Origin of the sequence: Burkholderia sp. L27(2015), from assembly GCF_009765705.1 — a bacterium.
Taxonomy (GTDB): Bacteria; Pseudomonadota; Gammaproteobacteria; order Burkholderiales; family Burkholderiaceae; genus LMUX01.
The window spans coordinates 46,384-103,202 of the sequence record NZ_LMUX01000015.1; the positions used below are offsets into that span (position 1 = coordinate 46,384).

The window sequence follows — 56,819 nt, forward strand, 5'->3', positions numbered from 1 at the left end:
TTGGCGCGTGCGTCGGCGATATGCTGGGTCACTTTCTCCACGGCCTGATCGTCGATCAGCGGGCCCTGGCTGATACCAGCCTCGAAGCCGTTGCCGACGCGGATCGCGCTCGAGGCGGCCGCGAGCTTGTCGACGAATGCGTCATAAATACTCGCGTGCACATAGAAGCGGTTGGTACACACGCAGGTCTGTCCGGCATTGCGGTATTTTGAAGCGACGGCGCCTTCGACGGCGGCATCAAGGTCGGCATCGCCGAACACGATGAACGGCGCATGGCCGCCGAGTTCGAGCGCGATTTTCTTGACGGTGGGCGCGCATTGCTGCATCAAGATCCGGCCTACCGGTGTCGATCCTGTGAAGGACAAATGACGCACCAGCGGGCTGTTGCACAGGACCTTGCCGACCGCGATCGATTGTTCCGCGTCGGCCGTGACGATATTGAAAACGCCCTTGGGAATTCCGGCTCGCTCGGCCAGCACCGCCAGTGCGAGCGCCGACAACGGCGTTTGCTCGGCCGGTTTGACGACGATCGTGCAGCCGGCCGCCAACGCGGGCGCGACCTTGCGCGTGATCATCGCGATCGGGAAATTCCACGGCGTGATCGAGGCGCATACACCGATCGGTTGCTTGAGCACCAGCATCTTCTTGTCGGCCGCCGGGCTGGCCAGCACATCGCCATTGACGCGCTTGGCTTCTTCCGCGAACCACTCGATAAACGAGGCGCCGTACATCACTTCGCCACGTGCTTCGGCTAATGGCTTGCCTTGCTCGGCCGTCATGATGGTGGCCAGATCGTCGGCGGCGGCCATGATCAGGTCATACCAGCGGCGCAGCACTGCGGCGCGCTCCTTGCCGGTCTTGGCACGCCAGGCTGGCCACGCTGCATGCGCGGCGGCTACCGCCTGCTCGGCGGCAGTCGCGTCGAGATTGGGCACCTGGGTAATTTCGATGCCGGTGGCTGGGTCCGTTACGGCGAAGCGGTTGTCGCCCCCGACCCAAGCGCCATCGATGTAAGTGTGACTTTGCAGCAGCGTTTTGTCGTTCAGGCGGGATAGAGCGGGGTGCGTCATCAGGGTCTCCATAAAAATTATTAAATATAGGCAGGATCTTGGCCGAGCATGTGCAGGATCATACAACCAAGCAGGCAGGTGCCCGGGCTAGGTAGCGTCAAACAGAGTAGCGTAAATGCCGTCGACGCGCTTTTTTACGTCGGCGTCCATCGTGATTGCGCGGCCCCATTCGCGATCGGTTTCGCCCGGCCACTTGTTGGTCGCGTCCAGCCCCATCTTCGAGCCCAGACCGGCCACCGGCGACGCAAAGTCGAGATAGTCGATAGGCGTGTTGTCCACCAGCACGGTATCGCGGCTCGGGTCTATCCGTGTCGTGATGGCCCAGATCACCTCTTTCCAGTCGCGGATATTGACGTCGTCGTCGACCACCACGATGAACTTGGTATACATGAATTGTCGCAAGAAACTCCACACGCCGAACATCACCCGTTTGGCATGACCCGGATAACTCTTCTTGATCTGTACGATCGCCATCCGATAGCTGCAACCTTCAGGCGGCAAATAGAAGTCGGTAATTTCCGGGAACTGCTTTTGCAGCAGTGGCACGAACACTTCATTGAGCGCTACGCCGAGGATGGCCGGTTCGTCAGGCGGTTTGCCGGTGTAGGTGGAATGGTAGATGGCGTCGCGCCGCATCGTAATGCGCTCTACCGTGAATACGGGAAACCATTCCTGCTCGTTGTAATAGCCGGTGTGGTCGCCGTAGGGGCCTTCGAGCGCGTGTTCGAACGCGGCCGCAGCGCCGCGCGTCGGTCGGGGCACGGCGCCCGGGGGTAGCTCGATCGGCGGTTCGGTCGCGTTGTGCTGCGACGCATGGCCTTCCGGGTAAATGAATCCTTCGAGCACGATTTCGGCGCGCGCCGGCACCTGCAGGTTCTCGAGGCCCGGGGTCAGGCATTTCGCCAGTTCGGTCTTGCCGCCACGCAGCAGCCCCGCAAATTGGTATTCAGACAGCGTGTCAGGTACCGGAGTGACCGCGCCGAGCATGGTGGCCGGGTCGCAGCCGAGCGCGACGGCGACCGGATACGGTTTGCCCGGGTTGGCGAGTGCGTGTTCGCGAAAATCGAGCGCGCCACCGCGATGAGCGAGCCAGCGCATGATCACTTTATTGCGCCCAATAACCTGCTGTCGGTAAATACCGAGATTTTGGCGGGGCTTGTTCGGGCCGCGGGTAATGGTCAGACCCCATGTGATCAGCGGGGCGGCATCGCCGGGCCAACAGGTCTGCACAGGCAGCTTTGCCAAGTCGACTTGCGCACCTTCCCAGACGATTTCCTGACACACCGGCGCCGACACGGTTTTGGGCGACATGTCCCAAACGGCTTTGGCTAGCGTGAGCAATTTGCCCGCATCCTTGAGCCCTTTGGGCGGCTCCGGTTCCTTCAGTGCGGAGAGCAGTCGGCCTACCTCGCGCAGCGAACTCAAGGCCTGGGCGTCATCACGGCCATCGTTCGCAGTGTGCGTCGCCGCATCGATTCCCATCCCCAGCGCGACCCGCCGTGGCGTGCCGAACAGGTTGCCCAGCACCGGCATGGTGTGTCCCGCGGGCTGTTCGAACAACAAGGCGGGGCCGGCTGCCTTGAGCACGCGGTCGCATAATTCAGTCATCTCCAGCACGGGTGATATCGGCGTGCCGACACGACGCAATTCGCCGATGCGGTCGAGCTGACTGATGAAATCGCGTAGGTCTTTATATTTCATAGGGGACAGGCAAGGGTCGGGTTAGGGGGCAGTAAATGCGAAAAACCGGAACTCAGACCGTCGACAATAGTCAAAAATTCCGACTGCGGAAAGCAGGGTCAGAGGAGGATAAGCACAGCGTATTTTACCTGCCTTGTAACAATCCGTTAGTTCGACGGTAGAGCGACAATCGGAGTAAGAGTAGGGATTACCTAGGGTATGGGCCGATAAACAGTGTTCATTATTACTATTAGTAATGGATTTTGTTTTGTATAGTGTTGACCGACACTAAAACCCTGCTAAAATCCGCCGGACATTGCGACTTAGGGATCGCCCAATTTTCGCGGCCCAAGTCTGCCCTCGGCGCATTTTTGCGCTTAAGTTGTCCCTGCTATCGGCTCCACCGCGGGTCCGTTATCGAATCTTGATGATCGGTAACGCCAGGTTCGACAGAGTTCCCCCGGCGTCTAAGACGCCGGTTCATGTGGCGGCCTTCTGATCGCTTCGGCTTGTGTTCCCCACACGGCCCTGAAGTGAGGCCCCGCCCGACGGCACCTGCCGTCCATTCCGGCGCACGGGTGTGCTGCAGTTTGAGCATGCCACGGCGTCTTGATCGATCGTGAGCCTGAAGCTGTTTTCCTATTCAGCTTGCGTTTCTGTCATACAGGATGGAGATTCAACGTATGAACGCTTGGTTACCCTGGCGACCCGAGGCGCGCATTTCGCCCGTGGTACGTCTAGTTTTTCAACGCGGCACTCAGCTTGGCAGCCGTTTTTTCAGCTCGATCGGTGCATTCGCCGTGATGGTTTCGTTGGTCTTGTGGTTCCAGCCCGGCTTGCGCGTGGCGCTCGCTGCACGACTGGTCCCGTTTCTGACGGCCGCCGCCACGAGTGGACCTGAAGTCAGCCGCTTGTTCTCGAGCCCATTTGGTTCGCCTCGCTTGCCCACGGCTCGTCCCAACGCCGATATCGATCCGTTGGCCCAGGCTACGGGCGACAAGGTGAGCGATAACGACACAGATGCCGGCAATGCAGCGCTGCCGACTTTCTTCAGCGCTGGTGTCATGGGCAGTTTGTTGCCCTCGGCGCAGTCCGGCTTGCCGTTGGCGAAGCTGGCGTCTACCCAAGGTCAGATCGTGGTGGATGCGCGCGACAATCACATCTTGGCGTCGTCGCGCGAGCAAATGCAGGTCGCAAGCTACATCTCCCATCGTTACCGGGTGGCGCAGGAGCCGATCGTTAATTTGGTCAATACGGTTTTCCAGACGGGCCACGATGTTGGTATCGATCCCTTGTTGCTGTTGTCCGTGATCGCGATCGAATCCAGCTTCAATCCTTACGCCGAGAGCGGTGTGGGTGCGCAAGGACTGATGCAGGTGATGTCCAAGATTCATTCGGACAAGTTCAGCGATTTTGGCGGCACCCGTGCGGCGCTCGAACCGCTGGCCAATATCAAGGTCGGCGCCATGGTGCTGAAAGATTGCATAACGCGTGGCGGTTCGTTGGCCACAGGCTTGCGTTTATACAATGGCTCGACTTCGCCGGACGATGGCGGCTACGGCGCCAAAGTATTGGCTGAGCGTGCGCGCATGAACGACGCGTTGCGTGGCCGCAAGGTAGTGGTCACTCAGCAAACGGCCATGACCTCGGCAGCCAAACCGGTAGTGAGCCAAGCTGCACATCTGGCTACCGGCTCGGCGAAGGCGGCGAATACGGCTAGCGACGCGCGCAACGACGCTTGAACCGCGGCGTTGCCCGTGTAACTGTCTGAGTTCGTGTTGTTGGACGATGATGACTGTCTAGCGGTGTCACCCGGCCTTTCAGGGCTGAATCCGCGCTGAAATAGAATTAAGTAGAAAAGTCGTTCCGGTAATCAGAACCGAAGCGGCTTTTTTGCTTTGCGGCGGATTTTTCAGCGAGTCGTGCAGCGAACTTTGCAACGAGTCTTACAGCAAATTCTGCAATGAGTCTCGCAGCGAATCTTGTAGATGAGTCGACGTCAGCTCAGCGCCGTACTCCGAAAAAACCTGCCAGCCGCGTAACCGCTTCTTCCAGACGCGGCATCGCGGTGGCGTACGATAAACGGATATATTTTCGTGGCTCGTACGAGCCGAAATCCAACCCTGGCACCAGCACTACGCCGGCATCGTGCAGCATCGCGCGGGTCAGCGCCGCGCTATCGCCGCGCGCCGCGTGCGCTACGTCGCTGCAATCCGCGTAGACATAGAACGCGCCATCGGGCACGACCGGCACTTTGAATCCGAGTTCGCCCAACGCAGGCACGATGAAATCGCGGCGGCGGCGAAACTCGGCGCGCCGTGCTTCGTAGATTTCCAGCGTGGCTGGTTCGAAGCAGGCGAGAGCCGCGTGTTGCGCCACGGCCGAAGCGCAGATAAACAGGTTTTGAGCCAGTTTCTCGAAAGCCGGGACCAGATCGGGCGGCACCACCAGCCAGCCCAACCGCCAGCCCGTCATGTTGAAATACTTCGAAAAGCTATTGACCGTAATGACATCGTCGCCCAACGACAGTGCGCTGATGGGCGGCGCGTCGTAGCTCAAGCCTTGATAGATTTCATCGACCACCGTAAAACCGCCGCGAGCCCGCACCGCTTCGACCAGCTTGGCGAGTTCCTGCGGCGTGATCGACGTGCCCGTCGGGTTGGACGGTGACGCCAGCAAGACTCCACGAGTGCGCTCGCCCCAATGTTGTTCGACCTGGGCCGCGGTCAACTGAAAGCGTTCCTCGGGGCCGCTTTCGATCAACACCGGACGGCCTTCCAGCGCGCTGACGAAGTGGCGGTTGCAGGGGTAGCACGGGTCCGGCATCAGCACTTCATCGTCGCGGTCGACCAACGCGGTACATGCCAGCAGCAGCGCCGCCGATGCCCCCGCCGTGACGATCACGCGAGCGGGGTCGATTTGCAGGCCGTAACTGTGCGCATAGTGTTCGGCGATCGCCACACGCAGGGCGGTCAAACCCAGTGCTGGGGTGTACTGCGTCACGCCGCGGCGCAATGCGTCGGTGGCGGCCGCAATCACGGCGTCGGGCGCAGTGAAGTCGGGCTCGCCGATGCTCATGTGGATGATGTCGCGGCCGGCGCGCTCGAGCGCAACGGCTTCTTTGGCCATCTCCATCACATGGAACGGTTCGATTGCGGCGACGCGCTGCGCCAGCCGGTGGGCGCCTTTCGAGAGCGAGGGGGGAAGAACAGTCATGACGGCGGTGGGGGCAGAAGTGAGGCGGTTCGCGGCCGCGTGGCGGCGGCTGCGTTGTGTTCAGTTACGGGCCGGTTAATACGGCGGCTGAAGTGACCGAAATAAGCGACCCGAATAAGTGGCGAGACCGCCGCAAACCAGCAGCGAATCAGCCGCGGGATTGCGCTTCGTTGGGGCGAACTTTGGCGGCGACCTTGTCGAGCACGCCATTGACGTACTTATAGCCATCTACGCCACCAAACGTCTTGGCAAGTTCGACCGCTTCGTTGATCACCACGCGATACGGAATCTCCACATGATGGGTGAATTCGTAAGTAGCGACTAGCAATACGGCACGCTCGACAGGCGAGAGTTCGACTACCGGGCGATCCAGGCACGGTTCGATCTGCACTGTCAGCGCGTCGGCTTCGCGAATCACACCGCGCAACAAGGCGTCGAAGTGCTCGACGTCGGCCTTGTCAAAACCCTGCACGGTACGCATCTGGGCATCGATCTCGGCGGCGCTGGCACCGGAAAGCAGCCATTGGTAAAGACCTTGTGTCGCTAGTTCGCGCGAACGGCGGCGAGCACTTTTCATCGGGCGTCATCCTCTTCTTGCTCGTCGTCATCCTGAGCCAATTGCTCAAGCGCGACAGCCAGATTAGCCATCTCAACCGCGACCCGTGCCGCATCGCGGCCTTTCTCGCTCATGCGCACGATGGCCTGTTCGTCGTTTTCGGTAGTCAGCACGGCATTGGCGACCGGCACGCCGAAGTCGAGCGCCACGCGGCTAATGCCGGCACCGCTTTCGTTCGATACTAATTCGAAGTGATACGTCTCGCCGCGGATTACCGCACCCAGTGCAATCAGCGCGTCGAATTGACCGCTTTCGGCCAGTTTCTGCAGCGCTAGCGGGATCTCCAAGGCGCCGGGCACCGTCACGAGCAGCACGTCTTCGCCCGTTACACCGAGGCGTTCGAGCTCTTCGGTGCAAGCATCGCACAGACCGTTGCAGACGTTTTCGTTGAAGCGCGCCTGCACGATACCGATACGCAGCCCGCTGCCGTCGGTATTAGGTTGATATTGTCCGATTTCCATTTGAGTTCCGAGGTGAGATTGGGTTTCAGGCCGGTTGATCGTCGAGTGCTGCGCCGGTCGCCGCGCTATCCGGTTGTTCACCGCACGGCATCGGAATAAAGCCTGTTACTTCCAGCCCGTAACCCGACATGCTGCCGAGTTTGCGAGGATTCGACAGCACCTGCATCTTGCCCACGCCGACATCGCGCAGGATTTGCGCGCCTATGCCGTAAGTCTTGAAGTCGATCGGACGGCGTTTCAGCGCGGCCGATTTCTCTTCGTTGTCGAATGCCTCGAACACTTCGAGCAAATGCTCACGCGAATCGCCGCAATTGAGCAGGACGACTACTCCGTGGTCGCGCGCGGCGATTTCGCCCAGCGCCGCGTCCAGTGTCCATGAATGGGTGGTGCAGCCGGTCTCGAGCAAATCCAGCACCGACAGCGGTTCGTGCACGCGCACGGGCGTGTCGCGCTCGGGATGCGGGGTGCCGCGCACCAGCGCCAGATGCGGCGAACCGCTGGGCTTGTCGCGATACATCACGGCGCGAAACGGACCATGCGAAGTGTGCATGGTGCGCTCGGCGACGCGCTCGACGATCGATTCGGTACGGCTGCGATAATGGATCAAATCGGCAATGGTGCCGATCTTGAGGCCGTGTTCGGCGGCGAACTCGAGCAAATCCGGCAGGCGCGCCATCGTGCCGTCGTCTTTGATGATTTCGCAGATCACGGCGGCCGGCGTAAGCCCTGCCAGCGCTGTCAGGTCGCAACCCGCCTCGGTGTGGCCTGCGCGCACCATCACGCCGCCGGGCTGGGCCATGATCGGGAATACGTGGCCCGGCTGGACGATGTCCTCGGCTCGCGCCTCACGTGCCACGGCCACTTGGACGGTGCGGGCGCGATCGGCGGCGGAAATGCCGGTGGTCACGCCTTGAGCGGCTTCGATGCTTACGGTGAAGGCCGTGCCGTATTGGGTGCCGTTGCGATGCGTCATCAACGGCAGATTCAGGCGGCGGCACCGATCCTGGGTGAGCGTCAGGCAAATCAGACCGCGACCGAAGCGTGCCATGAAATTAATGGCCTCCGGCGTGACGAAATCGGCGGCGAGTACCAGGTCGCCTTCGTTTTCGCGATCTTCTTCGTCGACCAGGATGACCATGCGGCCAGCTTTTAGCTCGGCGATGATATCTTCAGTGGAGGCGAGCTTCATGGTGAGGTGCGTGATCTCTAACAAAGCGCGTATTTTACGCCATCGCCGCAGCAAAAACGCGTTTAGTAAGCGAGCCGGCGCGGCTATAGGGTAAATCGAGCAAATATAATATATCGCGACGTGATGTAAAATTGCGTGTTTTTGCCGGATCGTGGCACTGGCTGATCGCGGCGGGGCGGCTTATCGGGCTGACTCATAGGGCTGACCCATAGGGCTGACTGATAAGGCTGACTCATAAGGCTCATTCAGCCCCAGATTTCCACACAGATTCACGCCCGGACTTAAACTCGGGAACTCACACACAGGCTTGCACCTATGTACAACAAGCTGTCCGAGCGCTGGTCGCGCTTGTCTAAATTGTCGCGCTTGCCTGCATGGTTGCGTGCGTTCTGGCCCGAGCGTTCCGTAGCGGGGCACGTCGAACGCGCGCGCTCGAGTGTGGGTGCGCTGGTCGGTATTCTGCTGACCGGCTGGCTCAGCTACCGGATTCTCGGCGATAGCGGCGCCGCGCTCTGGCTGGCGGCGCCCATGGGGGCTTCTGCCGTGCTGCTGTTCGCCGTGCCGGCCAGCCCGCTGGCGCAGCCGTGGTCGATCATCGGCGGCAATCTGGTGGCCACGCTCATCGGTGTAACGAGCGCGCGCTGGATCGCCAGCCCCGAGTGGGCGGCGGCGGTAGCCGTCTCGTGCGCGATTGCGGCCATGTTTGCCCTGCGTTGTCTGCATCCGCCCAGCGGTGCAGTGGCGTTGACGGCGGTGCTCGGTGGTCCGGCCGTCCACGCGGCGGGCTATAGCCTGCTATGGCTGCCGATCGAGTTGAATTCCGTGCTGCTGGTGATCGGCGCACTGCTTTACAACAACGCGACGGGGCGGCGTTATCCGCATGCGCAGTTGGCCTCATCGAGCCATCAGCATCAAACCCAGGACGCCGCGCCCACGGCACGGCTGGGCTTCACACCCGCTGACCTCGATGCCGTGCTGGGCCGCTATGACCAAGTGCTGGACATCAGTCGCGACGACCTTGAGGCGATCTTCCTGCAGACGGAAATGGCGGCCTACCGGCGCCGTTTTGGCACGGTCAGTTGCGGCGACATCATGTCCCACGACATTGTGACGGTTGCGTTCGGGACACTGCTCGAAGACGCGTGGGAGATGATGCAGCAGCGCCAGCTGACCGCCATGCCGGTACTGGACCGCGTGCGCCGCGTGGTCGGCATGGTGGAGCGCGAGGATTTCTTGCGTCACGCGCTGCCGCAATCGTATAGTGGCATCGGCCAACGGCTACAGGCTTTGGTTCGGCGTAGCACCACCAGCCATTCCGAGAAGCCGGAAGTGGTCGGACAGATCATGCGCAGCGCGCCTCACAGCGTGCAAGCCGATACCCACTTTGTCGAGCTGGTGCCTATCATGGCGGCGGCTGGCCACCATCATATTCCGGTGGTCGATCACGAGCGCCGGTTGATCGGGTTGGTCAGCCAGTCCGATGTGCTGACTGCTTTGTATGAGTCTCAACTCGTCAAGCCGGCGCCATCGGGGTTGGGGGTTGCGTGACTTGGTTGCGTAGCTGAGTTACGTAACCAAGCTACGTCACTTAGCCGTCAGTCCCGCGATCGCCTGCATGATGCCAACGCGAGCCTGGCCCAATATCATTCCGCGCCACAAATCGTCGTCGCCATAGAACGCATCGCGCATGACTTGCTTGATGGCCACGCGCCGCGCCGCGGGCATGTCCGGATGGTTCTGCAAACATTGGTCGGCGCGCAACGCGTTCAACATGTCGTTCACAGGTACGGTGCCGTACTCCAGCGCCAGCACGGTGGTGCGGGCGTGGGCGCATTCGTCGTAGATCACCCCGGCAAGCGGCCCGGATACATTAGCGGATGACGAGTCGCCCGCAAAAGGCGCGAATACATCGGCGCCCCACCAACTGCGTGCACGCGGCAGCTCGTCGGGACCCGGCCGGCCGGCGAAGATCTTTTCGGCGTGACCATATGGCCCCAAGCCGGTGTGGAAATCGATCCAACCGATGTCGCTGAAGTCCGCGCCGATCTCGCGCAAAATTTTTCGCACGGTGAGGTTGCTCCAGGCTGGCGCGACGCCGCCATAAAACAGCCCTTGCGCGTCCTCGTATTGACCGGTCGTCACCGCGCGTTGATAGGCTTGCTCGCCGTTGCGCTCGATATAAGTTGCTTTACGCGCGACGTTCTGCGGCGTTTCGGGCCATTGTTCCGGAATCAGCCAATCGCGAATTTCACGGTAGGCGGGGTTGTCGGCGCGCGGTTGCGAGAAATCGATCGCGTTGCGGTTGATGTCGATGTTCTGCTCGTTGGTGCGGCGCAAGTGCGAAAAGCCATACGGGTTCACCGCATGCAGCAGCAGCACGGCGACGCCCGCTGCCTGGGCGCGGCGTTGCATATCGGTATCGTGCAGAAACGCCAATTGGCAACCCGAACCGCAGAAGCCTTCGACACCATGCACTGCGGAGGTCAGGACCAGCAGGCTGCGCGCCTTGGGCGGCGCGAACAGGGCGGTATCGAGAGAGAGCGGTTCGCCTTCGGCACCGGTAAAGCCGGGCAGCGTATGGCTTTGGTTGCGAGTTCCGAGCGCTTCGGCAGCGGCGATGAAACGCGCGCGCGCATTGCTGTAGTTAGGTGAAAAATAGGACGTCATAGGTTCGAATGTCGATGATTGGGTTGCTGAAGTGAATCAAATAAGCGAGTCAAATAAGTAGGCTAATTCGGGCTTTCAAAATCGAGCCCAGCTTCAGGTATCGAGCTGTTCGCCGGTACGGTCTTTAAGTATCAGCAAGGCAATGCTGGAAACGCAGACGCACGCGATCACATACCACGCAGGCGCCAGCTTGCTGCCGGTCTCGTTGATCAACCAGGTGGCGATGAACGGCGCGAATCCGCCGAAAATCGCTACGCCTGTACCGTAGACGATGGACATGCCGGTCGCGCGCACCGCCTGCGGAAATATCTCCGGAAGCATCGTGATACCTGGCGCACTTTGGAACGCCAGTAAAACACTCAGTACGCCCACCACGGTGAGCAGGCTCAGACTGCTCGGATTCGCCGTCAGCCAAAGAAAACCGGGGTAGATCAGCAACAGGGTCAGCACGCGTGAAATCGTAATCAGCAGTTTGCGACTGGTGCGATCGGACAACAGTCCCGCGAGCGGTGCGAAGATAAACGTCAGCACCCCCGACCAAATCGCCGCCAGTAAAGCGACCGGTACCGGCAGGTGCAGCTCGCGTATCGCATAGGTCGGCATATAGAACGTGGTGATGTAGGCACATGCGGTGGAGCCCATCGTCAACAGCGTGCCCAGCAAAATGCCGCGCCAGTGCCCGGTCAATACGGTGCGAATCGGCGCGAGGACGGCGTGCTGCTCGCTGTGCGTTTCGTCGAGCCGGCGCCGAATGAAGATGCCCAGTGGCCCAATCAAAATGCCCAGCAAAAACGGCACGCGCCAACCCCAGCTTTGCAGCGATTCGGGACTGAGAAAATACGATACGCCGCCCGAGCACAACGCGCCCAGTGTCACGCCCAGCCCTTGGCTGGCGAATTGCCAACTACCGAGAAAGCCGCGATTGCGCGGGGTAGCGTACTCGACCAGCAGCGTGGTCGAAGCGCCCACTTCGCCACCGGCAGAGAATCCCTGGAGCATGCGCGCGAGCACGACTACGAGCGGCGCAGCCAGGCCAATCTGGGCGTAGGACGGGGTCAGGCCGATCATGGCGCAGCCGAGCGCCATCAGGAAGATGGTCAGCGTCATGGCGGCCTTGCGCCCGGCACGGTCGGCATACGCGCCGATCAGCAAGGCTCCCAGCGGCCGCATGATGAACCCCACGCCAAAGGTCGCGACCGACAGCAGCAACTGGATATACGACGACATCATGGGAAAAAATACTTTGCCGATCACCACGGCCATAAACCCATAAACGGTGAAATCGAAGAACTCGAGCGCGTTGCCCAGCGTGGTCGCGGTAATGATCAACGGTTGCGAGGCGCGGCGCGTGCGGGCCATGCCAGCGGCGCGGGTAGTGGTCTCCATTGAAGCTCCCTGATTGTAATTTTGGTAGTTTTTATAGTGTTGCTTTGCCCGCGGGTGCAAAAAAGCTCGCCTCCCGACCGGATTTGCATCGAGAATAACAACCGCCTATCTTGTCAAAAAGACAAATTTCAATATTGAATGACAACTATAAGTTATATGGTGCGCGATGAAACATCAACAGTTAAGGATATTTCTCGCAGTGGCCGAGCAGCGCAGCATTCGTGCTGCAGCCCGAATGCTGGGCCTGACGCAGCCGGCCGTCACCAAAACCATACGTGAGCTTGAAAGCGAGTTTGGCCTGGCGTTGGTGCTGCGTGATGTGAACGGGGTGTCCTTGACCGAGTACGGGCTGGCGTTTCGCGAACATGCTCAGTTGCTGATCAACGAGATGCGTCGCACGCGCGAAGCGATCGAAGCGATGCGATATGGTGTGGGGGGCATGGTGCGCATCGCGGTGAGCCCGACGGTGGCGGCGAGTTTGCTACCCGATGCGTTTGCGCAGTTCCGCGCGGCGCTGCCCGGAGCGCGCATCAGCTTTAACGAGGGAGGCTGGAACCAGGCGTTATCGGGCCTGAGCGACGGCACGCTGGATTTTGTGGTGGCTCACGCCTTGCCCGGCTCGATCCCGGCGACGGTCGATCAGATTCCTCTGTTTTCGGTAGCCCAAGTGGTGGGCGCACGTGCCGCTCACCCGCTGGCCCACGCCACCTCGCTGGCCCAACTGCAGGACGCCGATTGGCTGGTGCCCAGCTACTGGACCAAGGATCTCGATCTGTTGAGCGCAATTTTCGGACCTCAAGGGCTGCGCATCCCGGCCTCGGTGGTGCAATGCCAATCGTTTTTGGTGGCGGCCAGCCTGTTGTCGGAAATCGATTTGCTCAGCGTATTCGCAGCGCCGTTGGTATCGCGTGAGCTTCGGCTGCGCGGCCTGGTTGCGCTGCCGTTGGAGGAACCGCTGCCGCAAACCACGATTTCCATTCTCACTCGGCCCGATAGCCGGCGCACGCCCACCGCGAGCCGTTTTATCGAATGCTTCATCGAAGCGGCGGCGCGGTTCCAGGAGGCAGCTTCGGCGGCGTCGGCCGTGTCGGGTAGATAGTTGAATACGTAGCATAAAAATGCTTGCGCACGCACATATATAGCATTAGGATTACACTTGCAAACCACTGATTGGAGAAGGTAATGGTTCAAATCGTCGAACAAGTTTTACGGGCTCAGCCCTATCAGGCAGGCAAGCCCATCGGCGAGCTGGCGCGTGAAATCGGCATGCCGGAAGCCGATATCGTCAAACTGGCCTCGAATGAAAACCCCTTGGGCATGTCGCCCGTAGCGCGGGAGCAGGCCAACGCCGCCTTGCTGGACGCCGCGTTTTATCCGGACGCGAACGGCTTCGAGCTCAAGGCAGCTTTGGCGCAGCGCTTCGCGGTGCCGCACGACTGGCTGACATTGGGCAATGGCTCGAACGATATTCTCGAACTGCTGGCCAGCACGTTTTTGGCGCCCGGCACGTCGGCGGTATTTTCGCAGTATGCATTTATCGTTTATGCGCAGGCAACGCTGCGGGTGGGCGCGCAAAGCATCGTGGTGCCGGCGAGCGAGTATGGCCATGACCTGGACGCGATGCTCGCGGCTATCCGCGACGACACCTCCATGGTGTTTATCGCTAATCCGAATAACCCCACGGGCACTTATCTGAGTGCGGCTCAGATCGAGGCGTTTATCTCGCAGGTACCGTCGAACGTGGTGGTGGTGCTGGACGAAGCCTATAACGAATACCTGCCGCCGGAACTGCGCGTCGACAGCATTGCCTGGGTGCGTCAGTATCCTAACGTCGTGATTACCCGGACGTTTTCGAAGGCGTATGGCCTGGCCGGCTTGCGAGTCGGTTACGCAATCGCGAGCGCCGAGACCACGGAGTATATGAACCGGATACGCCAACCGTTCAATGTCAGCAATGTGGCGCAAGCGGCCGCCATCGGCGCGTTGCAGGATGACGCGTTTCGCCAGAAGACCTACGAGACCAACTTGCAAGGCCTGGCCCAATTGTCGGCCGGCCTCGACGCGCTGGGCATCGAGTATGTGCGGTCGCACGGCAATTTCGTCCTTGCGAAATTCGGCGCACAAGCGGCGCAGGTCAATGCCTTTCTGCTCAAGCACGGCATTATCGTGCGGCCGGTTGGGGGTTATGGATTGCCCGAGTGGCTACGGATTTCAGTAGGCCTGGAGGAGCAGAACGCCCGTTTATTGAACGCGCTGAAAGCGAGTGCGCTGACTGGTTAATTGAGAGTGCGGATTACTCGTGGCGGTTATTTGCAAAGGTTGAGTCATGTCAGATCTGAAGATGGCGGTAGTGGGGGGCGGGGCGATCGGCGGCGTGTTGGCGGCGCGCCTCGAACGGGCGGGGCTGGCGCCTACGTTGTTGGCGCGAGGCAGGCATTTGGAGGCGATTCGGGCGCGAGGGCTGGAAGTGCTCGACGAGGACGGTTCCTATGTGGCCCGGTTGAAGGCGACCGATAGTCCGGCTGAACTCGGACTGCAGGACATCGTATTTATCTGTCTGAAGGGCTCGGCGCTGGTCGAAGCCGCAGCGACGCTGACGCCTCTGATCGGCCCCGCGACGCGCATCGTTTCGGTGATGAACGGTGTGCCATGGTGGTTTTTGAATGGACGCTGCGATGCGCTCGCGGGGCATCGGCTCGAGTCGGTGGATCCGGGTGGCGTGGTGTCGGCGGCATTGCCGCCGGCGCAGTGCTGCGGCTGCGTGGTGCATTTGTCGTCGGCTGTGCGCGAACCGGGCGTGATCGCGAAGGGACGTGGCAATCAGATGATCGTCGGTGCGAGCGCGGGTCGAACGGACGCGGGTATGACACAAATCGCCGAGTTGTTGCGGCAAGCGGGTTTCGATGTTGAACTGAGCGCGCAGATCGAGGGCGCTATTTGGGCGAAGCTGTGGGGCAACATGACGATGAACCCGATCAGCGCGATTACGGGTTCGACCGGCGATCTGATACTCGACGATCCGCTTATCTTGCAACTGGTCGTGAATGTGATGGAGGAGGCTCAACGCGTGGGCGCAAAGCTCGGCATCGAGGTGGACATGACCGCTGCGCAACGCAACGCGCAGACACGCAAGCTGGGGGCTTTCAAAACGTCGATGTTGCAGGATCTCGAAGGCTCGCGACCGCTTGAGATCGATGGGATCGTGGCGGCTCCACGTGAGCTTGCCCAGCTTACCGGGGTGGCGACGCCTTGGCTGGATACGATATTGGGGCTGGTGCGGCAGCGGGCGATGAACGCCGGGTTGTATCGGTATAGCGTGGGCGATCCGCCTGCGGTTTAGTCCGCTTATTTGGTCAACCGGATGTGGGACACACGGCAAGACCGCTGAATCAAAGGGCCGCAAGGCCCTTTTTTTATCTACGCCACTCCAAACCACACCACATCGGCGCGGCGCATTGGCCGACCCACTTGCCACTAGCCACAGTACGTGCGACGCGCGGAGTGCATGGCCCATGCACAAGCGCATTGCCTACCATTCGATCTAGGTGTAAACCTCATATATAAAAAATCATTTCATATGTAAAAATAACCTCCATCACCACTCGGTCTAAACACGGCCTGTGGAAGCAACGGTTAACGAAGGAGCAACGATGGGACAGCGGGTGCAGGGCAAGAACATTTTGATCACCGCCGCGGGCAAGGGCATCGGCCGCGCATCGGCATTGATGCTGGCGGCCGAGGGCGCAAACGTGTGGGCCACTGACGTCGACGAAAACGCGCTGCAACAATTGCAAGCAGATGCCGGTGCCGGCACGACGCTGCGCACCGCGCGGCTGGACGTGCTCAATACCGCCGAGGTAAAAGCCTTCGCCGCCAAAACCGGAGCGCTCGACGCCTTGTTCAATTGCGCAGGCTTCGTTCACAGCGGCAACATCCTCGCGTGCGAGGAATCGGACTGGGATTTCAGCTTCGACCTCAACGCGAAAGCCATGTACCGGACCATCCGCGCGTTCCTGCCGGCCATGCTGGAAAGTGGGCGGGGCGCCTCCATCATCAACATGTCCTCAGCCGCTTCCAGCGTCAAAGGCGTGCCCAATCGCTTCGTCTACAGCGCATCGAAAGCCGCGGTGATTGGCCTGACCAAAGCCGTCGCAGCCGACTTCGTAGGACAGTCGATCCGCTGCAACGCGATTTGTCCGGGTACCATTGAATCGCCATCGCTGCAGGGCCGCATCGCCGATCAGGCAGCGCAATCGCACCTGAGCGAAGCGGAAGTGCGGGCCGCATTTGTCGCCCGTCAACCGATAGGCCGGGTCGGACGCGCTGAAGAGGTCGCGGCATTGGTGACCTATCTGGCCTCCGACGAGTCCGCATTCACTACCGGTGCGATTCATATCATCGATGGCGGCTGGGCGAACTAAGCCCGGCAATTTCAAACCGATCCACTCACAGAGATTTCTTATGAAGCTGATACGCTGGGGCGCCGACGGCGCCGAAAAACCCGGTTTGGTCGATCAGACCGGCACGCTGCGCGACTTGTCCGGCGTGATCGCCGATATCGACGATGCCGCGCTGTCGCCCGCGGGGCTCGCACGGTTGGCCGCGCTCGATGCGCAGCAACTGCCCAAGCTGGACGCATCGGTGCGCTTGGGTGCGCCGATGGCCCGCATTTCGAAGATCGTTTGCGTGGGCCTCAACTACGCCGATCACGCTGCCGAATCGGGCATGCCGATTCCCGCTGAGCCGGTGCTGTTTCTCAAGGCGAACAGTTCGCTTTGCGGCCCGAACGACACCGTAGTGATTCCGCGCAATTCGGTCAAGACCGACTGGGAAGTTGAGCTGGGTGTGGTCATCGGTCAGCGTGCTTCCTACGTCGACCTCGAAAACGCGCTCGATTACGTCGCCGGCTATTGCGTGGTCAACGACGTGTCCGAGCGGGAATACCAGCTCGAACGCGGCGGCGGTCAGTGGGACAAGGGCAAGAGCTGCGATACCTTTTCGCCAATTGGGCCGTGGCTAGTCACCCGCGACGAAATTGCCGATCCGCAAAAGCTGGGCCTTTGGCTCGACGTCAACGGCAAGCGTTTCCAGAACGGCAACACCAGCACGATGGTGTTCGGCGTGCAGCATCTGGTGAGCTACATCAGCCAATTCATGACGCTGCTGCCGGGCGATGTGATCAGCACCGGCACGCCGCCGGGCGTGGGGCTGGGCCAGAAGCCGCCGGTCTACCTGAAGGCCGGCGACACAATGCGGCTGGGTATCGATGGCCTGGGCGAGCAACGCCAGGTTACGCGTGCCTGGAGCGCTGCAACGAAGTAAGTCCGTCGCTCAGCGCCATCGCGAGCCGTCCGGCGCCGCCGGGCACAACCGAGCGCCGCTGAGCGCAACCCCGCGCCACCCACTGCGGCAAGCGCCAGCTTGTCGCGCAGATGTTCCGTTTGACCTCGCAAAACGGCGCTCCCCCGGAGCGCCGAAAACAAAAAAATCAGGCGCAGCGTCATTCAATGTGCCAGGAGACAACGATGTCCAATGCTATCCCTATGCCGGGTCTGAGAGCCCACAGCACGGTGCTGGAAGAAGCCGCTTATCGCAAGGCGGTTTGGCGGATCGTGCCGCTGTTGATCGTGTGCTTTATCTTTGCGTATTTCGACCGAGTCAACATCAGCTTTGCGAAGTTGCAGATGCAGGGTGACCTCGGGTTGTCGAATGCGGCTTACGGCCTGGGCGCCAGCATTTTCTTCGTTGGCTATTTCATCTTCGAAATTCCGAGCAACCTGATTCTGAGTCGCGTGGGTGCGCGTGTCTGGATCGCGCGCATCATGATCTCGTGGGGCATCGCATCCGCGGCGATGATGTTCGTCACCTCCGAGAAGTGGTTTTATATCCTGCGCTTTATCATCGGCGCGACCGAAGCCGGTTTCCTACCGGGCATCATCCTGTATTTCACGTACTGGTTTCCGGCCAAACGTCGCGCGCGCATCAATGCGTGGTTCATGACCTCGATTTCGATTTCGGGCGTGATTGGCGGTCCGCTCTCGGGTTTCATCATGACGCGCTTTGCCGGCGTAAACGGTTTGGCCGGGTGGCAGTGGCTGTTCCTACTCGAAGGCCTGCCGACCGCGTTGCTGGGCTTGGTGGTATTGATGGTGCTGAAAGACCGCATCGCCGATGCGCACTGGCTTAACGCCGACGAGAAGGCGATATTGCAGACCAATCTCGACCGCGAGCAGCACGGCACCGAACATAAACTGATGGATGCCCTGCGCCAGCCGGGCACGTTGATGCTGTCGGTGATCTATCTGTTCATGCTGATGGGCTTGTACGGGCTGACCTTCTGGATGCCGCAACTGATCAAGAACACCGGCATCGCAAGCCCGATGACCATAGGCTTGCTCACGGCAATTCCCTACGCGGCAGCGGGCGTGGGTATGGTTGTGCTGGGCAAGAGTTCGGATCGCAATGGCGAACGCCGCTGGCACCTTGGGCTTGCGGTCGCGCTCGGTGGTATCGGTTATATCTTGAGCGCTTATTTTGGCGGACACGCGACGTTCGCTCTGATCGCACTCGTGATCGCAGCGGTCGGTGCGATCGGATGCTTGCCGGTGTTCTGGACCTTGCCTCCGGCATTCCTGAGCGGCACGGCGGCGGCGGGTGGCATCGCGCTGATCAATTCGATCGGTAATCTGGGTGGCATCGTCAGCCCTTATCTGGTGGGCGTCGCGGTCGACGTAACCGGCAAGCCGGCGGCGGGTCTGTATGCGATCGCCGGTGTGATGATCCTCGCTGCGCTGCTGATTCTGTTCGGCTTGCCGGAACGCATCGCCAAGCGGGATACTTCGCTCTAGCCGAACCTCGGGGCTGTCCCGGCCCCAGCCTATTTGTTGAGTGCCATGAGCCCAGTCGCAAAACAACCCACCGAGCAACCCACCGAGGATGCCGCGGATCCGCCTCGTTACGCCGCGCCCGCGCTCGAGAAAGGGCTCGATATTCTCGAAGCGCTGGTCGATACGACCGATGGCTACACGCTCAATGAGCTGTCGCTCAAGCTGGGGCGCACCGTCAGCGAGATCTTCCGGATGCTGGTGACGCTGGAGCGTCGCGGCTACGTCGAGAGTGACCGCAACGATCGCTACACGCTCACGCTCAAGTTGTTCGAGATGGTGCACCGGCAGCAGCCGATCAAATCGCTGACCGCCGTGGCGTTGCCCTTATTGCGCGAGCTCGCCAATACCACGCGGCAATCGTGTCACTTGTCGATCTTCCAAAGCGGGCGCGTTGCGGTGATTGCCCAGATCGACAGCCCCGAGCGGTGGTCGTTCGGGCTCAAGGTCGGCGCGGTGATGGGCTTGACCGATACGTCCTCGGGCCATGTGCTGCTGGCGTTTCGTGATCCCGTCGAACGCTCGCGCATGCTTGCCGCGCATATGCGCGTGGAAGGCGAGCTCGAGGTCGACCATAAGCAATTGACGCGTACGTTCACCAAAATTCGCGCGACCGGGCATGAGCTGGTGCCGAGCCGGCAGATGCGCGGCGTGACCAACATCGCGTTTCCCGTAATCGGAAACGCGGGTCATGCCATTGCGGCGATCAACGTTCCGTACGTGGAGCGCATCGACCAAAAGATCAATCCGGACGTGGAGGAAGTGTGCCGGCTGGTTGGGGAAACAGCGGCGCGCTTGTCCGCGCTGATGGGGTTCAGCGGCTACAACCAGCCTTGAGCGTGAGGGCGCTCAATCCACGCCGACGATCACGCTCGACGCCTTGAAGATGGCCGTCGCCGCTTTTCCGTTCACCAGACCTAGCCGGTCCACGCTATCGTTCGTGATGATGGCGACGATCTGAGCGCCGTCCGATGCCTTGACCGTGACTTCGGCGTTGACAGCGCCTTTGGTGACGGCAGACACCGTGCCGGCGATACAGTTACGCGCCGACACCTGCTCACTCTTCATATCGACCATCACCAGCACCGACGACGCCTTGACGAGCGCGAACGCTTGCTTGCCTGCGGCAAGTCCCAGCGTGACGGCGCTGCCGTGCGTAATGATGGCAACGACCACGAGGCCTTCTTTGGTGCGCAACGTGACTTCGTCATTGACCGCGCCTTGCTTGACTTCTACCACCTCACCGACAAAATGATTCCGCGCGCTGGTTCGCATTTTCGTGCTCCATGTTGAATGCCCGTTTGCTGAGTTGGGGTGCCGCGACGGGCGATTGTTGAGAGGGGATGAGAGTCAGTATAGCCGGATGCGCAACCGCAGGCGAAGCCCAGCGGAGCCACCGTCGAATGGCGATTGAAAGGAACAAGAAAGGGGAATGAGCGGTAATACCGCGCGCAAAAAACGCGGGGTGAAAACCACGAAGTAAAAACGCGAAGTAAAACCGAATAAGGAAGCAGATAAGCTAAACCCGCTTAGCGTAATATATCGTCGTTTATAACGCTATGGAGAATCGAATGCTTCGCAAGCTATTAATGTCCGTCACGGTGTTGGCAGGTGTCGCCACCGCGAACGTATGCTCGGCTCAGGACAGCACGGTCAATGTCTTGTATGCCGGATCGTTGGTCAATCTGATGGAGCACGGTGTAGGGCCCGCTTTTAACAAGCAGACCGGCTTGAATTTTCAAGGGTATGCGGCAGGTTCGAATAAAATCGCCAACGAAATCAAAGGGAAATTACGCCGCGGTGACGTGTTTATCAGTGCGAGCCCGAAGGTCAACACTATGCTGATGGGCGCCGACAATGGCGATCACGTTACGTGGTATGTCAATTTTGCCGAGTCGCCGTTGATGATCGGCTATAGCGCGCGCAGCAAGTTCGCGGACGATTTCAAAACCAAGCGTTGGGACACCGTTTTGCAAGAACCGGGCATCCGCATCGGCCGTACCGATCCCAAGCTCGACCCCAAAGGCGCGTTCACCGTTGAAATGGTGACCAAGGCCGCCGATCTTTATCACGAACCGGACCTCGTCCAAAAGACGCTCGGTGCGCCCGATAATCCTGCGCAAGTACTGCCCGAGGAAACCTTGGTTGGACGTCTGCAATCGGGCCAGCTCGACGCCGGCTTCTTCTACTCGACCGAAACTTCGGACCTTGCGATCCCTGCGATTCTTCCGGCGCCGGAACTGCACGCCAAGGCTATCTACACGCTGACGATACTCAAGGATGCTCAGAACCCGAGCGGCGCGGCGGCCTTCGTCAAGTTCTTGCTCAGCGACCAAGGCCAGGCATTGCTCAAGGCACATGGGGTGGAAGTGACCAAGCCGACCGTCACCGGCGATGCACAAGCGATACCGCAATCGCTGCAGGGCGTGATCGCTGCTGATTAATATTGCCGACCCGATCGCCGACCCGATCGCTCACCCGGTGATCCGCGCGCGGGCGCCGACGTGCAAGGCTGGCAGCCGCTTGCACGGGCGTCCACGCGCAGGACGGTCGTTATTTTTGCGGGCGCTCGCGCAGCGGATTCGCCGTCACTTTTGCGGACTCCCGCTTCGTGCGCCGGCGAGGCTGCACAGAATTGCTGGCGGGTAACGGCAAGATGCCTTGCCCCACGCCCTGATAGTGGCGATCGAGCACATATTGCGCGCCCAACGCAAAGAACGCCGCATCGAGGCGCCCCACCTCGTCGGCGAAATGCTCGATCTGTTCTGCCGAAGTGAGGGCTTTCGGCAAACCGAGCAAGATCAGCGCCTGCGCCGATGCCGGACGAGAAAACAGCAGCAGGTCCAGCACCTCGCGTGCCGCCTCGGCCCGAGCGATCATCACCTGAAGGTCTTTTTGCCAGCCCGTTTGCGGCGCATGGGCGAGCGCGCCGAGTTGCCGCAAAAGGCTTTCGATCGATACTAATGCGCCCGCTGCATCTGCATCTGCGCCTGCACGCACTCTCGCTCTCATACCCGCATCCGGCAGGGATGCGGCGCCTGCAGGGCGGTCCTGAAATATGCCGACCACGCGGCGCAGGCTGTCCTGCAAGTGCTGAAACGCCAGCACAACCTGGCTGATTGCCAGTACCTTGCGGCTGACTTGTTTCGGGACGCTGGCCGGCATAAATCTTTGCGTCAATCGGTTGTAGATTTCCCCGAACTCGACAGTTCGGGATTCGGGTGCGGTTTTCACATTCACTCCAACTATTTCACGGCTTTCGTTGTATACGGTAGGATATAACGAAAGATGGGTCTATCGCACGGTCGAAGCCGTGTTTTATGCATTGGGAACCAGAATGTCGAAGAAAATCAAATCTGCCGAAGAAATCCAGGCCATCATCAATGCCCAGATCCTGGAGAGTGGGCTCGACCCTTCCTTCTTGGTCAGTCGACCCGTCCCGCAGCTCGATTCCTACTGGGTCGGGCCGAACTGGAAATTACAGGACGTGCCGGCAGGCGATGTCCGCCAAGTCAGCGCGGCGGCACGGATCATCAAGGAAGCGCTCGCCACTTATTCGCTTTCCGACTGAATGTTCGTCCGACAGCTTGAATATCTCGTGGCACTCGCGCGCGAACGACACTTCGGTCGCGCGGCCGAGTCGTGTCACGTGTCGCAGCCGGCGCTTTCCGGCGCGATCCGACATCTCGAGCAAGAGCTCGATGTGGTGATCGTCCAACGCTCGCATCGTTTCATCGGATTTACCCCCGAGGGCGAGCGCATTCTCGCGTGGGCCAGACAAACGCGCGCGGCACTCGACGGGTTGAAGCAGGAGGCCTCGGCATCTCACGCGCAGTTGAGCGGCGTATTGCGCATCGGTGCGATTCCGAGTGCAATGCCGCTCGTATCGCAGCTCACCGGTGCATGCTGGCGCGACGCACCTGGTATTTCTTTCCAGGTCGTATCGTTGAGCACTGAAGAAATCACGCGCCGGCTCGACGCATTCGAGCTTGACCTCGGCATGACCTACCTCGAAGACCCGCGTCTGGACGGCTTTCGTACTCAGTTGCTCTACGAGGAGCGCTATGTGTTACTCATGAACCTGGCCACGCAGCGCAAGACCTTTGCCACTTCGCCCTTGACATTGACGTGGCAGGATCTGGAAGGGTTGCCGCTTTGTCTGCTGACTTCGAATATGCAAAACCGCCGCATCATCAATGCAGCGTTCCGCCGAGCGAGGGTACAGCCGACTGTCGTCGTCGAGACCGATTCGATCTTCGCGCTGTACACGCATGTCAAATGCGCGGGCTTATCCAGCGTGGTGCCACATAGCCTGCTGGGCCCGTTCGCACTGGATGACGACGACGTATATACCATCCCTATCATGCCGGAACTGCTGCACTCGGTTGGGCTGGTGGGAATCAATCACGACAGCATGCCGCCCTTGCAATCCACCGCGTGGCGGATCGCTTCGACGATCGATATCGCCCCCGAACTTAATCCGCAAGTACCCCGGCGGCGAGTACCACGGCATCGCGTTTCAGGCGTCGTGAAATAGCGGAAATGGGTTTTTTCGAAGCGGTCTGAGCGGCGGCTTCCGCCTCGCGGTATAGATGCACGATTTCGGCGCCCAGCTCCGTGAGCCGCGCACCGCCACCGCCTTTGCCGCCCGTCGCGGTCGATACGAGCATGTCGTCGAAGCAGGTGTTCATCTGCTCGATAAGCAGCCACGCGCGCCGGTAGGACATTTCGTGTTCCCGAGCGGCGGCCGAGATGGAGCCGGTTCGTTCGATGGATTCCATGAGCGCGATTTTCCCGGGCCCCAATGCTATGGAGTCGTCGACCATGAAGCGTAGCCGGAATTGAACGCGCACAGGCATGGAAAGCGAGGAGTGAGTTTAGCGTCATCAAGTTTAACCCACGGGGTCGAAAGTCTGACAAAAATCTCCCCTGTGGTCGTGAGCCGATAGTTGGCGCTTATGGGTCCACGGCAGGTCCACGGCAGGACCAAGGCAGGACCAAGGCAGGACCAAGGCAGGACCAAGGCAGGTCCAAGGCAGGTCCAAGGCAGGTCCACGCCGGACCTGTGGAATTGCGCACACTGCATACCGTTATATCCGGTGGTATATTACGGTGGCGTATTAATCGAGTGGCTGGCCTCTCGGAGTTTCAGCTCGACGCACCGAACGTGTTCATGTATTCAATGAGAGACATTGCGATGCAAGCTCCTCCCTTCAAGCTCGCGACCGCGCCCAGCCCTGACGGCCGGAGCAACTATCATCCGCTTGCCGATCTCTGCTGCGCGCGGTCTGACAAGGTCACGCAAGCGCAGATCGAGGCGCCGCGCGAAGTGCCGCGGCGCGCACGCCTGATCGACCTGGATCCGATTTTCCACTGTTCGGTCATCGGCACTTGCCTGAGCACCGCCGAGTTGCGCAAGCTCGTACCTCGCTTGACCGGCCTGGACCGGGAGCGGGCCAGCGATCTCGATATCCACCACGCGGCCGTTCAATTGGCAGGAGAAGGGGGCCCGGGAGCCAAGGCGTTGAACAAGGCGCTGGAAGCGCGCTTCGAAAGCACGCTCAAGCAATACAACAGCGTGAAAACCGATATCGAGTTACGCGACCTTTGGCGCCTGGCGCTGAAAAACGGTGAAGTGCCCGCGGCCTACTGGGCCGTCATGACGCACCATCACACGACGCGCGAATTGCGCCAACTCGCGTTCGGCGACGTGCATATGCTGTCGCATTTGGTCGGAGCGGCCAATCGAGCCGATATTCGACGCTTGGTTGCACTTGAGCAGGAAAATAGCGAGCTGAAGGCGAAAATCGAACGCCAGCAACTGCGCTTGAGCGAGATGAGCAGCGAGCGCGATGCCCAGCGGCGGCAATACGACGAACAGATAAGCCAGCTCGGCAAGCTCGCCGAACGGCAAGCGCGCGAATCGACCGTACAGGACGCCGATCTCGCCAGCGAAGTGGCGACGCTACGAGCGACCCTCGCCGCGCGGGACGAACTCCTCGCGCGTCATACCAGCCGTCGCGACGCAGCAGAGCTCAGGGCGCTGCAAGAACACGACGCGGTTCAGGTCCTGCAGGCGCGACTCGATCGAGCGCAGGAATTGATCGACACCATGCAAGCCGAATCGAACGCGGTGGAGAAGACTCTGTCTCAGTCGCTATCGCAGTCATTCGGGCAGTCATCCGCGCAGTTGTCATCACCGCTCGAGGGCGGCACGGCGAGCGATGGCTCGATGAATGGCGGATCGCTGGATCTCCTGCGTGACAGACGCATCGTCTACGTCGGAGGACGGCCCAGCTCGAATGCCACATTGAAGCTGCTGGTCGAGTCCGCCGGCGGTCATTTGACGGTGCACGATGGCGGCGTCGAAGACCGCAAAGGCCTGCTGGCCGCGGCGCTGCCGCGCGCCGACATGGTTATCTTTCCAGTGGACTGCATCGATCACGACTCCGCCGCTACACTCAAGCGGGTGTGCACACGCCATCAGGTTCCGTATTACCCGGTGAGAACCGCCAGTGTCGCCACCTTCGTGGCGCTGATAGGCCGGCTCAAGTCGAATACGTCCGCGGGCACTTCGACGCATCCGCCGTCACGTTTCTGCCTGCGGCACGGCTAATGCTAAAACACATGGACCAGGGCTGCGAGAATTTCGACTGCAATGGCGAGGCCCACGCACGGTAGGATGATTACCAGGGCGAATACGAGCAACATTCGCTTCAGGCCGATGGGTTGCGGGCCACTCGGATTGTTCGCCTGCAACGACGGGGCGCGGGCGGCGGGTTCGCCGCCTTTTTGTAGCGTCGGCGCAGTGTTCAGCCGGTCATCGATGGACATGCACTTCTCCTGATACGCCGTGTCAAAGCGATAGTGCGCTTTTAAGCTTACAGCGTACCTGCAATTGTGCAAATCGTAGTCCATTTCGTGGCTACCGATGTAGCTAGGTCCGCTAGCTCCCACCTCAGTGACTGACCGCTTGCTTGACGCTTGCCGCTACCGCCGAATAGTGGACCTGAGCGGGCAACCACGCGTTGGCCAAGCCGAAGCGCCAGACTCCCGCGACGACGATCAACACCGCTATGGCCGCGCTGGCCGTATATCGAGCGCCGTTGCGGTCCGCATAGGGGTCTCTGAGGGGGCGTGCGCTGAGCGGAATATGTGCCATCTGCGAAAGCAATCGACCCAATCGGACGTTGACCTTCATGTGGCCGTTGATCGCCCAGCCGCTTGCGTCGAGTATCGGACTCAGGCTGCGCTCGCGCAGCTTCAGCCACGCGATCAACATGCTGGGCCCTGAAATGGCGAACATAATGCCGATCAGCGCAATCGGTATCCACCATCCCAGGTCGACGAACTTGCCGAATATGCCGACCAATACGGCGCTGATGCTACCGAGTGCAACGCCCAATGCCGCGACGGTGCCCACGTCGATCTTGCTCGGCCCTTTGTTCGCCGGCGCGGGCGCGGTGCCCGACGCCGCTGCGCCGGATGCGGTGCTCGACGCCCCTGTGCCGGCCGCGACCAGGCCGCCGGCGACCGAGCCCACACTGCTTTGCGTACTGGCGTCGCTGGCAGCCGCACGCTTGGCGACTTGCTCTTCGATCGCTCGAATGAATTTTTTGTACGGCGACAAAAACGCCTGCCGCACATTGGTCGGGTTGTCGATCATCTTGATGATCGTCGCGTCCCAGTCGTGGCCGTTGCGGTCATAGAAGATGCCATTGCGCCCGACAAACAGGAAATCCGTATCGCCGGCCGTGAAGGCCGCCACGATGGTCATCTTTTCCCCGGCGCGCCGGCATTCGCAATAGGCCAGGCAGGCTTTCGCGAGCCCCGCAAGGCTGGCATGCTTGCCCGCGTCCGCGACCTGTATCGTCAGATCGCAACTACGGCCGTCGAGATACAGCGTGCCCGCTTCGAAGGTCGCGCCTTCCCGCCGATAAAAATCCTTGAAGGACACGAAGTTGTTGAGTAGCCGCAGCAAATCGCGTTTGTAGCGCAGCAGTTTTTCCAGGTCGACGATGCGTGCGTTCTGCGGTTCGACGCTGAGGTCTTCATCGATCAAGCCGTTGATCGCCGCTTGCGCGTCGCTGTCGGTAATTTGAGCGACTTCGTCGATCGATAACGCATCGAGACTGGTCTGCGGCCGTGTGAGTAGCCACTGCCGATAGGGTTCGAGACTAGCCTGCAAGGCTGCCCAGTCCGTTTCCGTCAAGGTTTGCGACGCCTCGCCGAATAACGGGGCGTAGGCCTGTTCCTTGAAAGCGGATAAAGCGTGAGCCCATGCGGGGTTGACCGCGCGGCCGACCAAAGGCAAGTTCGGCCCCGATTCGATAGCCGCGAGCGGTAGTTCAGCGATGGCAGGCGATGTCAATGACAACGCCTGTGCGGCGATTTCCTGATAGCGTTCCTGCGACGGATTCAGTTCTTCGGCCGAGCGAATATCGTAAGCCGCCAGACGGCAGCGTGCGAAGAAATCGTCGATTTTTTCGCGCACGGCACTCAACGCATCGGAGGCTGCGCCCGTGCGCTCGCCCAGCGGCACAATGGTAGCGTCGCCGGCGACAATGGCATGCCAGTCCCTGAGCGCTGTGGCCTGCGCGAAGAATGCGTCGGCCTTGGTGCGGTCGATGCCGTCGTCGCCGCCGAGATCCTTGATGCTGCCTTGTGTGTCGATGATGTGCTGAACCATTAGCCGCAGCGCGTGGTCTTCAGGGGTTTTCGTCGTAATCACGCCGTCGCCGTTGAAGCGCATCGCGGCAATCAATTTGCTACGGTCCACGACATCGTCAAGGCTGATCGTGGTGATCTCCTCGGGCTTGCCGAGCAGGATCAGGATACGGCGCGCCTCGTCGGCCAGCGATGGACCGAACGCGCCCCCGTCGTCGATCGAGGCGAGCGCCAGCGTGTCGCCGCCTTGCATCAGCTCATCAGGATCGCGCAATTGTTCGCAGGCCCAACTGCAGGCGGCGATCAGTTCCGGAGGCCGAATCCGGCCGTCATTATCGGTGTCGATCAAATCGAGCGTGCGTGGGTCGATTTCTATGCCACGGGTCGGGCACGCCAACGCAACCCAGAGTTTCTGATCCAGTTCGCCCAAGTGAGCGATGTCGTCGGCCGAGCGTATGGCGACTTGGTCGATGCCGCCGGCGCGGAAAAACTGCCACGAATATTCCATCGGTGAGTAATTTTTTAAGTTGAGTGTCGCGTGTGCTTATCCTTGTGCGTGCAGGGCAGCGGCGACATCGATTGAAAAGCCGCGGCCGATCGCCACGCATCGTCGCGTGCAGCACGCGCTTGGACGGCCATGGCGCAAAATAGCATGACCTTCTTGTTTATTTAGAGAGTGGACGGGACCGCAGGAGTTCCTGCTTGCGGCGGCGGGGTTTCGCCGCGTCTGGCTTTAATGAGGTGGAGTGAGGGCGCAACAGTGGGATCGGGGAGGGGAGCGCGATAGAGCCCCGGGGCCGAAATGCTCGCCTCGAACGCAGACCCGCAAACGGTCTTTAAGCCACTGCCAGTCGGCGAGGGCAGTTATCGCACGTGGGCGCCATGACGAAACAGCCGCGGCCGTCCTGCTTGGCCCGGTACATGGCTTTATCCGCCATCGCCAGCAAACGATCGGCGCTACAGCTACCGGCACACACGGCGATGCCGATCGACACCCCTAGCGCGTAATCGACGTTATTCCAGCTCAGCGGCTGCGCTACCGCAGCAATGCATTTTGCCGCCAGGATGCGCGCACCTTCTTCCGCCGATTCGGCGAGATCGGGCGCGAGCAGGATGAACTCATCGCCACCCACGCGCGCCAACGTGTCCGTCGCGCGCACGACGGTCTGGAGCCGCCGCGCGATGCGGATCAACGCGTCGTCGCCCGCCTCATGGCCGAGCGTATCGTTGAGGGGTTTGAACCCGTCGAGGTCCAGGAACAACAGCGCGACCCGCGTGCCGTTGCGCTGCGCCCTGGCCAGCGCCTGCTGCATGCGCTCGGCCAACAAACTGCGATTGGGCAACCCGGTCAGCGAGTCTTGATGGGCCATGCGCTCAAGCTCCGCCTGGCTGGCGGCGAGCTTGGCCAACAACCGGTTGAACGCCAGCGTCATATGCCCGACTTCGTCTTGGTACACCACGGGCAATTGTTCGAGCGAGATCTCGCCATTCGTCATCCGCGTGGCCAGTGCGGCCGCGCGATACAGCGGGCGCAGCATCCAGGTGACCAGGCCGCCCACCACCAGTAGCACAACCACGACGCCGCCGATGCTGCTCAAGATCACGTATCTCTGCAGAGTCGCGACCGTAGCGAGCGCTTCCGCTGTCGGCAGGCGCGCGACCACGAACCAGCCGGTACTTGGCACAGGCGACATCGCGGAGATCTCCTCGACACCCTTGGCATTGAGCGTCACGCCGCTGCCACGCAAGCCTGCCATGGCCTGGTCGTGCAACAGATTGACGCCAAGCGGCGGTGTCGGCGTGAACACCATGGCGGGATCGCTGGAGCTGATGAACAACTTGTCACGCGGCGAAATCAGCAGGAACCCGCCGGTTTGCCCGATCCGGCCGTTGCGCACGCGATCGAGAAAACCGGGGGCGGCCAGCGCCGTCATGCCGACGAGGATGGCGCGAACGTGCCCGGCTCGATCTTTGATGGGCGCCGCCATCGGGAGTGCGGGTTGTTTCGAGTAGGGATCGATCAGCGGATGTTCGATGACCAGTTGACCGTCGCGCACGCGCGCGAAATCCGTATCGCCCGCGATCGAGGAGCCTACGCGCCCGGCGACCGGCGGGAAGTCGGCCATGACACGGCCGTTGGGATCGGCCACCACCACCCCTAGCGAAAACAGCGGCATCAACTCCTGGCGTTGCTGCAGCCAGTCACGCAGACGTTCGGGGTCTCCGAGCAAATCTTGCGGCAAGGTGCTTGCCAATTGCGCCAGCAATCGACGACGTTGGTCGAGCTTGTAGTCGACGTCGCGGGCGGCGGCGTCCGCAAGAGACACTTGCTGCGCCGAAAAAACATCGATCAGGTTGTCGCGCAAGACCTTGGAAAGCAATATATAGCGCGCTGTCGCTCCAACGATAATCAGAACCACCCCGAAAACGATCAGGCGTGTGACCAGGCTATTAGTAACTCGAGTCAGATTCATCGCCGCATCTTAGCCGATTAATATAGGGGAATAGCAAATCGAGAACGCCTATTCGATACCGTGAAGCCATCGCGCAACGTAATAATAGTCTGCCAGACCATTCCAGAAAGTCATTGCTTCCCAAATGCGTGTGCTTAATGTGCACAGAGCAGTGCGCGTACAGCACTGCGCTTGCGGCGGACTATTCGTGCTAGAGCTCGCGCTGGCGAGCTCTAGCACGAGCCGACGCTCTTTATCTTTATACTGCCTTCATAAAACCCGGCGGGATAGCCCTCGGGTCATTGGGTATACACGCATGGAGCTCTGAATGAATACTTCGACCAAACCTGACGCATCGAAACCTGACGCACCAAAACATGACAGCGGTAACACGGATAATCACCCTTTGAGGTTTCATCTTCCCCACGCGCATCTTGATCCCGTTTTCGGTAGTGACTGGTTCGCGCTTAAGGCGGAGGCATTTGCCCGTTTCTTCGGCACGCCAACGTTTCTAATCGGACAAACGGCTATCGTCGCGGCATGGATTATTGCCAATGTGGCCGGGTGGACCAAGTTCGACATCTATCCGTTCATTCTCCTCAACCTTGCGTTCAGCCTCCAGGCGGCCTACGCGGCGCCGCTGATCTTGCTGGCGCAGACGCGGCAGGCCGATCGCGACAAAGTGCATGCACAGGCCGACGCACTGCACCGCGAAGAGCTCGCGCTAGCCAGCGAAACCCGCGAGACAGCCGCCGCCGACCAAACCGCCAAGCTTGCCATTCTCGTCCAACAAAATACGGCATTGACGGAAATCACGCGCCAGTTGAGCGAGCGGATCGAAGGTCTGACCCGCGAGCTCCACCGCAAGATGGTGGAGGACCGGCCTTAGGGGGGAGCGCAGTCGCACTGACCGTGATGCCGATAAGCCGCCCCTGAGCGACCCCTGAGCGACCCAATACAGCAGCGCATGACCAGGATACGACGATGACTGAAGGCCCGATGCAAGGTGTACCGCTCTTTTCCGTGGAGCACGATATTGCACGAATCACGCTGAATCGTCCAGATCAGCACAACCGGATCGACCCGGACGATTTGCCGCTGTTGGCGCAATACGTGGCCGATGCCGAACGCTCAGGGCGCGTGCGTGCGCTCGTAATTTCCGGCGCGGGCTCGCAAACCTTCAGTTCAGGCTACACCCTGTCCGCGATCGCTGAAAAGCTCGATCGGGGGTTCGAGCTTTTTCTCGATGCCCTGGAAAACTGTGCGTTGCCGACCCTCTGCGCCTTGAATGGCAGTGTGTATGGGGGGGCCACGGATCTGGCGCTATGTTGCGATTTCCGTATCGGCGTGGTCGGCTCCCGGATGTTCATGCCAGCCGCCCGGATCGGTTTGCACTACTATCCCGGCGGCATGCGCCGCTACATTACGGCCTTGGGCCTCGCGAATGCAAAACGCCTGTTCCTCACCGGCATGACGCTCGACGCGGCCGAGATGCTGAGAATAGGTTTTTTGACCGATCTGGTAGCGCCGCATGAACTGTCGGAGCGCACCGCGAGCTATCTGGAGGCGATGGCGTCTTGCGACATCGACGTGATTCGCTCGATGAAGCAGCAGTTGAACCGAATTGCCGCCGGCGATGCGGCCGCGATCGTATCCCGGTCCGAGTATGAAAAATCGCTGGCGTCGACCTCGCTGCGCGACCGGTTGGCGGCGCTCGCGGTTTCTCCAAAAACGCGCTGACCATGCCATAGCCGCCATAATCGGCATCGCGGCCATAACCGGCCTTAAAAGACCTTAAGCAGGTGATAACAGGCCATAAGCGCAGGCCATCAGCGCGGCGGCCGGGCGGCCTACTTGCGCGGCGTTATCGGCGGGCGCATGATACGGCCTTCAATCGCAGACCGGCACTCCTCATGGCAGCTACACCATCAAAAAAGAAATCAGACTACCGTAGCATCGCGATTGCGTTGGCCATCTGCGGACTCTGGTTTTTGCTCGGCTCGTTGCTGCCGATCTGGCATTCGACGGCGCACGTCGACAGTTGCCCGTTCAACGCCGCCGGCGATGTGATTCCGGATGGCTCCGCGGACGGCGTGGTGACCAAGAACGCCAATACGTACTTCGTCCATCGCGCCGGCGCTCCCGATTCACTGCTGGCCAAATGCCTCGACAAGAATGCCTGCAATGGGCCGTACTCGCAGATGCCGGGGCATCTGGGCGAGCCGGTTCATGTGGAATATTGCGGGTTTACGGTGACCCGTGTGACGCTCTCGGGCGCGGAAATCTTCAAGACTCGGCCCGTGACGCTGGAAAGCATCAACGCCACCAACTCGCACGAACGGCTCGCCCTCCAGTTGATGGTTGCGCTGTGCTTCGCGTTGAGTCTGTATTACCTGGTCAAGCTGCGTCGCCTTAAAAATACGTCGGGCACGCCGCAAGCGCGGTTGTAGGGCTTTAGCGAAAAGGCTCAGCATGGAGCTCAGGCAGCTCAGGTATTTTGTGCGTGTCTGCGAACTTGGCAGCATGGGTCGCGCCGCGATCGATCTTGGGGTGGTCACGTCGGCATTGAGTCAGCAGATCAGCCGCCTGGAAGGCGAGCTGTCGACGCGGCTGCTGCACCGCTCGGCCACGGGCGTGTCGCCTACCGATGCCGGGCTCGCGTTCTGGCGTCAGGCGCAACTGGCACTGCGCAATATCGAGGACGCTACGCACGCGGCGCAGCAGGCCAGGCTTTCCGGCCACGTCAGCGTGGGCTTGGCGCCCAGCACCGGTGGCGTGCTCGGGCTGGCGTTCATGGAGGCGATGCGCTCGCGCTATCCCGAAGTGCGCCTGCGCATGGTCGAGGCGCTGTCGGGCCACCTGACCTCGATGCTGAACGCACGGCAAATCGACCTGGCGATCGTATTTCGCGAGGACGTCGGGCAGCGTTGGAACGTCACGCCATTGCTCGACGAACAATTGTTCGTGATCGCCGCCCAGGGTCTAGCCGATTTCCCACCGAAACGTTCCGTGCGCTTATCCGCGCTTGCCGACTTGCCGCTCATCATGCCCAGCGGCTCGCATGGGTTACGAGCCTTACTCGATATATCGTTTGCCCGGGCCAAGCGCGAACCGCGCATCATCGCCGAGGTGGACGGCCTTGCGCTGTTGATGGACGCGGTACGCGGCGGTTTGGGGGCGACCATACAGCCCGGCGCGGTCCTTACCCGATATGCCGATGCATCGCTGGCGGTCGCGCGCGTAAGCGATGTGCATGTGCGCCGGCGCAACCTGCTGGTGAGCCTGCCGGAACAGGAATTGTCGCCGGCCGGACTGGCGGCGCGTGTGGTGCTCACCGATGTCGCCACGGTTCTCGTGCGGGAGGGGCATTGGATCGGCGCACGTCTTCACGAATCGTGAAGGGGTAGTTTGGCCTGGCTACTGGTACATCGGCAGTACGCTGTCTATCATCCGGCTCAAACTAAAAGAGAGAGGGGACGATGGTCGACGTGCTCGTAATCGGTGGCGGCAATGCCGCTTTGTGCGCCGCGTTGATGGCGCGCGAGGCCGGCGCGTCGGTCTTGCTGCTCGAGGCCGCGCCTCGCGAGTGGCGCGGCGGCAACTCGCAGCATGTGCGCAATCTGCGCTGCATGCACGATGCGCCGCAGGACGTGCTGATCGACGCCTATCCCGAAGAAGAATACTGGCAGGACCTGCTCAAGGTAACGGGCGGTCAGACCAACGAAAAATTGGCACGCCTGGTGATCCGCGCATCGTCGAATTGCCGGGACTGGATGCGCAGCCACGGCGTGCATTTCCAGCCACCGCTCTCCGGCGCCTTGCATGTGGCCCGAACCAATGCGTTCTTCATGGGGGGCGGCAAGGCGCTGATCAATGCCTATTACCGCAGCGCCGCGCGCCTTGGCGTACAGATTCGCTACGACGCTCCGGTTGACGGGATCGAACTCGACGGCGACACCTTTGTAGCAGCCCGGGTTGGCGGCGAGCGCTTCGAGGCGCGCAGCTGCGTTCTGGCCGCCGGGGGCTTCGAGTCGGATCGCGCGTGGGTGCGCGAGGCGTGGGGGCAGGTGGGTAGCGAATGGCCCGCCGACAATTTCCTGATTCGTGGCACGCGGTTCAACATGGGCGTGCCGCTGAAGCTGTTGATTGACGCCGGCGCTGACTCGCTGGGCGACCCGTCGCAGTCGCATTGCGTGGCGATCGACGCGCGCGCGCCGCTGTATGACGGCGGTATCTGCACGCGCATCGATTGCGTTTCGCTCGGTGTGGTGGTCAATCGCGACGGCCTGCGGTTTTATGATGAAGGCGAGGATTTCTGGCCCAAACGCTATGCAATCTGGGGCCGCCTGGTTGCGCTGCAGCCGGGTCAGATTGGCTACTCGATCATCGACGCGAAGGCGGTCGGCCGGTTCATGCCACCGGTGTTCCCGGGCGAGCGAGCCGATACGCTGGCGGAACTGGCGGGCAAAATAGGCGTCGAGGAGACGCAGTTCGTGCGCACCGTCGAGGCTTATAACGCCGCATGCCGTGTGGGCACGTTCGATCACGCGGTGCTCGACGATTGCCACACGGAAGGCATCGATCCCCCCAAAACGCACTGGGCACAGCCTATCGATCGGCCGCCGTTTTACGGCTACGCACTCAGGCCTGGTATCACCTTTACGTATCTGAGTTTGAAGGTGGACGAACACGCTGCGGTGCACTTTGGCGGCAAACCGAGCCCCAACGTGTTCGCGGCCGGCGAGATGATGTCGGGCAATGTGCTGGGCAAGGGCTACACCGCGGGTGTCGGCATCGCGATCGGTACCGCGTTCGGCCGTATCGCGGGCGCCCAGGCTGCTCAAGCCGCCCGCGCTCTGACGGGAGCCCGCCATGAAGCAGCTTGAAGCGCTCACGCGCGAAGCCGCCGCATTGGGCGCTAACTCGCCGTTGGTGGGGTTGCCGTCCGGGTTGTCGTTCGCGTGGTCGTCATTAAGCGGCACCGAGGCGGAGGTGGCGCGAGTTATGCAAATCTGCAATGCCTGCCGCTATTGCGAAGGCTACTGCGCCGTCTTTCCGGCCATGACGCATCGTCTCGAGTTCGGCAAGAACGACGTGCATTTCCTGGCCAATCTGTGCCACAACTGCGGCGCTTGCCTGCATGCGTGCCAATATGCGCCGCCGCACGAGTTCGCGGTGAATGTGCCGCAGGCCATGGCCGCGGTTCGTGTCCATACCTACTCGGATTATGCGTGGCCTGCAGCGCTCGGCGCATTGTACAAACGCAATGGACTGACGCTCGCATTGGCGAGCGCATTGGGTCTAGCCTTGTTCCTGGTGCTTACGATGCTGGCTGTGGGTACGCTCTCAGTTAGCGGTAACTTCTACGCGATCTTCCCGCACCGCATGCTCGTGCTGATGTTCGGCGTCACGTTCGCATACGCGCTCGTGGCGCTGGGCATCGGTGTGCGTCGGTTCTGGCGCGACCAGGCACCCGGCGCTGTTTCGGCCACCGCGCTGGGCGAGGCGACTCATGATGCGCTAACGCTCAGATATCTTGGCGGCGGGCACGGGCAGGGCTGCAACGAATCTGACGATGCGTACACCTTGCTCAGGCGGCGCTTTCATCACCTGACGTTCTATGGGTTCATGTTGTGTTTTGCGGCTACCTGCGTGGCCACGCTTTATCACTATGCGTTCGGCTGGCAGGCGCCCTATGACTACACGAGCCTGCCAGTGCTGCTAGGCACGGTTGGCGGCCTGGGGCTGCTGGCCGGTCCCATCGGACTACTTATTCTGAATCTCAACCGACATCCGCTGCATGGCGATGCAAACCAGAAGCCGATGGATCGCGGCTTCATTGCGTTGCTGCTGCTGGTTAGCGCAAGCGGTCTGCTGTTGCTGGCCGCTCGCGATACGGCGGCGATGGGCGTGCTCTTGGCAATCCATTTTGGCGTGGTGATGGGGTTGTTTCTAACGTTGCCCTATGGCAAGTTCGCGCACGGTATCTACCGCTGCGCAGCGCTGTTGAAGTGGACGGTGGAGAAGCGCAACCCACCCAAGTTGCAGCTCGGGAACGAGTAAGCCAGCGCGTGCAGAGATCATCGAAGCAGCGAATACCGAAGCGATGCCGAAACGATATCGTAGTTATGCCGAAGTGATATCTAAGCGATGCAGAAGCAATGAAGAAGCGACCCGCGAACCGCCATGATGAAAGGGAAATGTTATGTGCGGTTAGTGTTAACACGACTTAGATAAGCCACGATAAAGCCTCAGAATCGACCGGCGAAATCGCTAAAAATACTATCCCTCGATCTCGCAAAAACCACCCGATGGTTCAAGTGCGCCATCTGGAAAATATCGGCATTACTTAATTCCGTTTAGAAGTTTTTCCTCATTATCGTTGCTCGCGGATTGTGATCTCGCCGCCGGGTAACGAGCTCGGCGTGTGGGCCGCGCATGCGCAATATCTCGCAGTAGCAGTCGGTGCTCAGCAGTGTTCAGCGATGTTCGGATCAAAGCCAGGACGTCCTGGCTACGCCAAGGGGAGTACTTATGAATCGATTTGTAAAGTTACCGCTATCGAGAATGTGGTTCGGTGTGGCGATGCCGATATTGGCTTTGGGTCTGGCGGCAGCGCCACCGGCCTACGCGCAGGAAAAGACGATCGTGCTGGGCGCAGCGGTGCAGTTGACCGGTAATCTCGCCAACTCGGGCCGTTATTATCGCGATGGATATAACCTGGCAATCGACGCGATCAACGCCAAGGGCGGCGTGAATGTCGGCGGTACACAATACAAACTGGCGCTGAACATCCTCGATAGCCAGTCCGACGTGAATCTCGGGGTGCGCCAATACGTGCAACTGGTGACGCGAGACAAAGTTAATTTTCTCCTGGGCCCGTTCGCCAGCAACGATGCGCTGGACGATTCCGTCGTGGCCGAGAAATATAAAATCCCGATGGTGCAGGGTGGCGGCGCGTCCGGGCAGATCTATTCGCGCGGCTTTAAATACATATTCGGCACGCTGCCGGCCGCCGGCGATTATTTCAAGAGCACCATCGAAATGCTGATGAAGCTCAATCCCAAACCGAAGACCGTCGCGTTGATTGCTGCTGATGACTCGTTCGACGTATCGGTCGCGGCGGGCACCCGCCCGTTGCTCGCGAGTGCGGGCCTCACGGTGGTGGCGGACAAGCAATACAGCGAGAATAGCCCCGATTTTTCGTCGATTTTGTCGTTCGTCAAATCGACTTCCCCGGACGCCATTCTGTGGACCGGTCATGAGCCGCAGGCATTGAGCTTCATCCGGCAGGCGCGCAGCCTCGACGTGAACGCGGGCTCGATGTCGTCCTACACCGTAGGCGTGCCGTCTAGCGACTTCCGCAAGGCCTTGGGCCCTGATGCCGATTATGCGTTCGGCATGACGCCGTGGTTGCCGCTGAAGACGTTGACCGATCCGTGGTTTGGCGACGGCGAGGCGTTTGCCGAAGCGTACCAGAAGCGCTTTGGCTATCCGCCCGACTATCACGCGGCTTCCGCTGTCGCTGACGTGGAGGCGTTTGCCAAAGCGATCGAGGCGGCCGGCAGCCTGGACTCCGACAAAGTGCGCGACGCGTTGACCAAGGTCGATTTCCAAAGCTTGTATGGCCAGGTGAAATTCGGTAGCACGGGGCAGATCTCGATGCCACAGAGCGTCATACAAATCCAGAACGGCAAGCTGGTGCCGATCTACCAAACCGCTTTCATCGAAAAGCCGCTGTATCCCACTCCCGTATGGAGCAAGCGTCACTAAGCTGCCCGGGCAGCCTTTACTGCCGGCGTCTGGCGATGCCGGCAGTACTCAATCAAAGTGAGCACAGTGAACAAAGCGAGATAGGCGTGCAATTATTCGGACAGGTTTTGGTCAATGGTGTTTTGCTGGGTGGCCTTTATGGGCTGATGGCGTTGGGCATGGGGTTGGTGTGGGGCGTGCTGCGCATCGTTAACTTGGCGCATGGCGCGATCATCATGCTCGGCGGCTACGCCGTCTATTACTTGTACACCGGCGCCGGCGTCGATATCTGGTTGGCTTTGCCGCTCACGATGGTCATCATGTTCTGCTTCGGCTATGTGCTGCAGCGCTATCTGCTGAATCTGATCATCCGCTCGGCCATGCTCAACACTTTGCTCATCACGTTCGGGTTGAACGTGGTGTTTGTCTATGTGGCGCAACTGGCGTTCAGCGCCGATTACCGCACCATCAATCCGCCGTTCGCGGGCAACAACTTCGAAGTGCTGGGCATTACCGTGCCGGTCGTCCAATTTGGCGCATTCGTGATTGCGCTTGGCCTCGCGGCGCTGCTGTGGCTGGTGCTGGAGCGCAGCACGCTGGGGCGCGCGATTCGCGCTACCGCGCAAAATCTCACGGCCGCTCGCCTGTATGGTGTGAATCCGAAATCGATCTATGCGGTCACGTTCGGCATCGGCACGGCATTGGCCGGCGTTTCCGGCGGTTTGTTCGGCATGGTCTCGCAGGTTTCGCCGTACATGGGCTTGACGCTGACCGCCAAGTCGTTCGTGGTCGCCATCCTGGGTGGCCTGGACAATCCGCTCGGTGTGATTCTCGGCGGGCTGGTGCTGGGCATCGCGGAGGCCATGACGGCGCTCTATCTCGGGCCGACCTATACCGACGTGATCAGCTTTGGTTTGCTGGTCCTGATTCTCGTAGCTCGCCCTGCGGTTCTTCTGGAGAAAGCATGATAGTGCGCGTGGTGTTGCTTCTGCTTTTTCTCGCGGTGCTGGCGGCGATGCCGTGGATAGGCTCGGACACCGTCATACAGTTCGGCATCAACACGCTGCTGCTGGCGACCTTGGCGCAGGGCTGGAACATGATAGGCGGATTCACCGGCTATCCGTCGTTCGGCAATTCGGTGTTCTATGGCCTGGGCACCTATGGCACGGCGATCGCCATGTCCAAATACGGGCTGCCGTTTCCGGTCGGATTGGCGTGCGGAGCCGGTCTGGGCGTGGTCTGCGCGGTAGTCGTCGGCTTGCCGATCTTGCGTTTGCGCGGCCCGTATTTCGCGATTGCCACGCTGGGCCTATCCGCAGTCATGGCCGCGATCGTTTCGAACCTGAATATCGCGGGCAACAACATCGGCTTGATCCTGCCGATGTTTCGCGGCGACGCCTTGTTCTATGAGCTGGCGCTCGGCGTGCTGGTGCTGGCAACGCTGACCGTCTTCTGGCTGTCGAAAAGCCGGTTTGGCGCAGGCCTCGTCGCGATACGCGAGAACGAAGACGCCGCTGCGGTGATGGGCATCAACGCGACGCTGTACAAGGTTTGCGCACTGGCGATGTCGGCGTTTTTCAGCGCGCTGGTTGGTGGCATCCACGCCTACTGGATCACGTTCATCGATCCTTCGAGCGCATTCGACGCGTCGCTCAATGTGAAGATGGTCATCATGGCCGTGTTCGGTGGCCCGGGTACGGTATTCGGGCCTATCGTGGGAACCTTCATTTTGTCGGCGATTTCCGAAGTGCTGGCCAGTAGCGTGTCAACGGTGGCGAGTCTGTTTTTCGGTATCGTCATCGTGCTTGCCGTGGTGTTCATGCCCAAGGGGCTGGTCGATCTGGTCGGCGGCTTCAGGCGCTCGGGCGCGCGGTATTTCATCGAGAATATGAGGCGATATCGCATATGAGTGCCGAGGACCATACGATTTTTGCGGCACGCGACGACCATGAGGCGATGTCGCATGCGAGCGCCGAGGAACAGCCGATTTTTGCGGCACGCGACCTCAGCAAACGGTTCCGGGGGCTGACGGCGCTATCCGGCATCAACTTTCAACTCAAGCGCGGTGAAGTGCTCGGTTTGATCGGACCCAACGGCGCCGGTAAAACCACGTTGATCAGCCTGATCAGTGGAACCTTGGCGCCCAGCGACGGCGAGCTGCATTTCGAAGGCCAGCGTATCGATCACATGCCGGCATATCAACGCGCGCAGTTGGGCATAGGCCGCACGTTCCAGGTGATGAAGCCGTTTCCCGGCTTATCTGCATTGGAAAACGTCACGGTGGCCGCGTTGTTCGGCACCGCGGGCGGCGAACATAACCGCAAGAAGGCGCGCGAACAGGCGCGCGAGTGGCTCGAATTCACGGGGTTAGGCCATCGGGCGGATCAGTCGGCAGAAGCCTTGGGCGGACCCGACCGCAAGCGGCTGGAACTCGCGAAGGCGCTCGCACTCAAGCCCAAACTGCTGCTGCTCGATGAAGTGATGGCGGGCCTGAACGCCGTCGAGGTGCAAGAGGTGGTTGGCCTGATCCTGAAGATACGCGATACCGGTGTGACCATTCTGGTGATCGAGCATGTGATCAAGGCGATTCGTGCGTTGGCCGACCGTTTGTTGGTGTTGCACCATGGACAGCAGATCGCCGAAGGCAATCCGCAGGAGGTGTTGAGCCGGCCCAACGTGATCGAGGCGTATCTGGGGAGGAGACGTTGATGAGCCAACCTCTGTTGGAAGTCGCGGCGGTTGGAGCGGAATATGGCGAAGTGCCGATCCAGGCCGACAAGCCGGCGCTGTTCGAAGTCGCCGGGCTTGCCGCAGGATACGGCGAAGTGCCGATCCTGGCCGACATTAACCTACAGATTTTCGCGGGCGAAATCGTCACGCTGGTGGGCAGCAATGGGGCGGGCAAGACCACGCTGCTGCGGGCAGTGTCGCGCTTGATCAAGGCGCGCGGCACCTTGAGTTTCGATGGCGTGGATCTGATCGACATGGCGCCCGAGCAAGTGTTCAACCTGGGTGTGGTGCAGGTACCTGAGGGGCGTGAACTGTTCTATGGCATGACAGTCGAGGATAACTTGCGCATGGGCGCTTATCGGCGCAAGGACAAAGCGAATATCGCGGCGAGTTTCGAGCGCGTGTATGCGTTGCTGCCTAAGCTAAAGGAGCGGCGCAAGCAGATCTCCGGGAGCATGTCGGGTGGCGAACAGCAGATGTGCGCGATCGGGCGCGCGTTGATGGCGAACCCAAAATTACTCGTCATCGACGAGATGAGCCTGGGGCTCGCGCCAGTGATCGTCGATCAACTGCTCGACATCCTGACGGAAATCCGCAAACAAGACATACCGATCCTGCTGGTCGAGCAGGATGTTTTCTCGGCATTCAGTATCGCCGACCGGGGCTATGTGATGGAAACCGGGCGCATCGTCACTCAAGGTACGGTTGCGGAGCTACAGCGCAATCCCGATGTGCAGAACGCCTATCTGGGCGTCGATGCGCATTGAGGTCAGGTAGACCTTGCAGTAGGCGCTTGAAGCGCGGGCCTTGAAGTGCACCTTTCTCGAAGAACCAAAAAGGGAACGTGAAATGGAAACAAGCTCTACCTCAGCGCGGTCGCAGAATTACGCGATCCTTGCCCGTATCGATCGTCTGCCGCCGTCGCGCCATCTGATGGGGGTGGTCGCACGCATCGCCGCCGGCGGCTGGTTCGAATTTTTCGAGTTGTTCATGCCGGGCTTCATCTCGCTCGGGCTGTTGCGTTCCGGTATTTTTACGATCACCAACAAAGGCTTGCTCGATACTCACAGCTTCGCCAGTTTCCTCGCTTCGTTTTTTGTTGGGATGTTTCTGAGCACCGCGGTGTTCGGTTTCGTCTCCGACAAATTCGGCCGTCGCGCGGTGTTCATTTATTCGATGATCGTTTATTCCCTCGCGCAGTTGGCGGTGGCGGTGTTGAGCGACCCGTTGCTGATCGATATCGCGCGGCTGGTCGCCGGGTTCGCTGTGGGCATGCAGTTGGTCAACAACGACTGCTATATCACTGAACTCACGCCACGTTCGCGGCGCGGGCACTACATGACCGTATCGTATATCTTCGTGCTGTCCTCGATCCCGGTTGCGGCACTGCTCGCGGCGTTGTTGGTGCCGCAGGATCCCTTCGGCATCGCGGGCTGGCGTATCGTGGTTGCGCTGGGCTCGCTCAGTGGACTGCTGGTCTGGTTTATTCAGCGCGGGCTGCCGGAATCGCCGCGGTGGCTGGAGGTGCATGGGCGCGTCGCCGAGGCGAACGCGATTGTCACGCATATCGAGCAACGGATCGAGACCGAACTCGGTGTCGCGCTCTCGCCTCCCGATCTGGATGTGCCCGACGCGGTGATCGAGAAGGGGCGCTGGCAAGAGATATTCAGCGCCTTTTACCTGCCGCGCACCTTACTCATTTCAGTCTTTCAGTTTTCCCAGACGATTGCGGTGTTTGGCTTCACTGCCTTTGTTCCTGTGCTGTTGATCAAGCATGGGTTCTCGATTGTTCATTCGCTTAACTACTCGCTGGCGATCGTGTTGCTCGCGCCGGTGGGCGCGGCGTGCGGGGCTTATTTTTCCGAGCGCATTGAGCGGAAATGGCAGCTTGTGTTTGCGTCGCTGCTGATCGGCATCGCCGGGAGCGTGTTTGCCACGGGGGAGAGCGTTGTCGTTATCGTGTGTGCGGGTGGTTTGATTGCGCTTGGGAATAATTGGTTGATCAGCATTTTTCACCCTTATGCTGCCGAGCTTTTCCCCACGCGCATACGTGCTCGCGCGATTGGCTTTACGTTTTGCTGGAGTCGCGTGAGTTCGGTCTTCGTAGGGTATTGGGTGGGCGATCTGCTTGCTGCTTATGGGCAGAATGCGGTGTTCGTCATGATAGGGGCTGCTATGGTGGCTATCATCGTGGGTGTTGGCGTGTTCGGCCCCGCAACCAATGGCCGCAGCCTGGAAGTGCTTTCTCCTTGATCGGTTATTTCGATCCTTGGGAGAAAGCTACTTTCTCCGAGATGGGCGACGCGATTGCAAACGTGATTCAAGCGCGGTCGTAAAAGTGCAATTTTTCTGGGGCGACCGCATCGCCAAATAGGAATGATCAGGCCCGCAGCGTGCGGGCCTTTGTATTTCGTCCGCGTAATCGTGACACTCGAATGACAAAAATCGTGAGCCAGGTAACAGCCGCGCCGTTGACAATTTATTTTTAAGAAGTAACCCTAGGCGCGGTCAAAAAATAAGCGAGCCTTGGTGATGTCGGAAAATAAGTGGGGCAGGTGTGGCGCGTCCATCGTGGCGGCGTTGTTTTTCTGGGTAGCCAATGCGCCGTCTGCGGCCTGGGCAGAGATGCCCGCCGGCATCACAAACACCAAGACGATCACGTATTGCGCCTCGATTTCGGCGCCGCCGCTGGTATACATGAAAGACGGCAAGCCCGTCGGCGCAGATATCGATCTCGGCGACGCGATTGCGGCCAAGCTGGGCCTGAAATCGAAATGGATCAACATGCCGTTCGCCGGCATCATACCGGCCGTGCTGGCCGACCACTGCGACGCCATCATCTCGCAGTTGTATTTCAAGCCGGAGCGCCTGCAAGTTCTGGACATGGTGCCGTACATGTACTCGCAGGAGACGGTCATCGTAATGGCGGACCAGTCGCCTCTGGATGAACCTCACCAACTGAGCGGCATGAAAGTGGCTGCGGTGACGGCAACCAACGAAACATCGCTACTCGCGCAAGCCAACGACGATCTCAAGAAAGCCGGCAAGAAACCGATCAATGTCGTGACGTTTCCCGACAGCCCAGCCGCGTTGCAGCAGTTGCAATTCGGCCAAGTACAGGCGTACGCCATTCCCTACGAAGTCGGTAGTTTCTACCTCGCCACACAGCCGGGCAAATTCAAGCTCGGCGCAAAACCGTACTTCAGGGTGCTCACGGACATCGGCATCAACAAGACTCACCCCGAGTTGCGCGATGCCATCTCGGGCGCATTGACTTCGCTTGAGAAGGACGGCACCTACACCAAGATTTTTGCGAAATGGGATCTCTCGGCAGATACCTTGCCGCTGGGCAATTAGGAGCATTTCACATGTCGTTCGACTGGCGGTATTTTTGGACGCAGCTCGCTTCGCCCAGCAGCGATTTTCTGACCGGGCTGGAATTGACCGTGCTGATCAGCGTCGTCGCGCAAGTGATGGGCGTGGTGCTGGGGTTGGGGTTGGCTCAAGCCCGCATGTCGAAGTCCGTGATGCTGCGCGCGCCGGCGAGCTTTTATATTTGGGCGGTGCGCGGTACTCCGCTATTGGTGCAGATCGTCTTTATCTATACCGGATTGGCAGCGTCCAATATTCTGCGGTTTCACGATGTATCGATCGGCTCGGTGGTGATTCCGGGCAATCTGCAAGCGGCGATTCTCGCGCTTGGCTTGCACGAAGCCGCGTATATGGCGGAGATCTTTCGCGCGGGCATAGGTGCCGTTGACCGTGGGCAAATCGAAGCGGCCAAATCGCTGGGCATGACACCTCTCATGCAATTCCGCTACATCGTGCTGCCGCAAGCGATCCGCGTGATCCTGTTGCCGATCAGCAATCAGTTCAACATCATGCTGAAGAATACGACGCTGGTTAGCGTCATCGGCGTGTCCGAGATGTTGCTGGTTACGCAGAACATCAATTCCGTCAGCTTCAAAACCTTCGAGCTTTATGCTGTGTTGGGAATTTACTATCTGGCGCTGACCACGGTCTGGGGTTTCTTCATACGCTGGGCCGAGAGCAAACTGCATATCGCGGGACGTGAGGATGCCGGGCCGAAGCGATTGCCGCTTGCCGCCGCTGAGACTATCGCTTTGTAGGATGAAGACTGCGCCGTCCAAAATCGGCGGCGCAGTCAAACGCGAGTCAGTCGCGCAGTGTGCTACCAGCTATAGCGATAGCCCGCTTGGCCGAACACATCGCGCTGATACTCGCCGCCAATGTTGCGCGCATATTTGATATTGGCATACAGTTCGGACGATTTCCCCATACTGGTGGTCACGCCCATGCCGAGCTCGTACGAAGTCTTGCTCAGTCCGTCGTCAAACGGTGTTCCGCCCACACTCGTCTGACCTGGCGAAAAGAAGTCATGCACCAGGTTGGCCGTGAAATAGGGCGTCGCCGTGCTGGTTTTCGCATCGTTGCTCATATCGGCACGGAACAGGCGAAAGCCAACGCGGCTACGCAGCGCATTGGTGGTATTGCCCGAGATCGACGATACGTTGTCCGCGAACTGATTCAGGTGCACGTATTGGTAGGCCAACTGAGCTTGCGGCTCGATCGCAACGCTGGTCGACCCGAGTGCAAAGGGCTTGCCGATTTCTTCGGATACGGCCGCGCCGAAGCCATTCTGGCTGGCACCGTCGCCGTAGATGTCGCCGTACTGGTCGTGGTAGTGCGTCAGTTGACCGACGCTGTCCAGGTAGATGCCATTGGACAGATACTTGGTCCAGTAGCCGCCGATCGACTGGGCTTGCGTGGCGACCGAGCCGGTCGACGTCGTCAGCGTTGGATTGATGGTGCGCAGGCTGTCGTTGAACGTCGTTGACGCCGAACCGATGTCGAGCGTCACACCCGCATGCGTGCTGCCGCCTGCGCCGCCGCTTGCGAGCGTCCAATCCCGGCCGAACTGGGCAATGAAAGTGTGCTCGTCGGCGGAGAAACGATCCGTGCTGTTGGCATCGAAACCTTGGCCGCTGATACGCCCCCAGACACCGTTATTCTTGCCAGGCTGAGCTGCATCGAGGCTCGTCTCGTCACCCACGCGGTCGTTCAACTGACCCAGCATCGTGAAACCATAATCGACGTTGAGCGCCGGGGTCATCGAATAGCCGACCACACCGGGACGGAAGGCTAGCGGGGCGTTTGCAGCATTGGTCGATGAACCGTCTTCAAGTGTCGAGCGCAGGAAAAAGTTGTTCGCATTTGCGCCTGCGCCTTGATACAACAGATATTGATAAGCGCCACCTTGGACCGCGCCGGCAAGCGTGAAACTATTCGGTGCCGCCACGCCATTGACCTGCACGAGCGAGATGCCGTTGCCCACCGTGGGTGCGCCTGAGCCGGACCCTAGCACTTGAACGCTCGTATTGCCACTCGCGTTGCCGCCCACGACCAACCGGTCGGCGAGGCTATTGAACAGCACTCGCCCGTTCGTGCCAGCATAGTTGCCGGCTATCGTCAGAGTACCTGGACCGCTCGTCGAGAACATCGGCAAAGCATCCGCCACAGCGATCGTGCCCGCGTTATTCACGGAGCCCAGCACGGTGCCATAGCCGCCGAGTGTCGCGCCTGCGCCTATCGATGTCAGACCTGAACCAATCGTGGCGTTGGCGTGTGTAGCGTCGCCCACCACGAGGGTGCCGCCGGCGGTAATCGTCGTGCTGCCGGTATACGTGCTGATGCCATTGAGGGTCACGGTGCCGGCGCCGATGGCGACGCTGGCGAAATTGGAAATGGCGCCAGCGTAGTTGAAGCTGTTGCCGGTTCCAGGAATGATCGAGAGCGAACTGGTGCCGGTGCCGCCGTTGATGCCGCCGTTGATGACCGCTGAGCCTCCGAGGATCTGCAAGCTGCTATTGCCGCTGCCCAAGTCGACCGCCTTGCCGCTGCTGTCGGCGGTGATCGTACCGAAGTCGATGACGGTGGCGTTGTTGCCGCCGGTCAAGATAGCTGCCGCGGTCGGGCCGCCACCTTCGATGATGCCGCCGGCGAGGTTGGTGATGGATACGGTGAATGCATTCGCGGCGCCCGTCACGGCGATACCCGAATCGCTTTGCCCTCTGATCAATCCGCTATTGGTGACCGTGGTGTTAGCGTAGATGCCCTCGGTAGGAATCGGATTGCCGGTCGTGGGGTCTTTGTCGATGCCGGCCAGGGTGATGCCGCGGCCGATGCCGCCATTGACGTTGTCACCTTCGATCGTACCGGAATTGACGATGGTGCCGCCGCCGACCGTCACGCCTTCGCTGTTGTCGTTGAATGCCTGCAGCGATTTGATCGTGCCCGTGTTGACCAGATTGACCAGGCCGTCCACGTCGACACCGTCGCCATCGCCCGTAACGCCATTGCCGGTGATGGTTCCATGGTTGACGATCGTCACCAATTCGTTGCCGTTGAAGCCGTCGATGTTGATACCTGAACCGTCGTCGCCCTGGATCGTGCCACCCAAATTGTTGGTGATATTCATTACGAAGGCGCCATTGGTTGTGACAACCGTGTTGCCTCCGGTGATACCGTGCCGCGCGCCCTCGATCAAGCCGGTGCCTGGCGTCGTCGCCGTGCCCGTGGTGGCGTTGACGATGGTGATGCCGCTGTTGGCCTGCGCATCGATGCCGTCGCTTGCGTTGTCGCCTACGACGTTGTTCGTCGACTTGATGATGCCGTCGTTGTTGACCACACCGTTGACGCCGGGGCGGACCGCATCGGCCTCATTCGCCTGGATCAAGCCGGTGGAGAAGTTGTTGAGCACGTTGCTGCCCGTCGTGATCGCGTTGAAATCGATCGCTTGCGCGCCGCCGGCCGACGTATTGGTCGAGGTCAGCGTGCCGTAGTTGTTGAATACGATATTGCTGTTGGGCTGGTTCATCTGAATGACGTCGTTGTTGACCGCCTGCATCAACGCCCCGACATTGTTGGTGACATCCAGCGTAAGACCGCCGGTGTTGTCGCGTATCACGCGGCCGGTGCCTGTTTGCGTGATCGACCCGCTATTGACGATGGTCGCGCTGCTGGTGACAGTGATCGCCACCGTAGCGCCGCCCACCGTCAAGCTACCGCCGGCGTCCACCGTTCCCGTTTGGCCGGCGGTGGGGCCCAAGGTTTGTGCACCGGCGGTTTGACCATTCTCAACGGTGAATGTAGTGGCTGACGCTTGATGTTCCTCGAATGCAGCGAGTACGCCAAGAACAACGATTAATTTTTTCATTCGAATGGCCGGGAGAGAAAATTTCAAAAGCGGCCAGTGTCTGTTTATGTTGTGACGAAGCGATGACGACCTAATTACCGTTCGTTAATCGAATGAAAGAAATTTGAAAGTATTGGGCGATGGGGCGACGGGGCGGGAAGGACTAGCCGAGGCTTGAACGCGCTGTTGTCGCTGGCACCGTGCCGCGTAATCCTGCCCACGCCTTGATAGTCCTCATCGCGCGGGTTCGGGGGGCGGACACAGCGAACCAGTCCGCCACAGTAAGGCGTTGTCTTCTTCGATCAGACACTTAGGCGCCGCGTGGCTCATCCTCAGCAAAGGCCTTTAAGCACTTCATCATCCGCTCATTTTCGATACGGAATGCACGAACTATCAGGGGGGCAGCAAATCGCACCGGTCCAACTGGGGTGAGTTGCAAGGCACGAAGCACGTGAACGGAATTGTTGCTCGTAGGTGTGAGGGTATGTGAAAGGCGGATGCCGACAACACCTAAAGCTCGTGGCTTCATGGTCATCGGTTGTTCGAACGAGAGACGTGTCGGAACCACGGACTCGGTAACCTTGCCATTGCGCACGCCCAACGGACCCGGCTCGGTGTAGGTGGTGCCTACACCTATCAGACCTTCCGATATCTCAATTGTGCCCTTGAACGCAGTCGACCTCGGAAGCCAACGATCGTAATCGCGCAGTTCTGCGAGAAGCGAGAAGACTCGCTCAGCGCTAGCTCGTATGTCCGTCACGATAATGGTTGGTTCCGCAATTCTGTACAAGTCTGCAGGAGGCGGCCATCGGTATAATTTCGTGACTCCCTATCCTTTTCATCCAAACGAACCATGACGCAGAAAGTGTTCTGGAGCGCCCCGTACCAGACTGAACTCGATACCGTGGTGACTCAGGTCGTGGGCGACCAGGTACAGGTCGAAAAGACGATATTCTTCGCCTTTTCTGGCGGCCAGGAAAGTGACTCAGGCACGCTGGGCGGTCACCCGGTGCGCCTTGCAGAAAAGCAGGGCCTGGATATCACTTACACATTGCCACCCGAACACAATCTCAAGGTCGCAGACCAAGTAACGTTGCGCATAGACTGGGATAGGCGCTATCGGCTAATGCGACTCCACTTCGCCGCGGAGATGGTCCTTCAATTGGTGTACCAACATCGACCCGGGATAGAAAGGATCGGCGCGCACATATCGCAAGACAAAGCGCGCATCGACTTCGCCAGTGAGGTTAGCCTGGCTCCCTTGCTTCCCACCATCGAACAGGAAGCGGCACGTTTGACGAAGAGCGATCTTCCGATTATCACGGCGTTCAGCGACGAGCAAGCCGAGCGCAGGTACTGGGAGGTCGACGGTTTCGCCCGAATGGCATGTGGTGGTACTCATCCACGCACGACCGCCGAGATCGGTCTATTGAAGCTCAAGCGTAAAAATACCGGCAAGGGAAAAGAGCGCATCGAAGTTACGCTGCTCCAGCCGTGACAAAGGAATGACCCAATGCACGACGGAAAAACGATCCAACGCGCTCGAGGTGCCGTGTCAGAACGATTCACCCACCATCTCTTCACTCTTGCGCCACAACGCGTCAGCGCTTGCAGCGTCAAGCGCGTAGCGTCGAACGCCTTCGCTGACGGGCGTAATGACCACATCGTCGGCAACGACTTCGCTCACATGGCAGTTCTCGCAATACCGACCGCCAATATCTTCGGCTGACGCCACCACTGCGGCCCATACCGAAGTCGCCGCGCCCTGCGGGATGGTCTTGAACTGGAATGGCTCTTTTCCCTGTGCGGCAAGCTCGCAGTTGATCCTTCCGAGAAGCTCCGTCATCTGGCCTTGATCCATGTGACGGGCCAGTTCTGTCTGTATCCCGCCGGGATGAACCGCGGCGGCGCGCACGCCGCGCGCCCGATGTCGCTGATCGAAAGCAACCGCAAAAAGGATATTCGCGGTCTTGGAGCGCCCATATGCAAAGAACGGCTCGTAAGGCGTACGCTCAAAGCCGGGGTCGTCGAGGTCCACGTCCGCGAAACGATGCCCCGACGACGCCAGCGCGATCACTCGACCGCCAGACGAAATCAGCGATGCCAGACGATTCACGAGCACAAAATGCCCCAGGTGATTCGTGCCGAATTGCGTCTCGAATCCGTCTGCTGTTTTGCCGAAGGGCGTGGCCATCACGCCCGCATTCGCAATGATGACGTCTAGCGGCTGGCCTTGCTCTTGCAACTGGTCGGCGCAAGCCCGCACGCTCGCGAGGCTGGCCAGATCGAGTGAAATCAAGTCGATGCTGCCTCCTGCCGCGGCGGCATCGCGCCGCGCTTCAGCAATTGCCCCCTTGGCTTTCTCCAGGTCTCTGGCCGCGCCAATCACGCTCGCCCCGCGCGCGGCGAGCGAGCGCGCTGTCTCCACACCCAGTCCCGCAGAAACGCCGGTTACAAGAATTCGCTTGCCGCGAAGATCAACGCCTGAGAGCACATTGTCCGTAGTAGAAGTCGCACCAAATTTCTCAGTCATTTTCGCCGCTCCATCATAATAAAGTTGACGTCATTCCCAGCCTCGGATAAAACGGAGTTTCCCTCCGCTTTTTTATATACTAAACGGAGTATGTCTCCGTTTGCAAGCATTCAAGACAGGAAAATGAACCAGTCCGCGCCAAAAGAACGAAAACCCAGGGCCGATGCGCTGCGCAATCGCGAGCGCATCCTCGAAGAAGCGAAAAGGGCATTCACACGGGGGGGAGGCGACATCAGCCTTGAGGACGTGGCCCGCCAAGCGGGTGTCGGCCCCGGCACGCTCTACCGGCACTTTCCCACTCGCGACGCGCTACTGGAGAGCGTCTATCGTGCCGAGGTGGCGAAGCTCGCGCAGGAGGAGCGGCGATTGTCCGATTCGCTCGCCGCGCCTGATGCGTTGCGGACCTGGATGTTGCTGTTTATCGACTACATCGCTACGAAGAAAATCATCGCGCCGGCCTTGAATTCAATCGTGGGAGGACCGACGAAACTGTTCGAATCGTCCGGTGCCCAGATCAAGGACGCCATCCAGTCGCTCGTTACGCGCGCCATTGCCAGTGGCGACATCCGCGCCGATCTGGAGCCACTGGATCTGCTTCGTGCTCTCGTCGGCGTTTCGAATGTCGCGTCGGCGCCGGAGTGGCAGCAAAGTGCAAAAAGGCTGGTTGACATACTATTGCTCGGCTCGCGGCCGTCGCAGTAGTTTGCGTAAGCCGACTCGTCGTGCATGATGTTGCAGACGCGCACCCCGAAACTTCGCTGTAAAAGGGATAGCACTCTAGACGCGATGGCCAAAAATGAGCGGGAAATGTCCCAGAACTGTCGCAGATCGAACGTCAGTGAGAACCCGTAACGCGTAAGCTGCGGATGACGTTTAATCCAAGGACGAAGTGGAATGTCGCAGACCCGATTCACAAGTAGCAAAGACGAACTTGTCGCCTGTTTTATCCCCTTCCTGCAAGAGATCAAGGACATGACCGCGGGCACCGAGGTCGAGCAATGGCTGAATACGAAATATGGCATTGCAAGCGAGTTGTACAAGGACCTGTCGCGACGGATCAGCCTCGGCGTTAAGGAGGGCTGGGCGGCCGACGCCGAAATCGCTGGCCCGCGTTATCGTCGCTCACAACTGATCGTGCCCTGCGCGGAGACGTTCTTCTTCAGCGCCACAGCGGTGCTGATGGACAGCACCGATAACGCCCAGAACAACCCCGAAGGCAGCTTCCGTGGCGGCCCTCACTCGCACCCGTATGGCGAGTTCAATTTGGTGGTGCCGCTCAATGAAGGCGCTGCGCTTGCAGGCCCGAACGGCTGGTATTCTGGCGGTTGGACGGCCCCGGCACCGGGCAGCCACCACTTTCCAGAAGTCAAGGGCGGCGCTGTCATCTCGCTTACTTTTCTGCCCGCAGGGCGGATTGCGTTCGACGTCAAACCGCCCCAGAATTGAAGCACCCTCGAGGCCTACTATTTCAAGGAGTTGAAGCCGCCCTGACGTTATACCGTCGCGGCAGGTCACTTCGGTTCCCGCGTAACTGATCCAGCATCTCGTCCACTCCGTGTGCAAATGGACTATCCCCTAGCCTCGGCAAGACGACGTATAATGTACGTTATCTTGTACGATATTTAGGGGTGGCGTGATGGCATTCTCAGCAAGCGATGTTGTTCCCCTCTCGCAGGCCCGTGCCACGCTCTCCGATCTGGCAGACCAAGTGAAAGCGGGTGCCGAAAAGATCATCACCAAGAATGGCGAAAGCTACGTTGCCATCATCGACGCCCAACGGCTGGACTACTACCATCAGTTGGAGTGCGAACACATTCACCTGCTCATGATCGACGACGCCAGCAAAGGCTTGGACGACGTGATTGCTGGCAAGGTTAAAGATGCACAAAGCGCCCTGAGCGCTATGAAGCGCCGCCGTACCGCGAAAGTGCGGGGCTGAGGCTGGTGGCAGGCAAATACCACGTCAAGCTGACAGCCAACTTCGAGCGCAACCTTGAAGAGGTCGAGGCGTTCCTGCTTGAGGCCGTTGCCGCGCAGGGATTCGATGTGCTACTGGACGAGCTGCTGGAAACCGTCATCCCGAATCTGGAACGCTTCCCCGACATGGGGCGGCTGTTCTTCGACCAGCCAATACGTTCCGTAGAAGTCAGCAATGGTATCGACAGCCTGAAACGCAAGCTCAAGGCCATCGGCAATGGTGGCGAGGTGCGAGAGTACGTCTTGTCGTATTACCTGCTGCTCTATGCGCGATTCGACGCAACGATTTACCTGTTGTCGATTCGACACCATCGGCAACTGTCATTCGATTTTCAGTCGCTGTGGCGAGCGTAGGTGCACCGGCTGTTGGAACATAGCGAATGCGGTGCCGTTCGCAAGGCTCGCCCGGCGGCAAGACACGCGTTTTCACTTGATTCGTGAAATTGCGGTGCTCCGCGATGGCCAGAAAGTAACGGATATGCCGAAGCGGCATCGATGTTCGCGGCTATTGGTGTTGTCTATGGAAAAGATAGCAAACGAGTCTTGGACGCTATGGTTTGATCAGCGCATTCTTCGCCCATCGGTTCCCGATTTAACAGTTTCGAGCGAGAATTCCAATGAAAAATACCAGCGCGATGACTAAGCGTCGCGGCGATGTCTACGACGTCGTCGCGATGGGTAGTTCCATGACAGAGGTTCGTGATGTCAAAGCGACTCACGAGAAATCGGCTGATGCGAAAAAAGCAGCCTGGCTCGTTGTTGCGATGGTCGTCATCGCGATGGCGCTTCGGCCTGGCATCGCGTCGATTGGTCCGGTCCTGCCGCTCATCAGTCGAGAGTTTTCCCTTTCGCATGCGACGGCGTCGTTGCTGACCACCATCCCGAGTCTGCTGATGGGGCTGTTGGCGCTGCCGACCCCGTGGCTGGCGCGGCGATTCGGAAGAAATGGCGTGTTGCTTGCGTCTCTCGTGCTGTTGTTTGTTTCGATGGTGGCACGCACATTCGTATCGGACGTCGCGATGCTGCTGCTGACTACAGCAGGCGTGGGAGCCGGAATCGCGATATCGGGAACGTTGTTCGCCGGCGTTATCAAGGCCAGGTTCCCGACGAAGGTCGCGATGATGATGAGCATCTATGCGACCGCGCTCGCGGGTAGTACCACGATCTCCGCCGCGGCGACTGGGCCGATTGCCGCGTTTGCTCGCGCGAACGGATCAAACGGATGGCGGGTTGGAACCGGCATCTGGAGTCCTGTCGCGCTGATTGCGATTGTCGCGGCGCTTGCAATCCTCGTGTGGGAAAGGCGCGAGCTCGCAACGGCTACAGCCAAGGCCGTAGGGTCTGCGCGATTACCGTTGATGAACCGCACAGCGTGGCTGGTGGCATTGTTTTTCGCTTGCGACAATTTCTTGTTCTTCGCGTTGTTGGCCTGGACTTCACCGATGTATCGGGAGTATGGCTTGTCCGCGTCATCGGCAGGTCTCGTGCTTGCAACGTACACGGTGGCATTCACGGTTGGGATTCCCGTGTTCGGCTTCTTGAGCCGGGTACATGACCGTCGTAGATGGCTTGCGGTTTGTGCGGCGCTCTCAGTAGCAGGAACTCTGGGGATGGCATTGGCGCCATTGCTCATGCCCCACGGTTGGATAGCCATTGCTGCGTTTGGTGTGGGCGGTGGGTTCACACTCGGGATGACCTTGCCACTCGATAGCGCCCGTAACGCGGACGAAGCCAACACGTGGAATGCCTTCGTGATGACCGTCGGCTATCTGCTTGCCGCCGCCGGGCCTTTGCTGGTCGGTTTGCTGCGAGATGCCACCGGCGCTTTTGCGGTTCCAAGTTGGCTTTTGTTTGTCGTTGCGCTTGGAATGCTCGTTTTGACACCGTTCCTCGCTCCGCGTAAGCACGAGGCGATTGGCGAAAGCCGCGGCAGCGACGGCAGAAGCATGAATCTCACGACCAGCGATAAACGACAGTAACCGGCCGGCTAGGGGCCGGAGTTTACCGTGGCGCGGGGTGTCGACTTCATACATCCCGACTTTTTGTCTCACCGTCAATCGGTCGCAACGTACGGTTTCACCATCTTGGCGGGATCGACGACACGATCGAACTCGGCCTCCGTGACAAAGCCGAGTTGCAGTGCCGCCGCCTTCAGAGTGAGATCGTGGTCCATCGCGTGATGTGCGATCTTCGATGCCTTGTCGTAGCCGATCACGGGCGCCAGCGCGGTGACAAGCATCAGCGATCGATCGACATACTCTTTGATCTTCTTGAGGTTCGGCCGCGTGCCCTCGACCAGAAAGCGCCGGAAATTCGTGCAGCCGTCGGTCATCAGCGTGATCGAATGGGTCAGGTTGAAGATGATCAGCGGTTTGTAGACGTTCATCTCCAGATAACCGCTGGCTCCGCCGAAGCCCACCGCGACATCGTTGGCCATCACCTGCACGGCGAGCATCGTCAGTGCCTCGGCCTGGGTCGGGTTGACCTTGCCGGGCATGATGGATGAGCCCGGCTCGTTTTCGGGGATCAACAATTCCGCGAATCCCGCCCGTGGGCCGCACGACATCAACCTTATGTCGTTGCCGATCTTGTAGAGCGACACCGCCAAGGTGCGGAAGGTGCCGGAAAGCTGCACCAGTGCGTCGTGCGATCCCTGCACGGTGAATTTGTTCGGTGCGCTGACAAACGGCAGCCCGCTGAGCTTCGCGATTTCCGCGGCTGCCGCTTCGGCGAAGCCCGGCGCGGCATTGATGCCGGTGCCGACGGCGGTGCCGCCCAACGCCAACCGGTAAACGCCTTTGAGCGCGTCATCCACGCGCTCCAGTGAGTCCGCGAGCACGCCCGCATAACCCGACCACTCCTGGCCCAATGTAAGCGGGGTCGCGTCCTGCATGTGGGTACGCCCGATCTTGACGATCCCATCCCATTCCGCGGCCTTGTTCGCGATGGCATCATGCAACGCGCTGACCGCCGGCACCAGGCGTTGAATCGTGTTGGTTGCGGCAGCGATGTACATGGCCGTTGGGAACGAATCGTTCGACGATTGCGACATGTTGACGTGATCGTTCGGATGAACCGGGCTCTTGCTGCCAAGCGGCGTGCCGGCGATCTGACAACAGCGGTTGGAAATTACCTCGTTCACGTTCATGTTGAACTGGGTACCGCTGCCGGTCATCCAGACATGCAACGGGAACATATCGTGATGCTGGCCCGCCAGGATCTCGTCGCAAACCTGCACGATCAATGCGTGCGGTTGATTCTCGAGGCGCTTGCCCGCGTGGTTGGCATGGGCCGCCGCCTTCTTGAGGAGGGCGTAGGCCGTGATCATTTCCCGCGGGATCAGGTCGTGGCCGATACTGAAATGCTCCAACGAGCGCTGCGTCTGCGCGCCCCAAAGCTTGTCGGCGGGAACACTGACCTCTCCGAGGCTATCGGCCTCCGTGCGTACGTTGCTCATGATGTCCTTCCTTGAACGTTGAGGTTGTCGTTGCGCCGTTGCGTGCGAGGCACTTCGGCGGGTTGTCCGACGTTCTTCATCAGCGCGTTGAAGGCGATGCCAGACTGTGCCGGAGCACAGATTTGCTAGTCAGATCGTTGCCATCGGCCCAATATAGTCGGGATCCCGCCCACGCTGTTTCAGTTAAGCACTACATTTTTCTAAATGCACGGTTTGTTTAATCGATAGGTGAGTCCGGGCTATCTTTGAATTGGCAATGACTAGGAGTTTGACCATGGACTATCAGATTGCAGACAAGCTGGCGCTGGTCAGCGGATCAACAAAAGGGATCGGTTTCGCTATCGTAATTGGCCTTGCGCGGGAAGGTGCGCAAGTGATTGTCAACGGACGATCCGAGGCTTCGGTCGCAACCGCCCTTGAGCGGTTGAAGACTGTAGTGCCTCACGCCAAAGCCGTCGGCTTTGCGGGAGATCTCGCCGATCCCAAGCAAATCGCGGTGTTGGTGAAGCGCCATCCGGACATCGACATTCTCGTGAATAACCTCGGCATCTTTGATCCCAAGCCCTTCGAATCGATTCCGGACGAGGATTGGCAGCGCTTCTTCGATATCAATGTGATGTCGGGCGTGCGGCTATCACGCGCCTATTTGCCCGGGATGAAGCAACGGAACTGGGGGCGGGTAGTATTCATCAGCAGCGAGAGCGGGATCCAGATTCCCGTTGAGATGATCCACTACGGGATGACCAAGACCGCTCAACTTGCGATCTCGCGGGGGCTCGCGGAGACGTGTGCCGGGACTGGGGTCACCGTCAACGCTGTGCTGCCGGGGCCCACAAGCTCGGAAGGGGTCAACGAATTCGTGGAG

At 60.0% G+C, this 56,819-nt stretch carries 53 protein-coding genes (1 of these 53 running past the window's edge); 34 read left to right on the forward strand and 19 right to left on the reverse strand.

The window, feature by feature from the left end; genetic code table 11:
• Both GSQ77_RS07675 and GSQ77_RS07680 read right to left on the reverse strand, forming a co-directional pair.
• The coding region (locus GSQ77_RS07675) for an aldehyde dehydrogenase family protein (RefSeq protein ID WP_158900718.1) at positions 1-1,070 on the reverse strand (1,070 nt) is incomplete at its 3' end.
• An 87-nt stretch (positions 1,071-1,157) separates the two neighbouring features.
• A complete protein-coding gene (locus GSQ77_RS07680; protein ID WP_158900720.1) occupies positions 1,158-2,771 on the reverse strand; it encodes a UbiD family decarboxylase in 1,614 nt (537 codons plus the stop codon).
• 662 nt (positions 2,772-3,433) lie between these two features.
• Between GSQ77_RS07680 and GSQ77_RS07685 the strand changes: the two genes are divergently transcribed.
• On the forward strand, positions 3,434-4,492 hold the full coding sequence (locus tag GSQ77_RS07685; RefSeq protein WP_158900722.1) for a lytic transglycosylase domain-containing protein: 1,059 nt from the start codon (positions 3,434-3,436) through the stop codon (positions 4,490-4,492).
• A gap of 262 nt (positions 4,493-4,754) precedes the next feature.
• Here the strand turns inward: GSQ77_RS07685 and GSQ77_RS07690 are convergent, their stop codons facing one another.
• The 4 genes from GSQ77_RS07690 to ribBA all read right to left on the reverse strand — a co-directional run bounded on the left by GSQ77_RS07690 (position 4,755) and on the right by ribBA (position 8,232).
• On the reverse strand, positions 4,755-5,966 hold the full coding sequence (locus tag GSQ77_RS07690) for a pyridoxal phosphate-dependent aminotransferase (protein ID WP_158900724.1): 1,212 nt from the start codon (positions 5,964-5,966) through the stop codon (positions 4,755-4,757).
• A 148-nt stretch (positions 5,967-6,114) separates the two neighbouring features.
• Positions 6,115-6,543, reverse strand: coding sequence for a transcription antitermination factor NusB (gene nusB, locus GSQ77_RS07695; protein WP_158900726.1), 429 nt, complete (start codon positions 6,541-6,543; stop codon positions 6,115-6,117).
• Positions 6,540-7,043, reverse strand: a complete 504-nt coding sequence (gene ribH, locus GSQ77_RS07700) for a 6,7-dimethyl-8-ribityllumazine synthase (RefSeq protein WP_158900728.1) — start codon at positions 7,041-7,043, stop codon at positions 6,540-6,542. Before ribH ends, nusB begins: the two co-directional genes overlap by 4 nt.
• A gap of 25 nt (positions 7,044-7,068) precedes the next feature.
• Positions 7,069-8,232 (reverse strand): bifunctional 3,4-dihydroxy-2-butanone-4-phosphate synthase/GTP cyclohydrolase II, encoded by a 1,164-nt coding sequence (gene ribBA, locus GSQ77_RS07705; protein ID WP_158900730.1) that lies wholly within the window; start codon positions 8,230-8,232, stop codon positions 7,069-7,071.
• A gap of 315 nt (positions 8,233-8,547) precedes the next feature.
• Here ribBA and GSQ77_RS07710 point away from each other — a divergent pair, with 315 nt between their 5' ends.
• Positions 8,548-9,780, forward strand: coding sequence for an HPP family protein (locus GSQ77_RS07710; RefSeq protein ID WP_158900732.1), 1,233 nt, complete (start codon positions 8,548-8,550; stop codon positions 9,778-9,780).
• Positions 9,781-9,816: 36 nt separating this feature from the next.
• On the opposite strand, the gene GSQ77_RS07715 is transcribed toward GSQ77_RS07710, so the two are convergent.
• Both GSQ77_RS07715 and GSQ77_RS07720 read right to left on the reverse strand, forming a co-directional pair.
• Positions 9,817-10,899 (reverse strand): M14 family metallopeptidase, encoded by a 1,083-nt coding sequence (locus tag GSQ77_RS07715; protein ID WP_158900734.1) that lies wholly within the window; start codon positions 10,897-10,899, stop codon positions 9,817-9,819.
• 93 nt (positions 10,900-10,992) lie between these two features.
• Positions 10,993-12,285 carry an MFS transporter gene (locus tag GSQ77_RS07720; protein WP_254067511.1) on the reverse strand — a complete coding sequence of 431 codons (1,293 nt, stop codon included), beginning with the start codon at positions 12,283-12,285 and terminating at the stop codon, positions 10,993-10,995.
• 166 nt (positions 12,286-12,451) lie between these two features.
• Here GSQ77_RS07720 and GSQ77_RS07725 point away from each other — a divergent pair, with 166 nt between their 5' ends.
• The 7 genes from GSQ77_RS07725 (at position 12,452) to GSQ77_RS07755 (ending at position 20,006) form a co-directional block, all read left to right on the forward strand.
• Positions 12,452-13,384, forward strand: a complete 933-nt coding sequence (locus tag GSQ77_RS07725; protein ID WP_158900737.1) for a LysR substrate-binding domain-containing protein — start codon at positions 12,452-12,454, stop codon at positions 13,382-13,384.
• An 83-nt stretch (positions 13,385-13,467) separates the two neighbouring features.
• On the forward strand, positions 13,468-14,565 hold the full coding sequence (gene hisC, locus GSQ77_RS07730) for a histidinol-phosphate transaminase (protein ID WP_158900739.1): 1,098 nt from the start codon (positions 13,468-13,470) through the stop codon (positions 14,563-14,565).
• A gap of 46 nt (positions 14,566-14,611) precedes the next feature.
• The gene (locus tag GSQ77_RS07735) at positions 14,612-15,625 is read left to right on the forward strand and encodes a 2-dehydropantoate 2-reductase (RefSeq protein WP_158900741.1); all 1,014 of its coding nucleotides are present in this window, start codon (positions 14,612-14,614) and stop codon (positions 15,623-15,625) included.
• Between the two features lie 310 nt (positions 15,626-15,935).
• Positions 15,936-16,706 carry an SDR family oxidoreductase gene (locus tag GSQ77_RS07740; protein ID WP_158900743.1) on the forward strand — a complete coding sequence of 257 codons (771 nt, stop codon included), beginning with the start codon at positions 15,936-15,938 and terminating at the stop codon, positions 16,704-16,706.
• Positions 16,707-16,746: 40 nt separating this feature from the next.
• Positions 16,747-17,607 carry a fumarylacetoacetate hydrolase family protein gene (locus tag GSQ77_RS07745; RefSeq protein WP_158900746.1) on the forward strand — a complete coding sequence of 287 codons (861 nt, stop codon included), beginning with the start codon at positions 16,747-16,749 and terminating at the stop codon, positions 17,605-17,607.
• A 203-nt stretch (positions 17,608-17,810) separates the two neighbouring features.
• On the forward strand, positions 17,811-19,133 hold the full coding sequence (locus tag GSQ77_RS07750) for an MFS transporter (RefSeq protein WP_216854864.1): 1,323 nt from the start codon (positions 17,811-17,813) through the stop codon (positions 19,131-19,133).
• 45 nt (positions 19,134-19,178) lie between these two features.
• Entirely contained in the window at positions 19,179-20,006 is an 828-nt protein-coding gene (locus tag GSQ77_RS07755; protein ID WP_158900748.1) for an IclR family transcriptional regulator, read from the forward strand.
• Between the two features lie 12 nt (positions 20,007-20,018).
• Here the strand turns inward: GSQ77_RS07755 and GSQ77_RS07760 are convergent, their stop codons facing one another.
• Positions 20,019-20,444 carry a molybdopterin-binding protein gene (locus tag GSQ77_RS07760; RefSeq protein WP_158900750.1) on the reverse strand — a complete coding sequence of 142 codons (426 nt, stop codon included), beginning with the start codon at positions 20,442-20,444 and terminating at the stop codon, positions 20,019-20,021.
• Between the two features lie 296 nt (positions 20,445-20,740).
• Here GSQ77_RS07760 and GSQ77_RS07765 point away from each other — a divergent pair, with 296 nt between their 5' ends.
• Complete coding sequence (locus GSQ77_RS07765) at positions 20,741-21,613, forward strand: extracellular solute-binding protein (RefSeq protein ID WP_158900752.1); 873 nt, start codon at positions 20,741-20,743, stop codon at positions 21,611-21,613.
• Positions 21,614-21,722: 109 nt separating this feature from the next.
• Here the strand turns inward: GSQ77_RS07765 and GSQ77_RS07770 are convergent, their stop codons facing one another.
• The gene (locus GSQ77_RS07770) at positions 21,723-22,403 is read right to left on the reverse strand and encodes a hypothetical protein (protein WP_158900754.1); all 681 of its coding nucleotides are present in this window, start codon (positions 22,401-22,403) and stop codon (positions 21,723-21,725) included.
• 103 nt (positions 22,404-22,506) lie between these two features.
• Between GSQ77_RS07770 and GSQ77_RS07775 the strand changes: the two genes are divergently transcribed.
• Both GSQ77_RS07775 and GSQ77_RS07780 read left to right on the forward strand, forming a co-directional pair.
• Positions 22,507-22,740, forward strand: coding sequence for a hypothetical protein (locus GSQ77_RS07775; protein WP_158900756.1), 234 nt, complete (start codon positions 22,507-22,509; stop codon positions 22,738-22,740).
• Complete coding sequence (locus GSQ77_RS07780; RefSeq protein ID WP_158900758.1) at positions 22,741-23,706, forward strand: LysR substrate-binding domain-containing protein; 966 nt, start codon at positions 22,741-22,743, stop codon at positions 23,704-23,706.
• On the opposite strand, the gene GSQ77_RS07785 is transcribed toward GSQ77_RS07780, so the two are convergent.
• A complete protein-coding gene (locus GSQ77_RS07785) occupies positions 23,645-23,950 on the reverse strand; it encodes a winged helix-turn-helix domain-containing protein (RefSeq protein WP_254067513.1) in 306 nt (101 codons plus the stop codon). The two genes, GSQ77_RS07780 and GSQ77_RS07785, sit on opposite strands and share 62 nt — an antisense overlap.
• A gap of 416 nt (positions 23,951-24,366) precedes the next feature.
• On the opposite strand from GSQ77_RS07785, the gene GSQ77_RS07790 reads away from it, so the two are divergent.
• Positions 24,367-25,785, forward strand: a complete 1,419-nt coding sequence (locus tag GSQ77_RS07790; RefSeq protein ID WP_158900763.1) for a DUF2325 domain-containing protein — start codon at positions 24,367-24,369, stop codon at positions 25,783-25,785.
• A gap of 2 nt (positions 25,786-25,787) precedes the next feature.
• Here the strand turns inward: GSQ77_RS07790 and GSQ77_RS07795 are convergent, their stop codons facing one another.
• The 3 genes from GSQ77_RS07795 to GSQ77_RS07805 all read right to left on the reverse strand — a co-directional run bounded on the left by GSQ77_RS07795 (position 25,788) and on the right by GSQ77_RS07805 (position 30,310).
• Complete coding sequence (locus tag GSQ77_RS07795) at positions 25,788-26,003, reverse strand: hypothetical protein (RefSeq protein WP_158900765.1); 216 nt, start codon at positions 26,001-26,003, stop codon at positions 25,788-25,790.
• 124 nt (positions 26,004-26,127) lie between these two features.
• Positions 26,128-28,344 carry a hypothetical protein gene (locus GSQ77_RS07800; RefSeq protein ID WP_158900767.1) on the reverse strand — a complete coding sequence of 739 codons (2,217 nt, stop codon included), beginning with the start codon at positions 28,342-28,344 and terminating at the stop codon, positions 26,128-26,130.
• A 328-nt stretch (positions 28,345-28,672) separates the two neighbouring features.
• Positions 28,673-30,310 (reverse strand): diguanylate cyclase, encoded by a 1,638-nt coding sequence (locus tag GSQ77_RS07805; protein ID WP_158900769.1) that lies wholly within the window; start codon positions 30,308-30,310, stop codon positions 28,673-28,675.
• 385 nt (positions 30,311-30,695) lie between these two features.
• On the opposite strand from GSQ77_RS07805, the gene GSQ77_RS07810 reads away from it, so the two are divergent.
• The 12 genes from GSQ77_RS07810 to GSQ77_RS07865 all read left to right on the forward strand — a co-directional run bounded on the left by GSQ77_RS07810 (position 30,696) and on the right by GSQ77_RS07865 (position 43,024).
• Positions 30,696-31,178, forward strand: coding sequence for a DUF1003 domain-containing protein (locus tag GSQ77_RS07810; protein ID WP_254067514.1), 483 nt, complete (start codon positions 30,696-30,698; stop codon positions 31,176-31,178).
• A 95-nt stretch (positions 31,179-31,273) separates the two neighbouring features.
• Positions 31,274-32,029 (forward strand): enoyl-CoA hydratase/isomerase family protein, encoded by a 756-nt coding sequence (locus GSQ77_RS07815; RefSeq protein ID WP_158900774.1) that lies wholly within the window; start codon positions 31,274-31,276, stop codon positions 32,027-32,029.
• 173 nt (positions 32,030-32,202) lie between these two features.
• A complete protein-coding gene (locus GSQ77_RS07820; protein ID WP_158900776.1) occupies positions 32,203-32,739 on the forward strand; it encodes a hypothetical protein in 537 nt (178 codons plus the stop codon).
• 22 nt (positions 32,740-32,761) lie between these two features.
• Complete coding sequence (locus tag GSQ77_RS07825) at positions 32,762-33,688, forward strand: LysR family transcriptional regulator (RefSeq protein WP_158900778.1); 927 nt, start codon at positions 32,762-32,764, stop codon at positions 33,686-33,688.
• Positions 33,689-33,768: 80 nt separating this feature from the next.
• Entirely contained in the window at positions 33,769-35,175 is a 1,407-nt protein-coding gene (tcuA, locus tag GSQ77_RS07830; protein ID WP_158900780.1) for an FAD-dependent tricarballylate dehydrogenase TcuA, read from the forward strand.
• Positions 35,162-36,352 carry a tricarballylate utilization 4Fe-4S protein TcuB gene (tcuB, locus tag GSQ77_RS07835; RefSeq protein ID WP_158900782.1) on the forward strand — a complete coding sequence of 397 codons (1,191 nt, stop codon included), beginning with the start codon at positions 35,162-35,164 and terminating at the stop codon, positions 36,350-36,352. Before tcuA ends, tcuB begins: the two co-directional genes overlap by 14 nt.
• Positions 36,353-36,823: 471 nt before the next feature.
• Positions 36,824-38,062: an amino acid ABC transporter substrate-binding protein gene (locus GSQ77_RS07840; protein WP_254067515.1), complete on the forward strand. Its 1,239-nt coding sequence runs from the start codon at positions 36,824-36,826 to the stop codon at positions 38,060-38,062.
• Between the two features lie 35 nt (positions 38,063-38,097).
• Complete coding sequence (locus tag GSQ77_RS07845) at positions 38,098-39,009, forward strand: branched-chain amino acid ABC transporter permease (protein WP_254067516.1); 912 nt, start codon at positions 38,098-38,100, stop codon at positions 39,007-39,009.
• Positions 39,006-39,950, forward strand: a complete 945-nt coding sequence (locus GSQ77_RS07850; RefSeq protein ID WP_158900786.1) for a branched-chain amino acid ABC transporter permease — start codon at positions 39,006-39,008, stop codon at positions 39,948-39,950. Before GSQ77_RS07845 ends, GSQ77_RS07850 begins: the two co-directional genes overlap by 4 nt.
• The gene (locus tag GSQ77_RS07855) at positions 39,947-40,750 is read left to right on the forward strand and encodes an ABC transporter ATP-binding protein (protein ID WP_254067517.1); all 804 of its coding nucleotides are present in this window, start codon (positions 39,947-39,949) and stop codon (positions 40,748-40,750) included. Before GSQ77_RS07850 ends, GSQ77_RS07855 begins: the two co-directional genes overlap by 4 nt.
• Positions 40,750-41,538, forward strand: coding sequence for an ABC transporter ATP-binding protein (locus tag GSQ77_RS07860; protein WP_158900788.1), 789 nt, complete (start codon positions 40,750-40,752; stop codon positions 41,536-41,538). Before GSQ77_RS07855 ends, GSQ77_RS07860 begins: the two co-directional genes overlap by 1 nt.
• Positions 41,539-41,620: 82 nt before the next feature.
• Positions 41,621-43,024: an MFS transporter gene (locus tag GSQ77_RS07865; protein ID WP_158900790.1), complete on the forward strand. Its 1,404-nt coding sequence runs from the start codon at positions 41,621-41,623 to the stop codon at positions 43,022-43,024.
• A 245-nt stretch (positions 43,025-43,269) separates the two neighbouring features.
• Here the strand turns inward: GSQ77_RS07865 and GSQ77_RS07870 are convergent, their stop codons facing one another.
• The gene (locus GSQ77_RS07870) at positions 43,270-43,470 is read right to left on the reverse strand and encodes a hypothetical protein (RefSeq protein WP_158900792.1); all 201 of its coding nucleotides are present in this window, start codon (positions 43,468-43,470) and stop codon (positions 43,270-43,272) included.
• On the opposite strand from GSQ77_RS07870, the gene GSQ77_RS07875 reads away from it, so the two are divergent.
• Positions 43,469-44,128, forward strand: a complete 660-nt coding sequence (locus tag GSQ77_RS07875; RefSeq protein ID WP_158900794.1) for an ABC transporter substrate-binding protein — start codon at positions 43,469-43,471, stop codon at positions 44,126-44,128. The genes GSQ77_RS07870 and GSQ77_RS07875 overlap by 2 nt on opposite strands.
• An 11-nt stretch (positions 44,129-44,139) precedes the next feature.
• Entirely contained in the window at positions 44,140-44,901 is a 762-nt protein-coding gene (locus GSQ77_RS07880; protein WP_158900796.1) for an amino acid ABC transporter permease, read from the forward strand.
• Positions 44,902-44,963: 62 nt separating this feature from the next.
• Here GSQ77_RS07880 and GSQ77_RS07885 read toward each other — a convergent pair whose 3' ends face one another.
• Both GSQ77_RS07885 and GSQ77_RS29925 read right to left on the reverse strand, forming a co-directional pair.
• The gene (locus GSQ77_RS07885; protein WP_158900798.1) at positions 44,964-48,008 is read right to left on the reverse strand and encodes an autotransporter outer membrane beta-barrel domain-containing protein; all 3,045 of its coding nucleotides are present in this window, start codon (positions 48,006-48,008) and stop codon (positions 44,964-44,966) included.
• Positions 48,009-48,297: 289 nt separating this feature from the next.
• Positions 48,298-48,747 carry an SRPBCC family protein gene (locus tag GSQ77_RS29925; protein WP_367889653.1) on the reverse strand — a complete coding sequence of 150 codons (450 nt, stop codon included), beginning with the start codon at positions 48,745-48,747 and terminating at the stop codon, positions 48,298-48,300.
• Between the two features lie 93 nt (positions 48,748-48,840).
• Here GSQ77_RS29925 and GSQ77_RS07890 point away from each other — a divergent pair, with 93 nt between their 5' ends.
• Positions 48,841-49,485 carry an alanyl-tRNA editing protein gene (locus GSQ77_RS07890; protein ID WP_158900800.1) on the forward strand — a complete coding sequence of 215 codons (645 nt, stop codon included), beginning with the start codon at positions 48,841-48,843 and terminating at the stop codon, positions 49,483-49,485.
• A gap of 57 nt (positions 49,486-49,542) precedes the next feature.
• Here the strand turns inward: GSQ77_RS07890 and GSQ77_RS07895 are convergent, their stop codons facing one another.
• On the reverse strand, positions 49,543-50,520 hold the full coding sequence (locus GSQ77_RS07895) for an SDR family NAD(P)-dependent oxidoreductase (RefSeq protein WP_158900802.1): 978 nt from the start codon (positions 50,518-50,520) through the stop codon (positions 49,543-49,545).
• Positions 50,521-50,643: 123 nt separating this feature from the next.
• Here GSQ77_RS07895 and GSQ77_RS07900 point away from each other — a divergent pair, with 123 nt between their 5' ends.
• The 5 genes from GSQ77_RS07900 (at position 50,644) to GSQ77_RS07920 (ending at position 54,476) form a co-directional block, all read left to right on the forward strand.
• A complete protein-coding gene (locus GSQ77_RS07900) occupies positions 50,644-51,222 on the forward strand; it encodes a TetR/AcrR family transcriptional regulator (protein WP_158900804.1) in 579 nt (192 codons plus the stop codon).
• Positions 51,223-51,414: 192 nt separating this feature from the next.
• On the forward strand, positions 51,415-51,966 hold the full coding sequence (locus tag GSQ77_RS07905; RefSeq protein ID WP_158900806.1) for a DUF4863 family protein: 552 nt from the start codon (positions 51,415-51,417) through the stop codon (positions 51,964-51,966).
• A 190-nt stretch (positions 51,967-52,156) separates the two neighbouring features.
• Positions 52,157-52,459, forward strand: a complete 303-nt coding sequence (locus GSQ77_RS07910) for a type II toxin-antitoxin system Phd/YefM family antitoxin (RefSeq protein WP_158900808.1) — start codon at positions 52,157-52,159, stop codon at positions 52,457-52,459.
• 5 nt (positions 52,460-52,464) lie between these two features.
• Entirely contained in the window at positions 52,465-52,851 is a 387-nt protein-coding gene (locus GSQ77_RS07915) for a type II toxin-antitoxin system RelE/ParE family toxin (protein ID WP_158900810.1), read from the forward strand.
• 263 nt (positions 52,852-53,114) lie between these two features.
• Entirely contained in the window at positions 53,115-54,476 is a 1,362-nt protein-coding gene (locus tag GSQ77_RS07920; RefSeq protein ID WP_216854865.1) for a CynX/NimT family MFS transporter, read from the forward strand.
• A 74-nt stretch (positions 54,477-54,550) separates the two neighbouring features.
• Here the strand turns inward: GSQ77_RS07920 and fumC are convergent, their stop codons facing one another.
• Positions 54,551-55,954, reverse strand: a complete 1,404-nt coding sequence (gene fumC, locus GSQ77_RS07925) for a class II fumarate hydratase (protein ID WP_158900812.1) — start codon at positions 55,952-55,954, stop codon at positions 54,551-54,553.
• A 274-nt stretch (positions 55,955-56,228) separates the two neighbouring features.
• On the opposite strand from fumC, the gene GSQ77_RS07930 reads away from it, so the two are divergent.
• On the forward strand, positions 56,229-56,819 hold the 5' portion of the coding sequence (locus tag GSQ77_RS07930; RefSeq protein WP_158900815.1) for an SDR family NAD(P)-dependent oxidoreductase. 198 nt of this gene lie beyond the right edge of the window; the window shows 591 of its 789 coding nt (coding positions 1-591); it begins with the start codon at positions 56,229-56,231; its stop codon lies off the right edge, out of view.

Coding starts and splice junctions, on each gene's coding strand:
- GSQ77_RS07720 (WP_254067511.1), bottom strand. CDS start 12,285: ATGGAGACCACTACCCGCGCCGCTGGCATGGCCCGCACGCGCCGCGCC.
- GSQ77_RS07920 (WP_216854865.1), top strand. CDS start 53,115: ATGAAAAATACCAGCGCGATGACTAAGCGTCGCGGCGATGTCTACGAC.
- tcuB (WP_158900782.1), top strand. CDS start 35,162: ATGAAGCAGCTTGAAGCGCTCACGCGCGAAGCCGCCGCATTGGGCGCT.
- GSQ77_RS07785 (WP_254067513.1), bottom strand. CDS start 23,950: ATGGAATCCATCGAACGAACCGGCTCCATCTCGGCCGCCGCTCGGGAA.
- nusB (WP_158900726.1), bottom strand. CDS start 6,543: ATGAAAAGTGCTCGCCGCCGTTCGCGCGAACTAGCGACACAAGGTCTT.
- GSQ77_RS07765 (WP_158900752.1), top strand. CDS start 20,741: ATGCTTCGCAAGCTATTAATGTCCGTCACGGTGTTGGCAGGTGTCGCC.
- GSQ77_RS07820 (WP_158900776.1), top strand. CDS start 32,203: ATGGCAGCTACACCATCAAAAAAGAAATCAGACTACCGTAGCATCGCG.
- GSQ77_RS07775 (WP_158900756.1), top strand. CDS start 22,507: ATGTCGAAGAAAATCAAATCTGCCGAAGAAATCCAGGCCATCATCAAT.
- GSQ77_RS07805 (WP_158900769.1), bottom strand. CDS start 30,310: ATGAATCTGACTCGAGTTACTAATAGCCTGGTCACACGCCTGATCGTT.
- GSQ77_RS07870 (WP_158900792.1), bottom strand. CDS start 43,470: ATGTATACCAGCGGCGGCGCCGAAATCGAGGCGCAATACGTGATCGTC.
- GSQ77_RS07710 (WP_158900732.1), top strand. CDS start 8,548: ATGTACAACAAGCTGTCCGAGCGCTGGTCGCGCTTGTCTAAATTGTCG.
- ribH (WP_158900728.1), bottom strand. CDS start 7,043: ATGGAAATCGGACAATATCAACCTAATACCGACGGCAGCGGGCTGCGT.
- GSQ77_RS07840 (WP_254067515.1), top strand. CDS start 36,824: ATGAATCGATTTGTAAAGTTACCGCTATCGAGAATGTGGTTCGGTGTG.
- GSQ77_RS07845 (WP_254067516.1), top strand. CDS start 38,098: ATGCCGGCAGTACTCAATCAAAGTGAGCACAGTGAACAAAGCGAGATA.
- hisC (WP_158900739.1), top strand. CDS start 13,468: ATGGTTCAAATCGTCGAACAAGTTTTACGGGCTCAGCCCTATCAGGCA.
- GSQ77_RS07895 (WP_158900802.1), bottom strand. CDS start 50,520: ATGACTGAGAAATTTGGTGCGACTTCTACTACGGACAATGTGCTCTCA.
- GSQ77_RS07875 (WP_158900794.1), top strand. CDS start 43,469: ATGAAAGACGGCAAGCCCGTCGGCGCAGATATCGATCTCGGCGACGCG.
- GSQ77_RS07740 (WP_158900743.1), top strand. CDS start 15,936: ATGGGACAGCGGGTGCAGGGCAAGAACATTTTGATCACCGCCGCGGGC.
- tcuA (WP_158900780.1), top strand. CDS start 33,769: ATGGTCGACGTGCTCGTAATCGGTGGCGGCAATGCCGCTTTGTGCGCC.
- GSQ77_RS07880 (WP_158900796.1), top strand. CDS start 44,140: ATGTCGTTCGACTGGCGGTATTTTTGGACGCAGCTCGCTTCGCCCAGC.
- GSQ77_RS07800 (WP_158900767.1), bottom strand. CDS start 28,344: ATGGAATATTCGTGGCAGTTTTTCCGCGCCGGCGGCATCGACCAAGTC.
- GSQ77_RS07760 (WP_158900750.1), bottom strand. CDS start 20,444: ATGCGAACCAGCGCGCGGAATCATTTTGTCGGTGAGGTGGTAGAAGTC.
- GSQ77_RS07885 (WP_158900798.1), bottom strand. CDS start 48,008: ATGAAAAAATTAATCGTTGTTCTTGGCGTACTCGCTGCATTCGAGGAA.
- GSQ77_RS07850 (WP_158900786.1), top strand. CDS start 39,006: ATGATAGTGCGCGTGGTGTTGCTTCTGCTTTTTCTCGCGGTGCTGGCG.
- GSQ77_RS07855 (WP_254067517.1), top strand. CDS start 39,947: ATGAGTGCCGAGGACCATACGATTTTTGCGGCACGCGACGACCATGAG.
- ribBA (WP_158900730.1), bottom strand. CDS start 8,232: ATGAAGCTCGCCTCCACTGAAGATATCATCGCCGAGCTAAAAGCTGGC.
- GSQ77_RS07825 (WP_158900778.1), top strand. CDS start 32,762: ATGGAGCTCAGGCAGCTCAGGTATTTTGTGCGTGTCTGCGAACTTGGC.
- GSQ77_RS07865 (WP_158900790.1), top strand. CDS start 41,621: ATGGAAACAAGCTCTACCTCAGCGCGGTCGCAGAATTACGCGATCCTT.
- GSQ77_RS07680 (WP_158900720.1), bottom strand. CDS start 2,771: ATGAAATATAAAGACCTACGCGATTTCATCAGTCAGCTCGACCGCATC.
- fumC (WP_158900812.1), bottom strand. CDS start 55,954: ATGAGCAACGTACGCACGGAGGCCGATAGCCTCGGAGAGGTCAGTGTT.
- GSQ77_RS07755 (WP_158900748.1), top strand. CDS start 19,179: ATGAGCCCAGTCGCAAAACAACCCACCGAGCAACCCACCGAGGATGCC.
- GSQ77_RS07735 (WP_158900741.1), top strand. CDS start 14,612: ATGTCAGATCTGAAGATGGCGGTAGTGGGGGGCGGGGCGATCGGCGGC.
- GSQ77_RS07750 (WP_216854864.1), top strand. CDS start 17,811: ATGTCCAATGCTATCCCTATGCCGGGTCTGAGAGCCCACAGCACGGTG.
- GSQ77_RS07685 (WP_158900722.1), top strand. CDS start 3,434: ATGAACGCTTGGTTACCCTGGCGACCCGAGGCGCGCATTTCGCCCGTG.
- GSQ77_RS07815 (WP_158900774.1), top strand. CDS start 31,274: ATGACTGAAGGCCCGATGCAAGGTGTACCGCTCTTTTCCGTGGAGCAC.
- GSQ77_RS07795 (WP_158900765.1), bottom strand. CDS start 26,003: ATGTCCATCGATGACCGGCTGAACACTGCGCCGACGCTACAAAAAGGC.
- GSQ77_RS07790 (WP_158900763.1), top strand. CDS start 24,367: ATGCAAGCTCCTCCCTTCAAGCTCGCGACCGCGCCCAGCCCTGACGGC.
- GSQ77_RS07690 (WP_158900724.1), bottom strand. CDS start 5,966: ATGACTGTTCTTCCCCCCTCGCTCTCGAAAGGCGCCCACCGGCTGGCG.
- GSQ77_RS07745 (WP_158900746.1), top strand. CDS start 16,747: ATGAAGCTGATACGCTGGGGCGCCGACGGCGCCGAAAAACCCGGTTTG.
- GSQ77_RS07725 (WP_158900737.1), top strand. CDS start 12,452: ATGAAACATCAACAGTTAAGGATATTTCTCGCAGTGGCCGAGCAGCGC.
- GSQ77_RS07900 (WP_158900804.1), top strand. CDS start 50,644: ATGAACCAGTCCGCGCCAAAAGAACGAAAACCCAGGGCCGATGCGCTG.
- GSQ77_RS07860 (WP_158900788.1), top strand. CDS start 40,750: ATGAGCCAACCTCTGTTGGAAGTCGCGGCGGTTGGAGCGGAATATGGC.
- GSQ77_RS07715 (WP_158900734.1), bottom strand. CDS start 10,899: ATGACGTCCTATTTTTCACCTAACTACAGCAATGCGCGCGCGCGTTTC.
- GSQ77_RS07780 (WP_158900758.1), top strand. CDS start 22,741: ATGTTCGTCCGACAGCTTGAATATCTCGTGGCACTCGCGCGCGAACGA.
- GSQ77_RS07890 (WP_158900800.1), top strand. CDS start 48,841: ATGACGCAGAAAGTGTTCTGGAGCGCCCCGTACCAGACTGAACTCGAT.
- GSQ77_RS07905 (WP_158900806.1), top strand. CDS start 51,415: ATGTCGCAGACCCGATTCACAAGTAGCAAAGACGAACTTGTCGCCTGT.
- GSQ77_RS07910 (WP_158900808.1), top strand. CDS start 52,157: ATGGCATTCTCAGCAAGCGATGTTGTTCCCCTCTCGCAGGCCCGTGCC.